Here is a 57671-nt window from a genome sequence, read left to right as displayed (position 1 = left end):
GACGAGGCCGGAATCTTGCCAACAGCTCACCGTTCACGGAGTTTATCGAGTCTTCCGATGATACCGTCGGGAAGGAGAAAGACAAAGGAGATAAATAATATTCCTAGGATGATCAGGTACCCTTCCGCCCAGACACCGCCGAGAATTGCTTCCAAGAAATTCAACAGCACGGCGGCGATGAACGGTCCCGCTATCGTCCCGATCCCGCCGACGATGATCCAGATAATCACCTCACCCGTCAAGTCGAAACTCACCATTGAAGGGGCAGCGAGACCGATCACGCCGACATAGAGCGCCCCAGCGAACGCCGATAACGAACACGACAGAACCCACGCGATCATCTGTTCTCTGCCGGTATTATAGCCCAGATACTGCATACGTCGGTCGTTCTGGCGGATCCCGTGGAGGATCAATCGATAATCCGACCGAAGCAGCAGATAAATACCAGCGAGTACAACTGTCGTCATAAGATGGATGAAGTAATACTGGGGATTCCCACTACCGAGATCAATCCCTAGGAACTCAGGGTAACTGACGAAACCAAGTCCGTTAGCTCCGCCTGTTAACTCGGTCGCGGAATAGGTGAAGTCGTACGCGATGACGCCAAATGCAAGTGTGAATACTGCAAAGTATACTGGCTCCATCCGCTTTTTGATCGGCGCATAGCCAATGATGAAGCCAGTGACGGCGGCCAAAAGGACGCCAATGACGACCCCCAGAGGGTACGTTCCTTCGTACTCGGTGACAATCTTTGCTACCGAGTACGCTCCGATACCGAAGAAGGCCGCGGGCGCAAGTGTGAGTAAACCAACATATCCGAGAGCAATGTTAACAGCTACCGCCAGGATACCGAGAATCAACGCCTCTGCGACCACGCGAGTAAAGAAGCTTCCCGTAAGAAACGGGACTGCGAGGAGGAGGAGATAACCCATGCCGATCAGCAGAAAATTACTTTTCGGATGATTTATGAACTCCTGAAATCGTTTTCCGACAACACTTTCGTTGATAGACTCTTTGAGTTGTTTGACGCTCATTCCATCACCCCACTAGTGCCGAACAGGCCTCGTGGTTTGAATAAGATGAATCCCATCGCTATCGCGAAGATTCCGATGGTGACGTACGTCGGTGCTATATAGAGTGATCCGAAGCTGATAATAAGACCGATGGCCAGGCTGACAAAGAACGAGCCAAGGAAACTCCCAAGGCCACCGACCATGACGATGAGAAACGCGAACAGCATATACTCGGTACCGAGCGAGGGGTAAACGGAGGTAACCGGGGCGATCAGACCACCGGCGAACGCTGCGAGGACGACTCCGGTGAAGAACGTGATGCTGTAAATTTTCGAGGTCTGAACGCCCAGAATTTCTGCGGTCGGCTGGTCGACGGCAGTCGCGTGTATCTCCAGCCCTAGCCTCGTGTAGTTCAGGATTGCGCCGAACACGACCGCGACGACGAGACCGACGACGATGATGAACAACCTATGAGTGGGATAACTGGTCCCCAATACGTCGATTGAGCCCGAAAGCGGCGATACAACCGAGTATGATTGGCCTCCCCAGTTAAAGAGTACTAGCTCTTCGAGTACCAGCCAAATGCCGAAGGTCGCAAGAAATCCGAGCAGGGGCTTGTCGTAGAGGTGGTGCAGCAGGCTGCGTTCGAGCACGAGCCCGAACGCACCGACGAGGAACATCCCTGCAATGATTCCAATCCAGTAGCTGCCCGTGGACGTCGATATCACCATCGTGAGGTAGCCGCCAAGCGTGAAGAGTACGCCGTGCGCGAAATTAATCAGTCCAATTAGCCCGAAAATGAGCGTTAAGCCGGTTGCCATCAGGAACAGGATCATCCCTGTGCTGAGGCCGTTCAGGGCGTACTGCGAAATATTGGCTACTACTATACTGCTCATGGGAAGCATTATGATATAGTCTAACGTTCAACTCATGTAAAGCTATCTTTCACTCCTAGGGTGATCGCCTGTATTCGGTCCTTCGGTTAGACAAATGCGACACGCCGATTCAGTTCTGAAACGCTCTGGCTATCTCGGTAGTCGTCGGTATCTGGGCCTCGTTCAATCCGTTCCGGTGTATCTTCGACTCGACGTCCGTCGTTGTTACGTCCTCGGTTCGACTCTTGTCGGGTACGCCCAGCAACGCGATTGTTTCGATCCGATACCAAGACGGCATATTAAGCGCGTCGCGAAGCTTCGCCTCGGTCGCCACGTATGGTGTGATAAGTTTCGTTGCCAGCCCTGCCGCAGTGGCCCCATAGTGAAGCGAGGTTGTTGCCGTAGCGATGCTGTGGTGGAACAGCTTCCGCCGGGATCCGTCTGGCACTTGCGGCCAGAGTTTTTCGAGGTGCTGGTTTCCTGCGACAACGATCACCTCGGCAGCGTCATCGATTACGCTTTTCGGAGGAATGTCAAGCAGCGCAGTATCTCGGTACGCGCTCTCGGAGAAGTCCGGATCTACCGTCTGCCTGTATTCTAGTTCCCAATGGAGAATATCAGCGAGCCGTCGACGGGCTGATTCGTCACGGACACGGATGAACTCCCACGGCTGGGAGTTCGCCGCAGATGGCGACTCGATAGAGGCTTCAAGAATCTGCTGAAGCGTTCCCTCGGAGATGGGTTCGTCCTTGAACCCGCGAGCGCTGTGTTGGGACCGCGATAGCGCCGCAAACTCGTCGAGAGTTATCTCCGTTTCCCATCGGCTATCGTCCTCTTCGGATGGTTGGTAGACGTCTTCGCGGCTCTCTTCCTTACGTGCCATTATCTCCTCATAAGTCGGCACGCTGTCTCCGTCGAACGCGTCTTCGTGCAGTTTCTCGTCAAGAGAGATCCGCGACTTCGAGAGTGGAACTCGGTCGAGGTCTGGATAGCCCAGCGGGGCCGTAGACACGATCCGGAACCACTCGGGAAGGTCAAGTACGTCACGAAGTTTCTCTTGGGTTGGCTCTCGAGTCGAGACCCAGGTCGTTCCGAGGCCTGCAGCGGTCCCAGCGAGATGAAGTGTCATCGTGCACATCGCGAGACTCTGCTGGAATAGCTTTTCTCTTGAGCCGTACGGGGCCCGTGGTGGGGCTTGCGGCCACCAACGATAGTAGCGTGGATCGCCGCCGACAAGTACGGTCGCCGGCGCGTCGATGAACTCCTTGGAGTTGCCCGCCAGCGGGAACGTGGGGTCGATGCGGCCCTTGTATTTCGGTTCCTCGCTGAAGATGTCGGCCAGTTTTCGTTTGAGGTCCTCTTCTGTCAAGACGATGAACTCCCAGGGGCGAGCGTCGGCGGCAGACGGTGCTCTGTTCGCGGTTTCGAGGATCGTCCTGAGTACACTGTCTGGATACGGGTCTGGCAGCGGTGCCCTCGAAGCACGCCTCGTGCGTGCGAGATCCGTATACTTGTCTAGCTGTTTGGCAGGACGGTTCATACACTACTGCTTGTCGACCGTTCATATAACTCATTCGCAAACTGATCTTGCTCGGTGTGGTTCCGGTGACTCAACGTGAAGTGAACCTTATGGTCTCTCAAATCGATACGGATTCTATGAACGGTGTTCATGACCTCGGAGGTATGCACGGTTTCGGTCCTGTGGACGTAGACGAGGCGACGTTTCACGCTGACTGGGAGCGGACCGCGTTCGCGATGAATCTTCTTCTGCTCGCCCAAGACTTCTACGAACTGGACGAGTTCCGGCACGCCGTCGAGCGGATGCCTCCCGAGAGGTACCTGATCGCAGGCTACTACGAGCGGTGGCTCTCGGCGATCGAACGCCTCTGTATTGAGCGGGGACTCCTCACGAAAGCGGAGGTAGAACGCCGGCAGACGGCCATCGAGAACGGTGATTACGACTTCTCCGACCGGATGGACGTTGATCTCGTCGACACCGCACGGTCGGAGTTCGAGAGCGATCGGTTCTCCAGGACCGCTGACGGACCCGAACCCAAGTTCCAACCGGGTGAAGATGTCATCGTCCGTAATCGACACCCCGAAGGCCACGTTCGCACGCCGAAGTACGCTCGACGAGCACAAGGCGTTGTTCGTTCCGTTCGCGGCCCGTTCCCCGTTCCCGAGACGGTGGTTAACTACAAAAACGCGGACATTGACACCGTATATTCTGTCGAGATTCCCACCAGCGAACTGTGGGGTGGCTCCTACGATGAACCGAACGCCGTACACCTAGACCTCTGGGAGCGGCACCTGTCGCCGGCTTCTAGCGGGTAACGTTTATTATCACCATTCGAGTACCTGAAAATGAGCTATGGACAACTCTGACGAGAAACGTAAGGAGGGCGAACAGTCTCCCGGCTCCCCGGGTGAGGGGCGACGCCATGAATATTATCACAGCGATCACGGCGATCACGATCACGATCACGGCGACCCTGACCCGAACTCGTCGACCGAACTCGAAGCACGCACGCGCGCAATTCAGTCTTTGCTCGCCGAGAAGGGAATTGTCTCGGTCGACGCTGTCGAGACAACCATTTCGTCGTACGAGGAGGACGTCGGTCCACAGAACGGCGCACGCGTGGTCGCCAAGGCGTGGACTAACCCCTCGTTCAAGCGGAGACTGCTCAATAACGCGGACGCAGCGATCGCGGAATTCGACTTCGATATCGGTGACCAACACATCGAGGTCGTCGAAAACACACGGGACGAGCACAACGTAACCGTCTGCACGCTGTGTTCGTGTTATCCCTGGTCGTTACTTGGCCTCCCCCCGACTTGGTACAAGTCACCAGAATACCGCTCTCGAATGGTCAGAGAACCTCGATCGGTGCTTCGAGAGTTCGGTCTCGACCTGCCGGACTCCGTTGATATTCACGTGTGGGATGCCACCTCGGACCTGCGCTATCTCGTTCTCCCTCGCCGTCCACCGGAAACAGAGGGCGATTCCGAAGCCGAACTAGCGGACCTCGTCACCCGTGACGCCATGGTCGGCGTTGAACGCCTAATAACGAGGTGATATATCCATGAACAAACATTCCTCATCCGAGGGAATCGACGACAGTTCGATCGCGGCGTTTCTCGACGCGGAACCGCCGAGCCCGGACGACCGCGTCGCGTTCGATGCGCCCTGGCAGGCGCGGGCGTTCAGTATCGCCCGGGCTCTCTGCGAACACCACGACCTGGAGTGGTCCGCGTTCAACGATCGGTTCGTAGAATACATCCAAGACGCCGGCCGGGAACGGCTCGAAAGAGATCACGAACGAGCCTACTACGAACTATGGTTAGAGGCGCTCGAGGCGACACTAGTGGCGAATGACATGCTGACCGAACATAAGATCGACCGGCGCGCGGCCGAGTTCGAGTCCGGTGTTCGCGACGCATCAGAGTTCGTCGTCAACGGTGACGGCGCAAACTGACTTCGTCTCGAAGTCGATCTGCTCGGCGACCGTAATGTACTTCTCTCGCACCAGCGAACGAATATTAGTGGTGTCGACTTACAATGACAGCGAACATCGAAGACGCCTACCAGCGAGCGGGGTTTACGGAGGACATTGGGTTCGGCGATCGACCGGCGGTTGTCGTAGTCGATCTGCAGACAGCGTTTACCGACCCCAGCTGCCCGCTCGGTAGTAACTTGGACACCGAGGTCGCGGAGACGGAAACACTCGTGCGCGCTGCCCGGAGGGCTAGACTTCCGGTGTTTTTCACAATCACGAAGTACCGCGACGACCTCCGCGACGGGGGGCCGTTCGCAGAAAAGATATCTAGTGCCGATGCCCTCTGCGAGGGGTCGGGCTGGACCGATATCGATCCGCGGCTTTCGGTCATGGACGAGGACATGGTCATTGACAAACGGCAGCCGTCCGCGTTCTTCGAAACCAAATTGGACAGCGTACTCACCCATGAGGGGGTCGATACAGTTGTCGTGGCAGGCGCGACAACGTCCGGATGCGTTCGCGCGACCGTCGTGGACGCCTGCTCGAACGGGTACCGCACAATCGTAGCCAAGGACTGCGTCGGCGACAGGGCGACCGAACCACACGAAGCGAATCTGTTCGACATGGACGCGAAGTACGCCGACGTCCTGTCGCTCGACGCAGTCACAGATGCGCTCAGGTGATACTGACGAAGCTCTGAACGACGCTCGGTTCTATCAATTATTTCCCTAATATGGCCGGTTAAGCTGCTGACCTCCCCCTACTACTCAATTTTATGCTAATGGATCATGATAATGTAATCGTTCACCATGACAACTACGTACGATGCCGTCATCATCGGCTCGGGACACAACGGACTAACTGCCGGCTGTTACCTCGCGAAGGCCGGTCTGAATGTGGCGATTTTCGAGGAACGGTCCGAACCCGGCGGAGGTATGTACACCGAGGCCTTCGAAGATCACCCGCAGTTTCTGCGAAACAACCACGCGATAAACTTCCTGAATGTGAGGGAGTCGCCGGTCCACAAAGACCTGGCATTAGAGCGGTTCGGTGCGCAGCTCATCGACCCCGTTACGAAGGTGGGGCTTCCGACGAGTGACGGTAGAGCGTTGATGCTCTACTCGGACCCGTTGCTGACGAAGCGCGAGATTGCCCGGTTCTCGGAGGAAGACGCCGAGACGTACGAAGAACTGTACTACGATTGGATGCAACTAGCACACAACATCCAGCGCCCGGAGTGGTACAACCCGCCGCGAAGCCTCGAAGAGCGAAGGGAAATCTTTGAGGGAACCGAGAAGGGCGAACGGTACCTAGATATTATCACTCGATCGCCTGTCGACGTGATCACCGAGCATTTCGAGAACGAGCATGTCCAAGGACTACTGACGATCATGGATCAGGCCGTCGGCCCCCACCCATTCGAACAAGGGATTGACGGATCACTTATCCACGCGTTCGATGGCTGGCACAATCTCCAGATCGCTCGGGGTGGATCCAATCAGTACGCCCAGTCGCTCGTGAATTGCTTCGAACACTACGGCGGCGACCTGTACTTAGACAGCCTCGTTGATAGCGTAACGGTCGAAAACGGCACTGCCACGGGAATCACGCTCGTGGACGGAACGCCCATTGAGACCGATATTGTCGTTTCGAATGTCCACTATCCGCAGACGTACCTGAACCTAGTTGGCCGCGAACATCTCGAAGAACAGTTCATCAGAGAAATAGAAGAGAAATACGAACTGATGGAGGGCCCGCTGTTCGGCGTCCACCTAGCGCTCGACGAACCACTTGAGTTCAGTTCTGTGAAGTTTAACCCGGATATGCAACGTGCTGTCAAGTTCACCCTCGGTATTGAGTCCCCCGATGACATAAAGCGCGTCAGCGAGTCGGCGAAGACGAACGAGCTCCCCGACGAGCCTGTTATGAGTGCTGGGTCGGTCACTGTACTTGACCCTTCACAGGCTCCCGATGAGAAACACACAGCCTACCTGTGGGCACCGTCTCCGTGGAACGTAGAAGACGAAGGGCCGGAGTACTGGGATGAGGTCAAAGACGAGTTCATGGAGGTCTGCATCGACAAACTCGCAGAGTATGCCCCGAACGTCAGAGAGGATGACATCATCGTCGATAAGTACGCTTACTCACCGCTCGATATTGCGCGGACCCACCGGAATATGATTCAGGGTAGCCGGAGCGGTGGAAACTGGGGTCCTGAGCAGCTGATGGACAACCGCCCGTCCTACAGCGGGCCGATCGGAAACCTCTATCTATCAGGTGCGCCGACGCACCCCGGTGGTAGTATCACTTGCGCTCCCGGGTACAACTGTGCGGGAGTGATCGTCGACGACTTCGGTCTCGATAAGTGGTGGCGGCCGCCGGAAATCGACGTTTGAGCGACTGCTACTGGCGTTGCCGTGATCTCGTCAGCCTATGAGATTGGCCGGCGTTTCGGTGAGTTTCCGGATCGCTTTCGGTCTTGACGATCGTATCGCCGTACATAACCGACACGTCGCGCCAGTCCGGATTGTAGATGTCGGTGTTCGTGCCGAACCCCATTCCTTCGCGCATCGCATTTCCTCCAGTCCTGATACGCGTTCCAAACGGTGTACAGCTCCTGCATATAGGGGTATTTCGCTCCAGACGAAAGGTCTCCATGGAACGAAAAAGGCCAACGTAATTGATCCGCCCGGCCATTTGAACCATGTATCGTAAATTCACCCTCACCATTCCACGACCTGTCGATTGACCAGATGAGGAGTACGAGGAGAGTGTATGTAGTCCGAACGGTCCTTGATTCGTTAGATTCTCTTTCTATAATCGTCATATAAATCATAGATACTAAGTAATTTTATCAATGAAACTTAACGAGGGCGTCTACCGTTCAATCATACTTGAGAGATAAGAAAACACACAACAAAAAGGTATATACGAGTCATTGTGCATTGTTACTGTATGCCCAAGTACGAGCCACGAGTGGACCAGAAGCGGTGCATCGGTTGTGGCCTCTGTCCGGAGATGATGAATGAGGTGTTCAAGATGCCGGCTGCCAACGGCCGCGCATATGTTCACAACGAAGATGGCTGGAAACCCGATGGCACAGAGCAACTGGAACTCACCGCACAGAACTGCCCGGTCGGGGCCATCTCGATCGATCCTCGCGAGGAACAGTAGATGAGTGTCGAAAACCAGGAACGGTACGTCGCACCCGAACGGTACGACCAACTGCTCGAAGTGCTACAAAGCCGTCGCGCAGTGCGCGGGTACAAGGACAAACCAGTCGAGGACGAGAAGATCGATCAGCTCCTCGAAGCTGCCCGATGGGCACCGTCAGGCGCTAACTCTCAACCCTGGGAATTCGTCGTCGTGACTGACCCGGACACGATCCGGGCTATCGGCGATATCTACGTCGAATACTACGACGACCAGTACGCCGAAGGCGATCCGGACTTCCCGGTCGACAACAAGCGATGGATGTGCGAGGTGCCCCTGTACATCATCCCGATCGGCGATAGGCGCATCCCGGATAAGGCGTATCCCCAGATCGAGGGCGAGGAGCAACTCAACGAGGAGATATTCCAGCACAGCATCGCCAACGCCATCTACGCGATCTGGCTCGCCGCGACATCCCTCGGTCTCTCAACGACATCCGCGTCTTGTTTCAGCCACCACAAGGAGGAGATCCGAGCCCTGCTCGACATTCCGAACATCTACGACATGCCCGCCACGCTCCCGATCGGCTACCCCCTCAAGTACCAAGAGACGCGGTACCGGCACCCGGTTGAGGATCTCGTCCATCGCGGCTCGTACGACCGATCGCGCTTCCGCGAGGAAGATGAACTCCTGAAGGACATCGATCAGGTTCGCCGGTCGCGGTACCGCGGGGATGGGAAACTGATTCCCAAAGAGGAACTGTTTAACGACGAAAACGGCGAGTAGCGGCCCGTACTCCACCACAAAGTCGAAATTTCGCCAAGTCGGACGGGTCAACCGTTCGCCGTGCTACCGGAGTTCTTTGTCGTGAATCGGATCCAGTTCAGCGAGGATCACCTCGTTCTCGAGTAGCGTGGCACAACCCGGACAGTAGTACTGTCTGAACTCCATCTCGTCGTCGACGAACTCCGTCGGATCGTTCACCAGCGACCCCGCTTCGGGGAGCGGCTTCCGATCGCACAGCGCGTGGCGCTTGTAGTTCTCGTCGCTCGAACAGAGAACTTCCTCACAGCGCCGACAGACGATGACTCGGGCGCCGTCGACGGTGGTCTCCGCCAGGTGTGTGTCGAGTTGCTTCATCGCTCATCACCCCACTTGTCGGCTTCGAGACGTTCGTCCCTGATCTCTCCGCGGCGCGCTTCGGTCGCCGCCTCGTCGACGTCGAACTCGTCGTCTAGTACCACGCCGTACGTCCGCTCGGCCTCCTCGCGGGAGACATACTCGTTGCGGGCGTCCTTGGCGACGCGGTCAGGATCCCGGTCCAGTGGGTCGCCGAACCCGCCGCCGCCCATCCAGCGACAGTAGAACGCTTCGTCGGCCCGCTGCTGGGTCTGGACTTTCGGCGGGAGGACGTCCCTGTCGCCGCTGATGGCGTCCTGGTCGCCCGGAACGATCCCGTCTTCCAGTAGGTCGTGGACGTTCGAGTCCCGGATCATCTCCCAACGCACTGTGCTCGGCGGATACCCGCCGCTGATGCCGACGCCCGTCGGCATCGCCATCCCGAACGTCGAGAGGACATGCGTGATCGGCGCGTCGGTGTCGTGAGGGATCAGACAGGAGTGGGCACCGACGCCGCCGCGGTATTCGCCCGGCCCGCCGGAGTCCGTAAGTTCCTCGCGGAACAGGGTGAGGATCGGGAACTTGAGTTCGTTGAGTTCCACGTTCGGCGCGAGCCCGCTGGGGACGAGAAACTCGCCCGCGGTGTCGATACCGTCCATCCCGGAGCGTCCGCCCCACCCGCTCGTCATGCTGTCCATGAGCATCGTCACGAACGGATCGCCGCGCTGGTCTGCGCCCATCATGACCGTGTTCGCGTGCACTCCGCTCGATCCGGCGATCAGGTCGCTCTCGTACTCTTCGCTGGCCCCGAGCATCTTGGACACGCACTGGAGCGCCAGGTTCATCGACTGCCACCCGCCGCTCGTCGATCCCATACTCGTCCCCGTGGGGAACGTGGCGTTGACGATCGTGCCCTCCGTCGCCTCGATCTCGATGACGCGGTCGATACCGCCTAACGCCCACGGGATGTCGTGACAGAGTAGCGGCAGTATGACCGACCAGATCGACCCCCGGAGCGTCGGGTAGGCGCAGTTGATCATCCCGGTCTGGGGATCGGCGTCGACCTCGAACACGAGCGAGTCACCCGACTTTCTGAGTTCCATGTCGGCGCGATACACGCTGCGGTCGCCCGTCCTCGACACCTCCTGGTAGTCGACGTGCCGCCAAACGCCGTCGGGGAGATCGTCGAGGCGCTGTCGTAGCATCTCCTCGGCGTGATCCATCGATCGCTTCATCACCGCCTTCACGGTGTTGGCCCCGTACTGCTCGATCAGGTCGGTCAACCGCTCTCTGGCGACGTCATTGGCGGCGACCTGGGCGCGGAGGTCCATCCCCACCTGCGACGGCACCCGCGAGCGCCGGAGGAACATCTCCTCCACGTCGTCGCGGATCTCTCCGTTCTCGACGATTTTGATCGGCGGTGTCGGCGTCGCTTCGTCGTAGACGTCGGTCGCGTCGATGCAGAAGCTTCCGGGGTTGGTGCCGCCGAGGTCGACCTGATGGAGCGTCGACGACGTCCAGGCGAACAGTTCTCCGTCGTGGAACACCGGCGCCACGACGGACACGTCGTTCTGGTGGGCGATCCCGATCCAGGGGTCGTTCGACAGGAACATGTCCCCCTCGCGGATCCCCGGGTTCTCGGACCGGTGTTCGAGCGTCCACTTGAGCAACATGTCCACGACGCCGGCGTGTACGGTTACGTACGTCCCGAAGTTCGCCACGTCGCCCCGTTCGTCGGCGATGGTCACGTTGAAGTCGTTCGCGTCGGTCACGATCGGCGACCCGCTGATCCGCTTGAGCGTCTCGCCCTGCTCCTCGTTGATCTGCCAGAGCCGGTGACGGAGTACCTCGAAGGTTATCTCGTCGACCTCGTGATCTTCGGGGGGTTCGTGGAGTTCCAGGTCCGCCGCGATCGCGTCTTCGTCGAGTCCCTCCTCCGCGTCGAACTTGTCCGCTCCGGGGATCGTCGCCATTATCGCTCACCTCCCGCCGTGAGGACGACGTTCCCGTACCTGTCGACTGTCGCCTGCTGGTGGGGACGAACCGGAATCGTCGTATCGGGAAGCTGTACGACGGCTGGTCCCTCGATATCATCGCCCTGCCCCAGTTTTTCGCCGTCGTGGATGTCCGTCTCGACGAACGAGGACTCCGAGGGCCAGTACACCTCGCGCGTCTTCCAGAACGCTCCGTCCGCTCGCGCGCCCCGGTCGTCCGTTCGCATCGTCGGATCGACCGTCGTCGCCGTCGCGAGGACGCGCTGGTTGATCAGTTGCACCTCCGCTTCCGAGTACGCGGCGCCGCCCCCGTACAGCGACTCGTACTCGTCCTCGAACCGAGCGACGAGGTCGGTCGCATCGGCCTCCGACAGGTCGCCGGCGGGGACGCCGACGCTGACCTGGTGGACCTGTTCCGCGTACTGCAGGTCCGCTTCGCGAACGAGCGATACGTCGCTCTCGTCTAACCCCTCCCGGTCGAACCGGTCCCGAATTCGGGACTCGAGCGACTCGAACGTCGCGGCGAGCCGATCGGGGTCGAACGGTTCGGTGGCCGGTTCAGAGAGCTCTTCGACGTACATGAGGTCGGACGCCGAGATGCCGAACGCCGAGAACACCGACGCGGTGTCGCCCAACGGAACGACGATCGACTCTGCACCGAGTTCCTCACCGTAGAACGGCGCGTGAAGCGGCCCTGCGCCGCCGTAGGCGAAGATCGAGAAGTTGCGAGGGTCGTACCCCCGCTCGATAGTGACCTCGCGGAGCAAATCCGACATCGCGGCATTCACGATCTCGAACACGCCCGCCGCGGCGTCGTCGACGGTCATGTCCAGCGGTTCGGCCACGCGCTCGGCCATCGCCGACCGCGCCGCGTCGACGTCGAGGTCCTGTCGGCCGCCTAGGAAGTACTCGGGGTCGAGGTACCCGAGGAGCAAGTCCGCGTCAGTGACCGTCGGTTCGGTCCCGCCGCGACCGTAGCACGCCGGACCGGGATCCGCCCCGGAACTTTTCGGCCCGACGTGGATCGCGCCGGCGTCATCGATCCACGCGATCGAACCGCCCCCGCTTCCGATCGATTCGACGTCGACCGCGGGCTGGAACAGCGTGTACTTCTGGACGTTCATCGTCGGCGACGTCTGTAGCTCTCCGTCGATGACCAGGCCGACGTCGAAGCTCGTCCCGCCGACGTCGGTGCAGATCACGTTCTCGTAACCAGTCTTGCGGCCGATGAACCGGGAGCCGCTGATCCCGCCGGTCGGACCGGAGCCGATCGTCGACACCGCCTGCTCGTCAGCGTCGGCGATCGGGAGCACGCCGCCGGTGCTCTGCATCATGTACACCGCGCAGTCGAGCCCGCCGTCCTCGAGCCGTTCGACCAGCGTGTCGGTGTACGACGCCATCACGGGCGCCGTGTACCCGTTGACGACTGTCGTTATCGCCCGCTCGTACTCGCCGAGTTTCGGAGCGATCTCGCCGGAGACGAACACCGGCGTCTCGGGCGCGACCTCTCGAGCGATCTCTGCGACGCGCCGTTCGTGTTCAGCGTTCCTGAAACTCCACAGCAGGCTGACTGCGATTGCGTCCACCCGGTCGGCCAGATCGGCGACCGCGTCCCGAACTTGCGTCTCGTCTAGCTCGACGATCTCCGCTCCTTTGTAGTCGACCCGCTCGTCCACTTCGCGGATCAGGTGCTTGGGGACGATCGGCTCCGGCTTCTCGTGCTGGGCGAAGTGCTTCACCTCGCTGTGGGTCAGTCCCTCCGTTCTGGTCGTGATTCGGCCGATGTGGACCGCGTCTCGCTGCCCGCGCGTCGTTATCAACCCGACGCTGCTACCCGTCCGCTCAAGGACGGTGTTCGTCGTCAGCGTGGTCCCGTGGAAAAACACCTCGGCGTCCGCGAGCAGTTCGTCGAGCGGACGGTCCGCGTTGTCCGCGGCGTTGCGCAGCGAGTTCAGCACGCCTTTCGAGGGGTCCGACGGCGTCGTCGAAGCTTTGCCCGTGATCCGGGACCCGTCGTCCTGATCCACGACGGCTGAATCTGTGAATGTTCCTCCGGTGTCTACTCCGACAATTACTGTCATACAAACACAGTATATTACCATACAACATTATTTATAGCTATTGTTGCACGCGAAGCCGCCGTTCGCGAATGGACGGATCACTACCGGTATCGCGCGTACGTCGGAAAAACGGAGACGGCGGCCGCGCGACCACTGACGCGGTTACGACGACGGTTCGGCTTCGGCGTAGAAGTTGAACGCCTCGAACACCGGTCGGTCGGTGATCCCCAGTAGGGTCGCCTCGCCGTCCGGTTCGTGGTGGTGAATCTCGTCTGGCGGCACGACGAAGATGTCCCACTGACTCCACTCGAGGGCCTTGTCGCCGACGTGGGTCGCGCCCTCGCCCTCGATAACGAAGTAGGCCTCCGTCGCGTTGTGGAAGTGGGGATCGGTCGCTTCCTGAAGCAGTTGCGCGCGGAATGACATCGTCGGGAACAGCGGCGGTTCGCCCGTCGCCGGGTTGACGTATGCGAGGCTGTACCCGTCGTGGGGGTCGGGGTCGTCGTTGTCGGCGCGCTGTTCGAGCGACTCCACCATCTCGTCCCAGCCGAACCGGTAGGGTGGCGTCGCCTCGCAGTTCCCTTCGAACGGGCCGGGAATGCCGTCCTGATTTGCCTCGTCGGCGGGTCGGCCTCGACCATACTGGGAGTCCCAGTAGCCCTGCGTCTTCGTGACGGGCTGGCGCTCGAGTTCGTGGTTCTCGAAGACGTTCCGGGAGTTCATCGAATCCAGAACGAGCGGCAGGTCGAGTACGTCGAGCCAGGCGGCGGTTTCGTCGCCGTCGTTGACGTGGTCGTGCCACTCCCACTGGGGTGTCGTGATGAGGTCGTTGTCCTCCATCGGGAACTCCTCTCCCGCGGCGACGGTCTTCATGTCCTCGTGGCCGTCGATGGTGAACCGCAGGGCGTTGGCGCCGTGACGGTGGGACGGGGCGGTCTCCCCGGGGGAGACCGTCTGGACGCCCATGTATATCGTGTTCGAAATCGCGTTTCCTCCGAGCGACTTGCTGATCGGAACCGCGACCCGGCGCTGGAACCCCGGTGGCAGATCGGCGATGGGGACGTCCTCTTCGATGGCGTCAATAGCGGTCTTGATGTTCTCCCATTTCCAGATGTCTGCCTCGAGATCTCCGAAGACGTTTCCCATATCTTTCTCAACCTCCCATAGAGGGCGGAGACTATGGTCGTCCAAAATGTTTTGAGTCTTGGAACTCAACTCTAAGAGATCTTCTGGATCCTTCTCATTCGACTCGTGATTCTCTGGCTCTTGCTGGGTCATAGTTTAGTAATTTATTGGGGCAGAATCATCTTAAGTGTATGGGGCTCCGGCAGACAGCCGACTTCCAGTTAGGAGTAGGCTCTCGGTTGTCTCGTCGTTGAATCAGATTACGATAGGGAATGTCACACTCTACGGTGGTAGCAAATGTCTGTGCACCCAAGGAACGACTACGTTTGAACTTCAAAGATTTTGTCGGAAGTGAATACCGATCGACAGTCTTCACAGACCATCTGTCGCTGGATGGCATACTCCCAAAGTTTCCCTCCGCAACTCAGACAGTCGAAGTGCGCTTCCACGAATGGGTTCGCCTCGGCATATGGGTTTTCGAATTCGGCCATGTCAATACACATCGGTACGAGACCCAAAAAGAATATCGTTTACGTCAAACGTCCTTCGACGCGGACCGGAGATACAACTCAATTAGTCCAAAAAGGTACACTGCGATTAGCGTGCGAAGTTTGACCGATAGACCGATTCCCCATTCCGACCGTATGATACTGACAATCTCACTGGCGTACGTTGGCCCTTTGATTGATCGAGTGGATTACGGTGTTCTGCGAACGCTCCGTTTAGACGTCGCAGTACGCCTCTCCAATGATGCTGTCGTAGTTTCCGATGGTGTTCCGCTGTCCGTCCTCAACGCTGAATCCGACGAAGTTCAGCTCGGTTTGGTGGTCCGAGTCACGGTATGTGAGCTCACCCATCGGGGAGCCAAACGTGAACCCTTCAAGCTGGCCAACTACGTCATCCGGGTCTGTACTTCCCGCTTCTTCCATGGCCCTTCCAAGTGAATATAGTTGGTTGAAACCATTCACGGCTATGTCGTTCGGCGGCAGATCGTAGTTGTTCTCGTACCATTCCTTGAACTCGTTATTGAGTTCATTATCACGCGTATCATCGTACCAGTGAGAAGAGAAACACCCGTTCGCGGAACTCCCCTGTTGGGACAGTGGGATCTGCGAGTGGGTGTCCCCAAGCATGCACAGTGTCTTCTGTTCGGTGAGGCCGTAATCAGCTGCTTGGTTCACAAACCGGACAGCCGCCTGTCCAGGAATGAATCCAGTGATAAGATCGGCGTCGGCGTTTTCGATTGAGGGAAAATACGACGAGTAGTCTGTCTCGCCCTGTGGCGGCATCGTATTGCCGGTGACTTCTCCGTTGAAGATTTCGTTCATGATATTCAGCGCTGACTGTCCTCCCTCATAGTCTTCACCAACAAAATGTATTCTGCTTGTGTCGATGTCTTCGTCAGCTGCCTCTGCAAGATCATTCTCGATAAATTCAATGACGCCAAGGTTCTGTTGGCGCATACTTGGCCAAGGGAAGAACTGGTAGCTGTGACAGTTTTCCGGATTTTCCCTCGCTTCCACAGTGCCAACCTGAGATACTATGTGCGGGATCTGTGCATCCTCTTCAATATACTCCGCGACGCTAATACCAGCCGCGCTATCCGAGATCCCAACCAGCGCGTCGACCTCATCCTGTTGAACGAGTTTCCTGGTTCGTTCTAGGGCCGTCGACGGTTCTGCATTCGTGTCTTCGATGATAAGTTCTACTTCGTTGCTGAGAATCTCGTTGTCCAGCTGTTCTAGCGCGAACTCGTATCCTCGTTCGTTCTCCTGTCCGAATATTGCGATCGGACCCGAGAGCGGGATGGGTGCGCCAATCTTTAGCGTGTCACCATCGTCCCCACCGCCTACGCAGCCAGCTATGGTGGCGACGCCGAGGCTTCCAGACGCTTTCAGAAAGGATCTTCTGTTGTTCCCCATGCATCAGATGACGGAAACTACGCTTAAAAACATTATGACAGTTATTTTATTTCTTTTCGTTCGAATATTGCAACTGCTCGCACGTTTCCGCACTGTAGCCTATATGTTTGGAAGTCAATCTCTTCACCAAACGACGGTACTTTGATAGGCCACCAGAAGTACTGAGATGATCTATCGACTTCAATTCTTGAGAAAACGAGCGCACATCATAGCTCACACGGTTAAGTACTCGTCTTGGAGTGACTCGTCTGCGAGACGATCCGGTCCAGCGTCAACCACGACCCGGCCGTTCTCGAGAATGTAACCCCGATCAATCAGCGGCAAGGTTCGGTTTATGCTCTGTTCTACGAGGACAACCGATCGATCTTCTTGTGAGAGGTCCTTGATGATGTCGACGACATCTTCGATGATCACGGGGGCAAGCCCTTCAGTCGGCTCATCGAGCAAGAGTAGATCGGGTTCAGTGATCAGTCCTCGGGCGATCGCGAGCATCTGCTGTTCGCCACCGCTCAGAGTCCCTCCTTTTTGGGTCCTTCGTTCGTCTAACCGCTCAAACCTCTCGTAAATCCCGTTGAGACGGTCCTGAAACTCTGATTTCGAGATATCCCGTGGGCTCGCAAGTCGTAGGTTCTCTTCGACCGTTAAGTTCGGATACACGGCTCGCTCTTCGGGAACGAAGGCGATACCGTTCCTGACAATACGGCTCCCCTTCCAGTTTGAGATGTTCTGGCCGCGGAACGTGATTGTCCCGGTACTCTGCACAGTTTGGTTGACGATGCTTCGAAGCAGTGTGGTTTTTCCCATCCCGTTTCGACCGAAGATGCCGACGACCTCGTTGTCTCCCACCTCGACGGAAACGTCGAAGAGCGCCTGGCTTTCCCCATAAAACGCGTTTACATCCGAAATCGATAGCAGGGGCTCTATGCTCTCGCCGACATCGGTTGAAGACGACGCGTTACTCACCGAGATACACCTCCTTGATCTGCTCATCATTGTCGATCTCTTTAGGCGATCCCTGCGAGAGGATCTCTCCTTGGTGAAGCACAGTGATCCTGTCCGACAGTTCTCGAACGAGTTCTATGTCGTGATCCACGAGTAAGATTGTATATTCAGATCGGATCTCCCGAAGGATATCGCGCAACACAACCGTTTCGGACTGGTTGAGTCCGGCCGCCGGTTCATCGAGCAGGATTAATTCCGGATCGATCCCGAGTACCATTCCGATTTCGAGGAATCGCTTATCCCCATGAGAGAGATTCTGCACCTCATCGTCAAGCCGATCGGATAAGGTCACCCGATCGGCGATGGACCGTATCTCGTCATCGTACTTCTCGGCGTTCTCGAAGACGCTTGTTAACGTCTTCTTCTCGTTGCGGATCGCGAGCCGCAGGTGCTCGCGAACGGTCATCTCCGGGAAATTCTGGACTATCTGGAACGATCGCCCGATTCCCAGCCGGGTGATCTCCATCGGACTTGCGCCGGTAATGTCCTCGTCTTTAAACCTGATCTCGCCTTCCGTGGGTGACAGTTCGCCGGTGAGAAGGTTGAACATCGTCGTCTTCCCGGCACCATTCGGTCCAATAAGCCCGTGAAGCTCGCCCTCCTCTAGCTCGAAGTCGACTTGGCGGATGGCATAGAATCCGCTGAAATTCTTGGAAAGGTCTGATGTACTTAGCATTGGTAGGGTATCTTTCGCACACGTATTTAAAAACATCGGCAAACTATTCTCCTGTGTCGGCTTCCCCTTACGTGCGGTTGAATGCGGCCGATATCGCGGACTGAGAACGCGACTGCCGCTCGACGCTGACGACCAGAGGATAACAACTAATACCGTTCTTAGCAAACAAAAATACGTGACAGACAGTAAGCAGCGACGACAGCAACTTGTAACGGCCAACAGAATACTCGCCAATGAAGGGATCATTCAAGGGTTCGGTCATTTGAGTGTCCGCCACCCCGACGGTGACAAGATGCTGATCTCCCGCTCGTTGAGTCCGGGACTGGTGACTGAGGATGATGTGATGACGATGGAATTCGACGGAACCATCATAGACAACGACGACGACCGTCCGTATCTAGAAACCGTTATCCACCGAGCTATCTACCGGAACTACGACCACGTCAATGCGGTCGTCCACCACCACGCCCAGCAGATCATGCCGTTCGCCGCATCAAACACGGATATCAAACCGGTTTACCACATGGGCGCGCTCTTTCACGAAGGTGTTCCAACGTTCTCATCGTACGACACGGACTACGGACGCATGGTCGTTACCGAAGAGGAAGGCGAACGTATGGCGGCAACACTTGGTGACTCGCGAGCGCAGCTCCTAGCGAATCATGGCGCGAACGTCGTGGGGGCGGACCTCAAAGAGGCCGTCCTCGGGACGATGTATCTGGTGACGAACGCGGGGCTCCAGTTTCAGGCCGAACTTCTGGGGGAACCAAACTACTACGACGGCCCGGAAGAGTCGCTAAGGGCGGTCGTCGACGACGTGATTCTCGCGGACATCGCCATTGATCGGATGTGGTCGTTCTTATCAGACCGACTCCCCGCCGAACGCTGAGCGGGAATGTCCGTCGAACCCGATCGGCGGCATCCGTCAGTGGCTCCGACTATCTTTTTCGGATCACGGGATGATCAACTGCCTGAGCCCGCCTCCAGTTTCGAGAGCGCCCATTGCCTTGTTGACCTCGTTGAGCGATCGTTCGTCTGAGATTAACGCTTCAAGATCGAATCGGCCATCCGCGGCGAGCTCGGCGAGACGCGGGATAGCGTCTGCGAGGTTGTAAGAGCCGTTGAACGATCCGAGGAGCGATTTCTCGGACACGACAACGTCGTAAATGTCGAGGCTTACGTCTTGCTTCCCTATGGGCGGCGTTCCGACTAGCACTGCGGTCCCTGTCGGTCGCAGGCTGTCGACCGCCTGCTCGATCACCGTCGGGTTCCCAGCGGCGTCGAACGCGTAGTCGAGACCGCCGCCGCTCCAGTCGCGGAGCAGTTCCACCGTATCATCGTCCCCGGGATTGATCGTCCGGGTCGCTCCCATCGACTCTGCCAACGACAGCCGATCGTCGACGAGATCGACTGCGATAATCTCGGTCGCACCACGAAGTTCGGCCGCCTGGATTGCACTCGCGCCGACGCCGCCAACGCCGAACACAGCGACTGATGCCCCCGGCTCGATATCGGCGGTGTTCATGACGGCGCCGGCGCCTGTGAATACGCCACACCCGAGCAACGTCGCCTGCCGAAGCGGTAACTCGTCGGTGATCTCGATAGCGACTTCTTCCGAGACGACGGTGTACTCGCTGAACGAAGATACGCCGTGGCAATGGTGCAGTTTCTGGCCATCCTGGTTGAATCGAATGGCACCGCTCCGAATGGTGCCGCGCTTTCGCGCCTTCGTTCGCTCGTTACAGAGATTTGAACGGCCGATACGGCAGTACTCGCACCTACCACAAGCGATCCTACCAAGGACCACATGAGCCCCCTCCTCGACTGACTCTACGTCCGGTCCAACCTCCCGGACGATCCCCGCGCCTTCGTGTCCCATAACGAGAGGAAATGACTCCTCTAAGTGTCCGCGAGTAATCGCAACATCGGTGTGACAGAGACTTGATGCTCCAATCTCAACCAACACCTCGTCGCCTTGGGGTTCTTCGACGTCGATTGTTTCAATCGCCGCGGGGGCTGCCTCAGCGAGATCGTCCGCGTCCACCGGTTCCTGAAGTACTGCTGCGTTGGATTTCATGATTGTTGTGTATTTACGAGAGATTCTTGAGCGATTCTCGGACATCAATCGGGTTCCACCAGGGGTCGATTCCTAATTTCTCATGGATGACCTTGGCGCCGACGTAGCCCGCGCCACCATTGATCGCCCCACCAGGATGCGCGCTTGACCCGCAGAGGAACAGGTTTTTGATCGGCGTCCTGTATCCAATGTGCTTGTCTAGTGTCTGCTCATCCGTGAGGGCGCCGATGAAGATCCCGCCGTTGATCATGTTGATGTTCGTCATCGGGATCTGGCGCGGCGTGTACGCGTGCGAGTGAACTACGTTGCCCTCCGTCATATTCGGGGCGTACTCGCCCCAAGCTTCGAGTGTTCGCTGGGAGACCTTATCGGCGACTTCACGCCATTCTTCCGGATCACCGTGCAAGTCGTAGGGTGCGACCTGCCAGGCGTACGCTGTGTGCTTACCTCTCGGGGCCTGCGTCTCATCAAACATCGTAAGCGCGCCGCCTCCGAATGCCGGAACGGGGTAATCCTTGGCTACCTTACTCTCGTGGGCGGCCAGGATATCGTCGACTGACTCCAGGCCGATGTTGTACTTCAGTGCATTGTTGATCTCGGGGACGCTCTCCGTCGGGTACTCCGGCGCCTCTTCGAGCCCAAAATGGGTCCCCAATAGTGACCAGTCGGTGTACGCAAAGTCCTTGACTTCGGCTTCGATCCCAGCGGCGAGCGACTCATCAAGGTGATCGAGCCCCACGAACTCCTCAAACGTGAGGTGCGGGTTCACGGCGCTCGCGACGAACCGACGAGCACCGAACTCCTTGCCGTCCGCGAGTTCAACGCCGACCGCTTCGCCGTCTTCGATGTCGATACTGGTGACCTCACTGTTCGTGAGTACGGTCCCTCCCTGCTGCTGGATCACTTGTGCGAGCCCGAGCGCCAGCATCTGGCTCCCACCCCGTGCGATCTGATAGGTGTACTGCTGGTCGAAACAGCGAGCAATACCACCTTTGTGACTTGGGTTGTCGACTCCCTCCCCCGGCTCTCCGAAGATCGAGAGCTTAAACAGGAGCAGCGCCTTCAGCGGGTCGGACTCGTACCAGCCGTCGACGAGGTCGAACGCTGATTCGGTCGTCCAGTCTAGGAAGGTGCGCCCGAGCTCGGATGATTCGAGCAGTTGCCGCCGTTCGTCAGCCGGTAACGGTTCGTCAAACCGCTCCGGAAGGTAAATCTCCGACACCATTCGATTGGCGACCTCACTCATCTCCGCATACTGGTCTGCGTCGTCGTCCGAGAACTGGCGGATAACCTCGATCGTCCGGTCCCTGTCCTTCGAGAGAATCAGCCCATCACCATCAGAGTGCGGTTGCGCGAACTCGTGCGTGGGTTCGATGTACTCTACGCCGTGATCAGAGAGGTTCAGATCCGTGTACCAAGGCGTGTTAGTAATGTTGAAGTGGTTGATCGAATGGAGGTTGTAACGGAACCCTTCGGAACTGAGGTCGACAGTGTGGAGGCCACCTCCGACGTGAAGTTCTCGCTCGAGAACCAAGATCTCCATTCCGGCTTTCGCCATGTACGCGGCACAGATCAATCCCTGGTGACCTCCGCCGATCACTATACCGTCGAATTCACGGTCATAGCCCATACACTATGCTAAGTTCTCGTATACTTATAATTTGTCCAGCTTCGTCGATACGTTCGACTGCGAGGACACGAGGCTTTATCACCTACCAAGGAGTGCTATTGTGGTATGGGAACGAACAAGCAGTCTCGAGAACGTCACGAGACGAATCGGAACGAGTGGATTGACAACGAAACGGTGCCAACGCTCGATGCGTTCCACTCTCTCGCGGAGACGCGCCGGACCATTCGTGGGTTTCGTCCTGAGCCAATACCGGACGACGTTCTCGAACAGGTCCTATCTGCCGCTAATCAGGCGCCGTCGGGTGCGAACTCTCAGCCGTGGGAGTTTCTAGTCATTCGTGACAAGGAGGACAAGGAAACGGTCGCTGAGGCATTCCAGAAGGAAATTGAATACAAGCGCGCAGCGTCAGATCCGGGGTTCCCCAACTTCGGAAATGTTGGCTCGATACAGGAGGCACCCGCAGTCGTTATCATGGTCGGCGACACCAGGTACCAGCAGTGGTGGCCGCACCTCCTCGATGGGTCACGGGAAAAGATGTTCCAGCACAGCATGGCTGCGGCAAAAATGAGCCTGCACCTCGCAGCCGCCTCGGCCGGCCTCGGGACGACGTGGTTGACAACTCGTCGACCGACGCAGTCAAGACTCGAACGCTACTTCGACGTTCCCGACTACTGTCGCGCCGTTGCGACGACACCGATCGGCTATCCGGCGCCCGACAGCAACCCCCGGACAAAGGCGAAGGTCGACGTCCAGGATAAGATCCACTATGGACGAATCGACGAGAGCCGCCTTCCAGACATCGAGGACATTGCCGAAGGCGGGGACAAGACAAACTGGATCCCGCGCGTGTACAAGTCGGAGGATGCCGCAGCGTCGGCAACGTCCCCGCTTGACAGAACCGAGGAGTAAACTCGGTCGCTTAGACATTGCGCGCAGAGCGCCAGCACCATCTCCACGAAGGTAGCATCTATCTTCGCGAAAGCTTATTGTCGCGTAACACAACAGCTATCCATGGCACGAGTAGAGCCTTCACTTGGCGAACCTAAGATGTTGATCGACGGCAAACTGGTTGAGAGCGTCAGTGGAGAGCGATTTGAGACGATTAACCCGGCTACCGGCAAACAGCTCACAACGATCCCTCGCGGCAATGTCGATGATGTCGAGCGGGCTGTCGCAGCCGCTGACGCGGCGGCGAAACACTGGCGCGACGACTTCACAGTCAAGGAACGAGCGGACAAGCTCTTCAAGTTCGCCGAACTGCTGAAAGAACGGACAGACAAGTTCGGCGCCATCGACGCAGCCGACAGTGGTAATCCATACGGACAGATGAAAGACGATGCCACTATGGCGGCAGAGCTAGTGGAGATGTTCGCCGGTGTCGCCAGCGAGATTAAGGGTGACACGATCCCGGTTTCGAACGACTCACTTGACTACACGCTCAAACAGCCCTACGGCGTTGTTGCCCGAATCATACCGTACAATCACCCAGTGCTATTCGGAGCGAGCAAGATCGCGGCACCGCTCGTGGCAGGTAACACCGTCGTACTCAAGCCACCGGAACAAGACTCTACCGGCGTCATGGAACTCGCGCGGCTGATCGCGGAACACGACGTATTCCCTGACGGCGTTGTGAACGTGGTGTCCGGCTTTGGCGACGAAGTGGGGAGCGAACTTGTTAGACACACCGACGTGCGGAAAGTAGGGTTTATCGGGAGCGTCCCGACCGGATCGATCATCCAGAAGCAGGCCGCCGATACGATCACCGACGTCATTCTCGAACTCGGCGGGAAAAATCCGTGCATCGTCTACCCTGACGCCGACCTGGAACAGGCTATCGACGGCACCGTCGGCGGGATGAACATCGCGTGGTGTGGGCAGTCCTGCGGGTCGATTTCCCGGCTGTTTCTCCACGAGAGCGTCTACGAGGAGGGGATTGAACTACTGCGGAATCGCCTGGAATCGATTGAGCCGGGAGATCCTCTCGATCCGGAGACGGAGATGGGCAGTCTCGTCTCAGAAGACCAATACGAGAAGGTTATGAAGTACGTTGAGCTCGGAAAGAAGTCGGATGCTCGACTTGTTTGCGGCGGAGCCAGTCCGGACGGAGAGCAGTACGAGGACGGGTTCTTCGTCGAACCAACGATGTTTGCCGACGTTACAATGGAGATGCGAATCGCTCAGGAGGAGGTGTTCGGTCCGCTCCTGTTCGTCTTCGAGTGGTCGGACGAAAATGACGTGATCCAGCAGGCCAACAACGTCGAGTACGGACTCACCGCCAGTATCTGGACTGACGACCTAACCCGTGCGCACCGAACCGCAGAACGGGTCGAAGCGGGTTATGTCTGGATCAATAACGCTGGGCCCCATTTCGTAGGCGCGCCATTCGGAGGATGGAAAAGTTCAGGAATTGGTCGCGAGGAAGCAATCGAGGAAATCTTCGAGTTCACGCAGACAAAGAATGTGAACGTGCAATTGTGACGCCGGTGTTTCTTCGTGGGCCGTCAGCGTCAGGATCGAGGACCCGAAATACCCGACACGGGACCGTCACAGTTTTATAACATGGTACTGAATGCCACATCAGATGTGCTCAGAAACCACCAGTAGGCGCAGAATTCTCGAAGCTGTAGGAGGAGCCACGACAATCGGTCTCGGGGGACTGGCCGGTTGCCTCAGCGACTTCGGCGATAACAGTGATGACAGCGAGTACCCAAACCAAGCCATCGACCTGTGGATCCCCTACAGCGAGGGCGGTGGCATCGACATGTCTGCACGGGCGCTAAAGCCATATCTCGAAGACGAACTCGGCACCTCGCTCGCAGCACAGCAAGTTACGGGTGGTGGAGGAGGCGTCGCGATGGAGCGGATCTTCAACGAAACGGAGTCGGACGGGTACACACTCAGCGTGATGACGACGGAGTTCATGTATCTGATGCAGAAGATGTTCGACTTCGACTATGAGCCGAGTGAACTCACGTTTATTTACCAGTGGGCGAGCGACCCGTTCCTCATTGCAGTCAACGCGGATTCAGAATGGGAAACAGTCGATGACGTCATCCAGGCGTCACAGGAAGAGGAAATCAGGTGGGGACAGGTCGCGATGGGAGGCTCCGACCACCTCGCTATGCTTCGCCTCCGAGAGGAGACCGACTTCCAAGGACGGCCAGTGTCATTCAACGGCGGAGGAGAATCCTCCGCAGCCCTAATCGGAGATCGGATCGAGATTGACACGCCGACGTTATCGACGGGGTGGCCCCGGATCGACTCGGGAGACATCCGACCGATCGCAATCACTGCACCATCACGGGACGAATACGAGCCACTCCAAGGCGTCTACTCAGACGTGCCGACGCTCCCGGAGACGGGCATAATCGATGATCCGATCAGAACGGGGACGACCCGTATCCTCGTTGGACCGCCGGATCTCCCGAACAGTATCGTTGAGACTGTCAGCACGGCTATGGAGAATGCCTCTGCCGTCGAGGAATGGCAGGAGCAAGCGCGGAATCGCCGTGAACTGGTCGATCGACGAGGAGCGGAGGGGGCCAAGGAGTTCTTCGAATCGCTGGTCGACGAGTACGAACCGTGGTTGGATCCCCTGCAGGAGTCAGTGAACGAACTGCAGTAGCACTCAACAAATCCACCAATGGATTTACAAAACCGAAATCTTGACAAACGGGAGCTAGAGCGGTACGCCTCGCTGTTCGCAGTTGTCGTCTTCCTCGGCTTGTTTGCTTACCTTCACTCGCTCGCTGTGGACTACCCTCGTCGAGGAGGTCAGTTCCCGGTCCTTGTTCTTCGCGCAGGGATTTTCTTCTGCATAGCGTACCTTGTCTATCAGACGATTGTTCTCCAACTCTACCCCAGTCTGAAGCGTGACGAAAACGGCGGGATGGGTGAGTACCTGAAAGGCAGCAAGAGCCAGTTCGATGTCGCGATTCGATTCAAGCGAGGAATCATCCTGCTGACCGGAATCATCGCGTTCTACGCGATTGGGACAGTGAACCTCGTATTAGCGGTGTTCGTCTGCTACACCGCTATCATGCTTGCGCTCGGAAAGCGCGATCCGAAACTGGTGATCGGTAGTGCGGGTGGTCTCAGTATCTTCGTGTATCTCGTCTTCGTAATCATTCTAGACGTACCTTTAGAGGTGTTCTGAGTGGTCGACATCAACCTCCTCATCGCGGTGCTCGAGAACGTACTGACGGCCAAAGTACTCCTATTGATCCTGCTAGGCGTCACGTATGGTATCATATTCGGCGTGATTCCCGGCCTCGGTCCACCGCTCGCCATCGCACTGCTCATCCCGATCACGATTGGCCTCGATCCCGTAGCTGGGCTGGCACTGCTCGGCGCCGCGTACATCGCAGCTGTGTACGGTGGCGCGATCTCTGCGATACTGCTGAACACCCCCGGTGAACCAACATCTGTAGCGACGACGTTCGACGGGTACCCTTTAGCGCGACAGGGAAAAGCCCATATCGCACTCGGGGTGTCACTGTTGTCCTCGTTCGTCGGTGGGGTGATCAGCCTGATTGCGCTAGTATTGCTCGCACCGCTTCTCGCGGACGTAGCAATACAGTTTGGCGCGGCAGAGTACTTTGCTATCGGGGTGTTTGGACTGGTCGTAATAGCAGCCGTGTCCCGCGGAGCACTTCTAAAGGGCGGAATCGCATCTGTGCTTGGACTTTTGCTGGGATTCGTTGGATTTAGCCCGACGACCGGCGTATCGCGATTCACCTTCGACATCTCGTACCTGTCGAGCGGGTTGTCGCTCGTTCCCATCGTCGTCGGTTTGTTCGCGATCAGCGAAGCGATCATGCTGGTCGACCAGGGCGGAACGATCACCTCGGACTCGGATGATGTAGCGGCCTCCAACGGCGGCGAAACACCCTCTGGGGAAATAAGCGTCCCCACTGGCAGCCTCGTCGAAGGAATACGAGAAGCGGCGAAACGGCCGGGGTCGATGCTTCGATCCTCCCTAATCGGTGTCGGATTTGGCATTATCCCTGGCGTTGGAGCCGCGATAGCGAACTTCGTCGCCTACTTCGATCTCCAGTCATCTTCAAAGGAGTCTGATAAGTTCGGCAAAGGAGCGATCGACGGTGTGATTGGTCCCGAGGCGTCGAACAATGCCGTTACTGCGGCTGCCCTGATCCCGACCCTCGTGTTAGCGATCCCCGGCAACGTTGCGACGACACTCCTGCTAGGGGCGCTCGTATTCTACGACATCCGTATCGGACCGCTATTGTTCGCCGAGACTCCAGAACTCGCTTACTCATTCTTTGCGGCGATCCTCATCGCTAACGTAGCGATGTTCGTGATCGGGTACTTCGTTTCATCGAGGCTCATACCGCTTACTAAGCTCCCGGTAGAGATAATCGGCCCGGGAGTGATCATCATGAGTATAATTGGAACCTTTGCGCTAAACTTCCAGATGCTCGATTCGGTACTCGCACTAATCGTCGGTACTCTCACAGTGATGCTACGAAAGCTCGAGTTCCCTCCAGTGAACATTGTCTTTGGTCTGATACTAGCGCCGATACTGGAGACGAACTACCAGCGAGCGCTGCAGCTGTCAGGCGGCGAGTATGGGATCTTTCTCGATCCCGGGCCACTAACGCTGTTCGCCTTGTCAGCGATTGTGATCGGCTACAATCTCGTCAAGGCTATCACCGGTGTTCAGATCATGGACCGAGTCGTCAAAAGGTAGCCTCGATTTCTTCCTCGGCTGCTAGCGTGAGCATTCCATCTGTCACCGGTTTTGGTGTTCTTAGTTACCGTAGTTCGTAACCGGTACGTTTGCTCGACCTACGATAGTTTTGTTGAACACCCCGTTCGTTCGGTAATTCCGAATGCACCCCCTCTCCCCCATCAATTATTTCCACACCCCATATTCGATATTGTACAAGATATCCGCCCGATCTATTGTTCGGAGCATTAGATGCTTACAGACATATGCCTGTGATACCCCAACTCAAAATGACTATTGCAGCGTGAGTTATTTAATAGAGTGTGAATTTGCCCACCATTTTGGTGCTATACACCGTTAGATAATTTCGAATTGGTTATTCTGTGTCGCAGTTTGCTATTGTATGATGATGATTTTAGTGTTTTGAAGAATGGTGAAAGTCCACATGCACCTCATTACATACATAGTTTTGTAAACGTCAAATTAGTTGACGTTCGGAGTCGTCGAATGTGAACATCATTATCGAAACGGGAACGGCTCTACGTACTTCCAACGGCATCACAAAGAGTTCTGATAGTGGCCTCGACAGACAATACGTACTGGCACGTCTGGATAGCTGTCGCTGGGTTAGGCAATGCCGTTCCCTGGACTGAGCGTGAAAAGAAATAGCTTCTATATCTTGACAAGGACGTCGCCGTCTTCTACCTTCACATCAAAGGAACCGATCTTCTTTCCGGAAACATTGTGTTTGCCGGTCTCAAGTTCAATCTCCCAGAGGTGCCACGGACAAGCGATTGCGAGGTTCTTCTCGTCAACACCCCCGCGCTCGTCTGTCCAGCATTTCTTGCCGTTGATCTTTTTTTCGCCGACCTTACACAGCGGAGCGCGCTGATGGGGACAGCGATTACTAATCGCGTAGAATTCGCCGTCGACATTGAACAGTGCAATCTCGATACCGCCAACGTCGATTCCCATTCCCCTTCCGGGTTCCAATTCGTCTGCCTCCGCGACTTTTTGATATTCGTTTGATGACATTTTTGAGGGTTTGATTAGTTCGTGTTGGTCAGATTCCAAGTAGCTCTTCCGCATTTTCGTGGAGAACCTTGTTACGGAGATTCTCGTCGAATGCAGAGTTTCCAAAGGCCCACGTCGCAGGGTCCAGCGTCTGGTGAGGCCAATCACTGGAGTAAAGGAACGTGTCTTCTGCCATCGAGAGATTAAGTAAATCTCTGAACTCATTCCTTCGCTCAGGCGGCGACATTGGTTGCGTGCAGACGTAGATGTTGTCGCGGAGATACTCGCTGGGCGAGCGATCGAGGTACCGTTCCTCCGCCTCAAACTTCCTAGGCGTAATCTGGATATCTTCGGGATGCATCTCGTAGAACTCATCCATTCGATAGCGAACGAACGGCAGCCACCAGTGGCCGCCCTCTTGGATCACGACGTTGAGATCCGGATACTTGTCGAACACGCCCGTCATGATCATGTTCACCGTCGTTAACATAGCGTGAACGGGCCAGTCAAAGCCTAGAATCTCCGTCCACGTTAACATAGCGTCTCCGACGGGGGTGTTTTGGGGCCACAACGAGAGGGATCCATGGAGGATGAGCGGAAGATCGTTCTTTTCGAGCGCCGCCAAGACGGGATCGAAGTCTTGCTCGCCAAACAGACGGAATGGGCCGAACCAGCCGTAAGCTCCGACTATCCCCTTCTCGTCGCCGACACGATCAATCTCCTTGATGGCGAATTCCGGATCCCACTGAGGGAGCATCATCAGGGCGTACAGGTCCTCCGGGATGATCTGGTCCAGAAGGAAGTCGTTCGCCGCCTTGGCAAGGTGGTTTTTTAGGACCGGGTGATGTTGGGTCGGGGCATTGTTGATCCCAGCATTGACAATCGGTTCATCGATGGCGAACTTCTCTGACGCCATTTTTACGTCTTCGGCGGTTTCGGCGCGTCCCTGAGTAAACAGCCCTTCGTTACCTTCCTTGATAGCATACGCTGCGTCCCACTTCGCTTTCCTCGGAGCCATCCCGTATTCCGTCGTCAGCTTGTCTAACGCTCGCTTGTCGTCAATGTACGGGAGGAGATCCTCCTCCGCAGGGTTCATATGGAAGTCCATATCGATAATTCGCGTATCGAATGCTTCCGGTGGTACCTCCGCTTCTGGGCCTGTTCTATCCAAGCTCATTATATCATAATCACTCATAGACCGACTTAGATGTTTCGCCAATTAGGTTCGTTTACCAGCAAATATCACCAGTTGTTAGTCGATCCCGGCTTCGTATCGATAAATCCAAGTGATCCGCGTCGTCTGGGACGTAGTAGACGGTCAATTATTTAGGATAGTACCGTAATCGACTTCACATGCAACCAATTCAGAGACGACTCTCGGTGATGTCACCGGAATTCCTCCGAACGGCCGGTGTGGTGAACGGCGGACACTTTCTCTCACATTTTTATCTGATGAGTCTACCGCCACTGTTTCCGTTGCTGGCCACCGACTTCAACGCGACGAATGCGCAACTAGGCATCCTCATCTCGATGATCTACTTATCGATGTTCCTGCTGCAAATCCCCGTTGGAGAACTCGTCGATCGCGTCGGAGCGAAGTACGTGTTCGTGTTAGGAGTTTTGTTATCCGGAGTCGGTACGATGATGATCGCGTTCGCGGGTTCGTACCGTCATCTGCTCGTCTTTGCGCTTGTCGCAGGTATGGGACAGTCCGCCTTCCACCCCGCCGATTATGCGTTGTTAAACGCAGTGACCGACTCCAATCGTGAAGGAAAGAGCTTCGGTATGCATACGTTCGCTGGGTTCATCGGCTTCGCCGCCGCGCCCCCGGTCGTCGGAACAATTGGGATCGTTCACAGCTGGCAATCTGCACTACTGATAGTCGGGGCCGTGGGCGTGGGGTACGCCATTTTCGCGCAGGGCGTGCTAAATACAGTGTATCTGGACCACATCGATACGGCGGGTCGCGAAGCGCCTTCAAACGAGAGCAATTCCGTCCGCAGAACTCTCACAGTCCTTCGGCGGCCGTCGATTCTCACACTGTTCGCATTCTTCGTCGTGGTCACGATGGCGGACATTGGCATACAATCGTTCACCGCGGTCTTCCTAGTTGAGGGGTTTGACTTCTCGGAAGCCGCCGGAAACACCATACTGACCATGTTTCTGGTTCTGACAGCCATCGGCGTTCTTATCGGCGGTGAGTTAGCCGATCGGTACAATGTTTTCTGGATTATCATCCTGAGTCTCTCCATCTCTGCCGTCTTGACTCTGATGAGTATTACCCCGGTCGTCAGCGTACATGCCGGGGTGGCCACTGCCATCTGGTCCATGATCGGATTCTCGTTCGGACTTGCACTCCCCGCTCGAGACAAGGTCGTCAACGGCATCTCAAGCACCGTGGACACGGGCAAAAGTTTTGGGATCGTCTACACAGGGCTTCCGCTGGGAGGCGTAATTGGACCGGCAATTATTGGTTCCGTAATCGACTTCGTGAACATCTACCTCGGGTTTGTCCTCAACGCGCTGTTTTTCGCGATGGGTTCATTCACGATTCTCCTGTTCAAGAGCCACCTCATCGCGCCCGTGAAAACGGACGAATGTTCTCGAAAAGCTACGTGACGGGCAACGTGCGTCTCGTGTGCCAGGTGATATCTTTTCTCGACTACAGTAGATGGCGTATGGAATTGGAAAACGAGTTAAAATGAAAGCTGTACGCAGATCAAACTGTACTCGATGTGCGGGCCAAGACGCCCTTACTGGTTACCGTTGAGTCTTCGTGGAGTTGGGCTTCGACTTTGTGTGGTCAATCTCGAACACTTCGGCCCCTCCCCCAAATAGCCACTCAATGGATGACCTAGTCCGTACCGCCGGTGCTACCGAAATGGAGTTGCTCGTTCGAGCTCCACCGCTAATCCGGCGACTGTTCGAAAGGTTCTCAAAATTGACATCCGGATAGTACTCGTCCTGGGTGGAGACCGAATAGAGACGGGTGAGAGTGTTCGCGCCGCGCGCTCCACGCCCGATGACGGCCTAGGTGGACGGGAAAGCGGTCGTGCGAACGTCTGAGCTTGGGTGACGACGAGTATTACGATTGAGAGGATCGGAACACAATAGTTGGTATTACGCTCGAACGGTTCTGATGAATCACCAGAGAGCCGAATTGGTCCGTTAATTCGTCGACAACGCGGTCAGCGGATCTGAAAGTTTGAACGCGGGCATGATCGGCACTATAACGGCAATATCTACGCCTACCCCTGACACCGGGTGAAAACCAGTTGGAACTCTGCACACAGAAGCGAGGCTCATTCTGGAGGTACCGGAAATCGTCGACGACTATGTGAGTACGACGGCTGCGTAGGTCCGAGCCGTGGAATCGTTCAGTAAAGGGTCGGGCCGGATATGCAAGCGGTGACCACGAGTTAGCAGAGCACAGTCGCCGATCTACCCGATCAGTTTACGTAGTATCTGATCCTCCAACTTGTTTTGCGCGATCGGGCGACACGGTTGCCCGCTATCTTGGCGGAGCAATACCGGAAATAATAGTGGTAGTGGACCTCACTCTCCCCAGGAGGCCCAATATGAAATATAGAATATTTTCTCGGCGGATACATCCGCGTCTTGGTATAGGTAGAGAAGGAGCTAACATTTATGGTGACGTCTAACCATGGACTCATATGGTCATCGTCGCCGCAGTTGACCGCTCTGAGCGCGCAAAGCGAGTCGCGAGCGAAGCCGAGTCTTTGGCTCTGGCGTTTGACGAACCGTTACATGTCATCCACGTAATGTCGCGAAGCGAGTTCGTAGAGATTGAAACGACAATAGCGGAACGAGGTGAACAGTCAATTTCCGTCAAGAAGATCCGCGAACTCGCCGCCAACAAAGCCGGAACGGCTGCTGAAGGAAGCAGTCGCGAGTATACAGCGGTCGGTCGCGTCGGCGACCCCAAGTCGGAAGTGATTCAGTACGCTAACGAGAAAGATGCCCGATATATCGTTGTCGGCGGGCGAAAACGCTCCCCTGCGGGCAAGGCCGTGTTTGGAAGTGTTACCCAGTCGATACTTCTAAACGCCGACAGCCCGGTAGTGAGTGTAATCGAATAGCGCAGATAATTCTCCAGAACAGGAGAAACAGAGTACGTCTATCCACCCAAAGACACTCATCGAAATGGTTACCGGGCCGCCCTCCGTCTCATAGATGTCAGACTATGTCAGGTAAAGCGAAGTCTCTGCCTGCGTGTGACGAATGAACGCTAATACCGACACATAGGGCAGGTTTTACTACCAGTGTTTTATCTTAACCTTCAAAATATAGAGGTAGAGAACTAGACTCCACCAAAGCCGACCGGACGAGAGCGAACCGCATCTCGCGAACGGGTGCGTAGTGGAGGCTTCAATCACGTCACTGTCCGCCACTCGGTCGGCGGCAAGAGGATCGGGTCCGCGTATCAGAGTCCTGTCCTCGTCAAGGAGGACTACCTGATCCAAATGTCGCTCGACAATGATGTTCTGGCCATGATGTCGATGAGGTCTACAGCCAAAACGCCATCCACCGCCTACTTGTCAGTGTTGAGATGACTTTGGCGCAGTCTTCACTGCTACGCCGGTCAAATGATCCGTTTACCGTCACAGGCACGGAATCAAGCCCATGGCCCTATCGCGACACGCTTCTACGAGAGCGCCTAACATTTGACGATTACGATAACGAACGAGGCAATTCTTCGAGAGCAGGGCACGAACATCTTGGATGCAACGTTCGAGAGGCGACCGCACTGACGGTGCATCTGGTTGGGAACGCCCGCCATCAGATTGACGCCGAAGGCCTCGGATTGCCGTCGTACCTCATCGGCTTCGAAGAACTACTCGAGACGGCTATGAACGTCACAATTCTCCAACCATGAATACCGCGTTTGTGACTATCTCACCCATCGCATCGAGAACGTGGCCTGACGTTATGTCCGAAAACACAGGAATTCAAATCGGGGGGTACTGTAGTTTCAGTTCGATCTCGTTAGCCGCTTCCAATAGTAGCGGTTTAATTTCGTCATAACATCTATTTATCGTAAGTCGATTAGCGGGGCCGGAGACACAGACTGCACCGCGGATGGTCACGTCATCTAGCACAGGCGCACCGATCGCTCGCAGGCCTTTGACCGTCTCCCTGTCGTTGAGGGCAACTCCTTCCTCCCGAATCTGTTCGAATTCATCTCGGAGGTCGTCCAAGTCAGTGAGTGTGTTCGGCGTTAGCGAAGGAAGACCGTGTCGTCCAATGATCTCTTCAACGCGCTCCTCGGGCAGGTATGCCATGATCGCTTTGCCGGTCGCAAGGTGGTGCAGGTAGGCCCGACCACCGACGGACGCGTGGGTTTGGATCGCGTTCTCCCCCATCGCTTTGTTAAGATACACGGCCCGTCCGTGTTCTTCGACGAGGATCCAAGCCACCTCCCCTGTCTCGTTTGCCAAGTTTTCAATGACCGGCTGTCCGACCCGCGAAATTTCGTGATGGTTCTTCGCGAACATTCCGTGGTGAAGAAACTTCAGGCTAAGGGTGTATTCGCCATTTCGCTTGACGATGTACTCCTTGTCTTTGAGCGTAGCGAGGTGGCTGTGAAGCGTACTTTTTGCGAAGTCCAGTTCTTGAGCGAGCTCCGCCAGTGTCGCTCCGTCCATCTGTTGAAGCGATTCGATGATTTCGAACACAGTGTCCGACGTTTTCACCCGACGTTTCGGGGCGTCTCGTGTTGTCATATGCCACTATCGACTCAGCTACGTTAAAAATATATCGCTGTTCAAAGGATAGGTTGGATTATATCTGACGATTCTCACTTACATGCTTGACAATTCTATTACGAATCTTAACGCCAGGTAACGAAGGGGCCGGTCAAATCAATTCTTGAGGAAGAACTGGAGTTCGACCACTGCGAACAGGGTGGAGAGAATAACGACAAACAACATACTGGTAATAATGATCGGGACGACGTCTACGAGAGCAATACAGAGTCATACCCGACGAGAAACCATCACCGAAGGTGAGAGACGATTCGCGTTTCAACGTGTATCGTTTGCGTGGTTTTGTTCACTGGGCCACGGCAGTTATCCCATGAGAGATTTGAAATTTTCACTCCAGACCCGGTTTCGTTTTGACTCGGAGATGTCCATCTCTTCGACCGCTCGTGACTCCTCGCGCATGAATGCGCGTCCGTTTTCGGGTCCGAACGGGTAATCAGTAGCGAATAGCAGGTGGTCGTCGCCGTAGAACTCTAAGCCGTCTTCTACAACATTTGTCCCGCCGGAACGGACCGTGTCGGCGTAGAAATTCTTGAAGTACTCGATGGGAGGTTCCTCGAAATCCGGTACGGGGTACGGATAGACATCCCGGTTTTCAACGAGCATCTCGGAGAACAGCTGCATCCGGTCCTGAAAGTGAGGAATCATCGCGCCCATGTGATGAGGAATGACCGCCAAGTCGGGGTGACGCTCCATGATACCGCTGTATACGAGTCGACACATAGCGATCGATGTGTCAAAGGGCCACCCGAGCATCTTGTGGAGCATAAACTGGTCGTCCCAGTCGTGCCACTCGTGCAGTTGGGGGTGCAACCAGATTGGCGCGCCCTGTTCAGCGGCGTACGCGAAAATCTCCTCGGCCGCCTCCGAGTCAATCGGTTCACCCTCGGTGTTCGAGAATACCTGGATACCGGCCATGTCGAGGTCTTCGACAATCCGTTTGGCCTCGTCGAGGTACTCGTCGTCTAGGCGTGGGAGCGTCCCGACAGCGATAAACCGGTCCGCCGCCTGGTCGGAGTATTCCCGCACTGCATCGTTGGCCACCTGCGTCATTTCGAGGGCGTCGTCCGGGTCTATACCCCGCCAAATCGGGGGACGGGCGATCGTCAGTACTTGTTTATCAATTCCAAACTCGTCCATATCCGACAGTCTGGTTTCGAGATCCCAGAAGTAATCGACTTCTCCCAGAGCCTCCAGTTCATCGGTTGGGTGGACTTCCATCATCCGATCGTAAAAGGTTCTAGGCAATACGTGCGCGAACGCGTCAATACGTTTTACCATACACTGTCTGAATCTCACGCTGTTTATTTAATACTTGTCCACAACTACAAACAGGAAGAGCGATCAATCACGACATCCCCCTCAATGGCTCCGAAGACCGACAACTATTGCTGAATTCGGAGGACCACAACCGAACGACGCTGGTCCAACTCCATCGTCGGAATGATTTGTTATATTCGTCCCAATCCTTATCATCAATCGTCGTAATGCTTATAAATGTGGGTGCTGACCTATGTTAGTATATGGCAATAGACGACGGTAGGGGCGAATCCAGCTATAGGATCAGCCGACGAGAGATGCTGGCAGTGACCGGAGCGACCGGCATCACCGCGCTGGCAGGATGTTCTAGCGGTGGAGAAGATAGCGAACACACGACCGTCACCGTCGGGACAACCGAAACTGGCTCGTTAGGAGTTTTAACAGAAATCATTAAAGACCGGGGAATCGACAACGACCATGGAATCGAGTTCGATGTCGAACCGACGGACCCTGCAAGCGCGGCACAACTTCTGCAAAACGAGGCCGTTGATACCAGCGTCTTCTCCCCTCAAGGTGCTGCGACCGCTAACACGGAGGGGTCCGACATCCGTCTGTACGGTCCGGCGCTCTCGAATCACAACGCCATAATGACAACGTCAAATAACGACGACATCTCGGGGATGGAGGACTTGGTCGGAAAGGCCATCGGAATTATGCCCTCCCCATCCGGGATGTGGAATCACATGCGGCTCCTGTTAGCAGAGATGGGACTGGACTACGAAGAGGACTTCGACTTACGGACCGGCGCGCCGGGGGGGATCCACGGGTTCAATGCACGGGGTGATGTCGCAGCTCACGGGCACTTCATTCCCGTCACGGTTACCTCAGAGGAGGCAGGAGATATGCGGCCGGTATTTTACTTCGCCGACCGGTTTGAGGAGATCTACGGCCACAATCTAGCACTCGTTCCGTTCGCGACTCGCCAGTCATACATCGACGAAAATCCCGACGCTGCGCGGGCGGCACGCGACGCGATCATTGAGGCTCAACAGTTGTTTAACGACGATCCGGCGGGAATCATCGACGAGTACCGAGACGTGATCGGACTCGAGAACCAAGAACAGGTCGATATCGCTGCCGAACAGATGCCCGCGGCGTACACCGGTGAGTGGGGCCAGGACGCCGTCGATAGAATCGTTCAACAACTCGAGCGCTCCAAGGAACTGGGTCTAATCCCGTCGGACGCGCCAACTGAAGACATCGTAGTCGATATTTAATTAAAATGGGAAGCGAAGTAACTGACGCTGAAGCTCGCACCGACAACGGATGGTTCGAAGTGCATGCCGGAGCGGTACGTCGGTACCTCTATAAAGAAGCGTTGCCGCGTCTGGTATTTGTCGTGAGTCTCATCGTGGCGTGGTGGTTCGCATCGGCTTACCTGACGTCTGGCCTGCTTCCGACGCCCTTGGCCGTGTTCGAGGAAGCAAGGGTCATCCTTGCAACCGGGGATTTCTTCTTCCATTTAGTAAACTCGCTTCGTCGCGTACTCGTCGCGTTTCTGCTGGCCTGGGCGTTCAGCATTGTCCTCGGTGTCTGGATGGGACTATCCGAACTGGCGGAGAAGTTCTTCGACATGGGCGTAATCATCGGACTCACCATCCCAGGGCTCGCAACAGCGATCATCACAGTCATGATGTTTGGTCTCCGGCCGCTGACAGCGTACCTAGCCGTCTTTGTCGCTGTCACTCCGATGATCATCCTCAACTTCTGGGAAGGAGTCAAGGACATCAACACGGATCTCGTCGAGATGGGCGAGGTCTTCGACTACAGCACCCTGAAAACGGTACGACATATTGTTCTCCCTCAGCTCATCCCATATATGTTATCAGCTGGTCGACTCGGGCTTGGGCTGGCTTGGAAGCTAGTTGTGATCATCGAATTCCTCGGGTTCGGCAACGGGATCGGTTACATGCTCACTACAGAGTACAATCGGTTCAACATGGCAGCAGTCCTCGCGTGGACGCTCCTGTTCACAATAGTGATGATCGCTATTGAGTATGGCGGCTTCAAGTACCTTGAACGACGGTACCTAGCGTGGAGACCATCTGTCGAGATACGAAAAGCATGACCACCAAACCAGACGATACGGAGGCTCAAGAAAACATGAGTACACAGACCGAAGACTCGGAATCGCAACCGGTTCTCCAAATCCATGAACTAGACAAGTCCTACCAAAGCAAAAGTGGGTTAGAATTAGTCCTCACGGATCTCGACCTCACCCTTGAACAGGGGGAATTCAAGTGTATCCTCGGGCGGTCGGGCTGTGGGAAATCGACGCTGCTGAAGTGCATAGCTGGGCTAGAGAACTACGAATCCGGAACGATCAAGGGCGACCTAGATAACATCGGATACGTCTTTCAGGAGGATCGCCTCCTGAATTGGCGGACCGTCCGGGAGAACATTTCCCTGGCGTTAGAGAGCAAGGGCATTCCCAGGTCCAAGCATGACGAGCGGATTCAGCGGTACCTCGAACTGGTCGGGCTGGAAGACGAGTTGGAAAGTTATCCGCTTCATCTCTCTGGCGGGATGCGTCAGCGGGTGTCCATTGCCAGGGCGCTAGCTATAGAACCCGATACGCTCCTCATGGATGAGCCGTTCAGTGCACTTGACGAGATTAATGCTAGGCGACTCCGAGAGGAGTTCCTCGAAATTATCACGAAACTTGATCAATCTGTGATCTTTGTCACTCACAATGCCCGTGAAGCGGTCTTCCTTGGGTCGACGGTCGCGGTCCTGGAACCGACACCACCGGCAAAAATCAAAAAGGAGATCGACAATCCGCTCGAGTATCCCCGTGACATCGACTCCAACGATGTTAACGAACTCTCCAAGGAGATTATCTCATACCTGTAGTCCTGACCACGCGGACTATCGATGCAGGTGGCCACTCCATCTCGGCGCTATTCCCAGCTGATATCTGAGGTATCGGGCCCATCGCTTTGGTCACCGCATAACCCGTTTGTCAAGACGCCAGGCAGAGCTCTCGAGTTATGTGTTTTTACGATCCCGTCCCACAAATTCGTCGTGTTTGACCTCCACACCGAACCCGTCGACGCCATGAGCGAGTGCAATAGAGTTCATGATAAGAAGACCAATTCCGACGGGATTCTCGTCAGGGTAGTGTTCAGAGAGCGCGTTGTAGACCTCATTGGTGACTACCATGTTCGTGATTGCGGTCGTGTATTCGACTAACGCAGCCGCGCCATCGCCGAATCTCCAGCTTTCCTCGCCGAGGAGTGCCCTAATCTCGCTTTCCAAGAGTCCGTCACTGAGGGCGGACGTGATGTGTTGGTGCCAAATGTACCCCAACCGGGGTTGCCGTGCGACTGTCACTATGTCTAACTCTCGACGACAAGTTGACAACCTGTTCCCCTAAGGATTGTCGATCGTGTTCGTGATATGATTGAAGAAGCGGAGGATTATTTGGCAGGCACTGGCGGAGATGCGGCGATTCTCCCGGTTTGACCATGTGTGATTCGATCAGTTGTGGTATGTTCCGACAATAGATCTTTGTCGATATCCGAAATTTGTTCCAATATTTCCAAAGGATGAATTAGAGAACGTCAAATAGATCAGCCCACTTGGGCCATTTAGACAGGTGCACAGCGACGTTCGTTCGGAAGGCGAACCTAGGTACGTCGAGGTCAAGCTCCGATATCGTCCACAACGATATCGTAACAGACCTGCGCTGTTCAACGTAGTGGTGGCACTCCCATTATGCCGACTCAAATGAATTGTGCGTTCCACGGCATGACCGTCTCAGGCCGGATTCACCAATAAATCTAGTATAGCTACTGACGCGAACCGCATATGTAAAGTTACATAATACCGTTAGCAGTACTCCTGACTAATGGTTGCCTCTACAATCGCGCCCGTTGCGCTTGGGTCCTCACTCATTGCAGCTGTGTTTTTCGGCGCGGAGGGCGTCTTAGCAAAACGCGGCATCGAATCTGGAGGGAATCCACTAGCCGTATCGCTGACGGTAGCCGTGGTGTCGGTGGTCGTTTTTGGGACGGGTGCAGTAGTATTTTCGGAGATGACCATTCTTACGGATCATTCGCTCGTTCACATCGCTGTATTCCTAATCGCAGGCGTCGTCGGCAGTGGATTCGGCGTCCTCGTGATGTACCAGGGCGTTGATCGCGTGGGTGCCAGCGTCAACACGGCAGTCGTTAACAGCAGGCCGTTGATCGTGGCAATTCTCGGAGTTGTAATCCTCTCCGAATCTCTCGATCTCGTCACTGTAGGCGGAATCATCATCCTGGTTCTGGGTTTGATATTCGTATCCCTCTCCAGAGGAGGCGACGTGCGGGGGTGGAATCCGATCGATCTGCTTGTTCCTTTCACGACGGCAATACTATTCGCTGGCGGAAACGTGATGCGCCGCTACGGGCTCACGCGGACAGATATCCCACTCATCGAGGGAATCGCAGTGAACGCTTTTGGCGGTCTCGTTATACTCGGGGGGTACGTCCTTCTTTTTCGTCGAGATGCTATTTCTGCAGCTAGCCCCCGCTCGTACGCCTGGAGCGCTGGAACGGGCTGTTGTACCGCCAGCGCTCTCTTATCAATGTTCTTCGCGCTCGAACTCGAACGTGTTGCGATCGTCGACGCCATCATCGCCACTGCCCCTCTAATGTCGTTGCTACTTACTGCAATGTTCTTGCGCGATCTTGAGCACGTGACGCGCCGGATCACCTTTGGAGTGATACTAGTCGTGATCGGCACAATTCTAATCGTCAGTCTCTGACCGGAGGAGAGAATCCGCTCAGATGCAGACCACCGACTGGCATCCGAGAGAACCGATGCGATGGCCCCGCGTGGTCAGGAAACGTCAGTGTAACGTCGCCACGCCTGCCGCTCCGGCCACCACAACCAATGACGCCAGAACGAGTCGAAAGGAAACTCGTTCAAGATCGTTGCGCACGAGGAACGCAGAGATCGCGATGACGATAAGTGGGCTAGACTGAACGAGGGGTAAGACGACCGAAACTGGCGTGAACTCAAGGGCACCGTAGTAACTCACGAGAAAGAACGTGTTGCAGAGACCGGCCGCGAACAACCACGGGAACTCACTCGACTTGATAGCGGAGGGCCGCGGCAGTCCAGACCGCCAGGCGAGATACGCCGCGAATGCTACTGTGGCAGTCGCTGTCTTGACCGCCAATCCCGAAAGCACAGGCGTTCCTTCTGAGAATCCGAACTTGGCGAACGTCGGTTCGATTCCGTAGAAAAAAGCGCCTATGAGCGGGAACAAGAGGGCTATGTAGCCGGTTTCGGACGTAGTTCGGTTCGAGTGTGCGTACTCGTATGTGATGAGTACGACTCCGACCACGATCCCCAGCATCGAAAGGAAGTGACCAGCGGTGATGCTCTCGCCGAGGACGGCAATCGCAATGAGCGTTCCGTGAAGTGGCTGAGAGGCTTTGATCGCTTCCGCTCGGCTAGCACCGATTCGCTTGACTCCTTCGTAGTAGGACGCGCGACCGGCCATCGTACCGACCAATCCCGCAGCACCGAAGGCGACTATCGACCGGTCGGTAAGATTTTCGACCGGATTGGCGAAAAGGAACGCTGCTGGCAACAGGAGCACAACGTTGACAAGAAGCACAACAAGGAGCGCATCAGCGGACCGACTAGTGACTGTCCCATACCGAATACAGACAGTCTGTACCGCCAGTGCAGATGCCGCTAGAAGAGCGAGTATGATGCCGGTAGTAAGAATGCCCCCAGGCACGACCATATGAATGTCACGTTATAGGGAAGTCGTATCGATATTAGCTATTTTGATTTCTCGACGTAAGTAACGTTCGCTGCTGATGTGAACCAACACGTAGTGCCCTCGATCACAATGAACAGATCACGAGGCGGCCAGATCTCACCACTCAAAATGGAGAGCCCCACTCGACTCTCATTGGTGAAACCAGTGTCATCGCCGATGGTATTTTAATCACCCGCAGATACCTTCGGTGTATATGGATAGGTCATGGTACGCGTTACCCGTCGCAGTTCTCGCCGGGACGGTAATCATCTTCGTAGCCCCTACCCAACACTCTGTAGCGACGATACTCGCCATCACCGCCTTTTGTATAATCCTCTGGGTCGGTAACCCCGTTCCCCCATGGTTCGTCGGCCTACTCGGGATTGGTCTCATCGGAATTTCATTTTCACCGAATCTTGCCTTTATAGGGTTCCAGTCCCCGGCGACGTGGCTCATTGTGTTCGGACTAATTATCGGGGAAGCGACTAACCAGAGCGGTCTCGGGGAGTGGTTTAAGGAATGGCTCCTTGGCAGAGTATCCTCCGGTACAGCGCATGATTCTGTGGATTCAGTCGACATCTACCGTCAGTTACTTATCATTCTATGCTTTGCCGGACTCATGTTTACTCTCCTGTTACCCTCAGCGCTCGTTCGCGTGCTGATGTTTGCCCCGCTCCTTTCAGACATTAAAGATGTATTTGACTCTCGTCGTGCCCAAATCGGAATTTTCCTCGGACCGTTAATCGTTACCTGGCACGCCTCCGGCGGAGTATTGACAGCATCTCTTCCGAACATCGTCACTTCCGGCATCCTCGAGTCCACTACTGGACAAACAATAAATTGGTCGTTTTGGATACTGGTGATGTTTCCTGTAACGAGTCTTGCCAGGGCTGCGCTTATTACGCTCATCATCTATGTTATGTATCGGCCCGCACCCAACTGTGAAATTAAGTCACGTGAACACGATGACTACGTCGCAACAGGGCACGAACGACAGATGCTCCTCTTTCTGTTAGTCGGTGTTATGATTTGGGCGACTGATTTTATCCATGGACTTCACCCACTATTCGGTGCCCTCCTAGTGGTCGTGCTCACGCTGTCGCCTCGTGTGGGGGTGATAGAGTTCGACGCTGTACACGAGATAAACTTTTCACTCATCTTTTTTGTCGGTGCCGTCTTCGCCATCGCTTCTGGTCTCCAAGAAACCGGATTCACCAATATGGCTGCCAACTCACTACTGTCGCTCTTACCAGGCGATCTACCTCTCGGTCTCGCAATGATTGCCGTTTTCTTTGTTACAAGTGCTCTCATGCTCCTCATTGAGGGGCTTGCCCTCGCTAGCGTCATGACTCCAATAGTGGTTTCCTATGCCCAACAAGCCGGACTCCCTGTAGTTCCAATCGTTCTCTCTGAAGCGCTGGCACTCGATACTTCCTATTTCTTTCCTTACCAGTCAATGGTATTAGTAGCAATCCTTGGTCTGGAGGATATTAGTGCCAAAGAGCTTATTCGGACCGTCTCCATAGTGACGGTGAGCTCAATACTGCTTTTAATAGTTCCTCAGATTCTGTTCTTATTAGTGCTTTACTGAGAACCAATTATTTCACGACCGAAGAACATACGCTCAGTCTGTCTCTAACTGAACTCGTTCTTGCAAATCTGGCTGTTTTTGACGACAGGGGGGTCGCGCTGACACAGATGTTTCCGCGTGAACTCCAGCAGAAACATGACGTTAATAATACTGTGTTTCTCGTCGATACTGCACAGCATTTCCGAGCAGGTGTCCACCGGCAAGAGTTTAGTTTAGATGAAACGATATTGAACTCGGAGCATCATTATTTTCCTATTTTTGTCATATGCCCCCCCCCCCATAATATATCATCGTTGTTGTGTAGGTGCTAAATTATTGCAGCAAGCTTCCGCCGACTGGTATACTTGGAAAGCTAAACAGAACGGTTCTTGTCGTACGAACCTTTATATCTGTATGGACAAATAGTTCTTGACGAACTATGGCTGATAGCTTCCGAATCGGGCTAATTGTGCCCAGTTCGAATGTTACGATGGAGACCGAGATACCGGCAATGATGAATGGTCGACCGCATTACTACGGCGAGCAGTTTACGTTTCACTCCAGCCGAATGCGCATGCAAAGTGTCACCCAAGAAGAATTAGAGCGTATGGACGAACAATCGGAGCACTGCGCTACCTTGCTATCGGACGCACGATGTGATGTTCTCGCGTACGCATGTCTTATCGGCATCATGGCCCAGGGTCCCGGTTACCATGAGGAAAGCGAGGCGATACTCCATGAGAAGACCGTCGAAAACGGTGGCGAGGCACCCGTCGTGACGAGCGCCGGCGCGCTAGTACGTGCACTCAGCAGACTCGAAGCCAATAAAGTCTCGCTGATCGCACCATACATGGAGGAACTTACTCGAACAGTGATCGACTACTTTGAGAGCGCTGGTGTCAACGTGATCGATTACGAGACCCTGGAGTGTCCAGACAACTTGGAAGTTGCACAACTTGATCAGCGCAACCTCCTCAACATCGCCGATGACCTCGACACCGAGAGTTCCGACGCACTCGTCCTCTCTTCTTGCGTCCAGATGCCGTCCCTCAATTCGATCCAGGCTGCGGAGGACAAGTTTGGACTGCCGGTGTTCTCAGCAGCAACTGCCACAACATACGAGATTCTCGACCATCTTAACCTCAGTACTCAAGTCCCAGGGGCAGGACGCTTACTCGCGGGTAAGATGAATGAGCCAATCAATTAAGCTACTTACGGACGGAGCCACATCAAGGCCTCTGTCCCAGTAGATTGCCGCGAATAAGTGATCTGAGGTTGTATCGGTAATCAATCAATCAGATAGTCGACGAAACGACTAGGTTGACGAGTACAGCGGTATTCCGCTGCGAAGGGCTCGTTTAGCACTTTCGGTCTCTTCGCCGCTTTCATTCTAATAACAAGAAGGGAGCCTAATGTCGCTTCACTCCTTTCCAGACTTAGTAACGTCAGCCTCGGTATAGCTGACATCACGTTGGTTAACGTCAACAGTCATTGATCCGATGTCTTCAATTTCGGCTTTGATAGTGTCTCCACCAGAGAGTTCACTAACGCCTTCGGGTGTCCCGGTAGTAATGATGTCTCCGGTCTCAATGGATGCGCCTAGCGAAGCATATTGGACGATGTCTGCGCACGTGTATACCATGTCTCCCGTGTTCTCGTACTGGCGCCGCTCGCCATTGAGCGTAAGCTCCATCTGGAGGTCCTGGGGGTCGTCAATCTCATCGGCCGTAATCACGCAGGGGCCGATGACAGTGAAAGTATCGTAGGACTTACGGTTCGAGCGGTCCTGGCCACCTCGCAACGAAATGTCGAGGAGAATCGTGTAACCGAAGATGTGGTCCCACGCGTCCTCAGCATTAATATCCTTGACATCGTCGCCCATGACGAACGCGAGTTCGATCTCGTGGTCGGTTCTCCGATCAGAGAACGGGAGTTCGATACCGTGATCAGGCCCGACGACGCTGGACGGCGCCTTCAGGAAGTATCCCTTATCCTTGATGGAGAACCACTCGTCAGTGGTGATGTCTTTGTCCGAGATCGCCTCCTCAATGTGATTCTCGTAGTTTAGCGGTGCTGCGATGACCTTTCCCGGACGTCCGACAGGAGATTTCAGTTCTACGCTTTCGACATCGTGATCTGGGTCGGCGCCCTTGTACTCGCTAGCGTCGTAGTCGCCTTTAATATACTCGATCAACGGTTCTGACCCATCAATGCCGAGCCGATCGGACAGTTCGATGACGCCTGTTCCGTCGTCGGTGAGCAGTCCAAGTTGGCCATCACTGTAGCGGACGAATCGCATACACGGACAATCGGTAGAACACATAATAAATGGTTTCCTTTTCGCAATGTGCTCGGTTTACGAGGCGTCCGCGGAGATTCCCGCCGCTAATGCCTCGATGGGCGTCGGTGGTCCATCTCGCTGTTCAGCAACAAAGAGAGCTGTGTGGCCCGAAACGCCGAGATCTGACAGCTGAGTACGACAGGACGCGCCCGGCGCTATGACCGCCTCGGCCTCGCTCCTCGCGACTTGGTCCGCGAGTGTCTCGCCAATCGTCTCGCTCATTGCGTAGTGTTCGGACTCGTAACCGAAGCTCCCAGCCATCCCGCAGCAGCCACTATCGAGCGGATTGATTTCGTAACCCGCCCGTCTGAGAGCGCTGACCGCGTGGTGGTCCTTCTTGGTAGCCTTTTGGTGGCAGTGGCCGTGATAGGCTATCGATCGATCGGGGACGTCGAACGCGACATCCTCGTCCAGTTGGAACACATTGAGGTATTCACAGACGCCGTAGGTGTTCTCGCGAACTGTGCTCGTGGCGTCTCCCGACAATAGGTCGCCGTAATCCAACTGGAGCATGACCGCGTCACTTGGTTCGACAACAACCACGTCCCAGCCGTCATCGATGCGCGGTGCCAGCGATTCGACCACCTCGCGGGCCGCCTCACGGGCCTCGTCGATGAACCCTTTGGAGTAGGCTGGACGACCACTGTCGGTCTGGTTCGCAACATCGACATGAATGCCGGCTGCTTCCAGCACCTTGATGGCGGCTTTCCCGACTTCGGGGTGACTGTAGTTCGTGTGCGTGTCCGGAAAGAGAATCGCCGACGCGGCGGTCTTCCTCGTGAGCGACGACTCTTCATTCGTACACGGATCTGCTATCGTCGTTGACGGGGGGCGGTTATCCACCTGACGAGCGCTGCATCCGGCACCCTGTTCAGAGATGCCGAGTGTCCGCGGACTGCGACACAGACTTGACCACATTAGGGGCCATTCTTCAACACGGAGCGTTGGATATCCGGGTCACAGCCCTTTACTACTGAAGTATTTAATAAATAGGCACCGCTTAGTTAGGCTGGTTTGAGGAGTGAGCGAATCGTAGATCAAATCTGGAATCATATTTGCAGACCTGTTCAGCAAGAGCCACGCATTGAAGTTTGATGAACCATGGGAGCACAAACAGACGGCGAACACTCTCACGAGCGACGACGTCTGGCCCTATACCGATGGTTGTTCGCTTCGGGAAACACAAACGATTGTTCACTCCTCGGCTTTGAACGCTTTCAACAGACAATCTGGCAGTAAGTACATCAGCTGGCCGATAACGTGCTAGGCCCGCCGATAGCGAGCCGTCGTTGATGAGATTGTTATCAAGATTAATGGTGGTTGGTATACGCTGCAATAGACCTCGAGTCTCGGTTGCTTCTCGATGTCGAAGTCTTTGGCGGTGAAGCACCGTTCTAGCCGCCGCGTTCCTGTGTTGATTGACCGAAAACTACGATCTGTCTCATCGATAACTACGGCTATTTAACTTCCCCTCCTGGTTAGGGCTGGCGTCAACTCAACTACGTTGGCCGAAACCTGGTCTAAAAGTGGTTTCATACCCGAATATGTAAGTTGACCGCTTCCACAACTCGTCTATGGGCAGTCAAGCAAGCACCAAGGATTAGCTCGAACAGTTCGTACACTACAATACGCAACGACCATCAGTCACTCAACGGAAAGATGCCAGTGGATAAACTAGACAATGCTGGTAATAGATTGTTCTTCGATAACTTGTACATTGTAGATGATCGTTCCGAACGCAGGCAACAGATATACGACAACACACTATATAAAGAAAGATTTCGCCGGAACCCCTAACTACATTCTACTCGAATATCAACTGCCGATATGGCGAGACTACAACGTATCGAACATGCAAGAATGGGTGTTACCAATCTTGAATCGGCGGTGGATTTTTACACTGGTGCAATGGGATTGGTCGAACTCACTCGAGAAGATGACATCGTCTACCTTGGCTGTGGTCGTGACAATAATTACGACATAGCAGTCGTCGAAGGTGGATCCGGCGTCGAGCACTTCGCCGTCCGAGCGAGTGACGCCACAGTTGTTGACGAGTACGAAGAAGAACTCAATGATGCGGGCTTCGATCCCATCCGAACAGACGGTGACGAACCAGGACAGGAGACGGGCGTTCGGTTTGATCTCTCTAGCGGGTTTTCCATGGAAATTGTTACCGTCGCTGACGGCGCCTATCAACACTTTGAGAACCCACCACACGCGCGCAGTGGTCAGGCGCCAGCCGACATCGATCACATTCAGTTTCTCACGCCAACATTGAACGAGGATCTTGGTTTTCTCCGAGACGTTCTCGATTTCAAGATTTCAGATACCGCGGGCGACCGTGAAAATCCCGAACTAGCTTTTGCCCGGAGCAATACCTTCCATCACGACATCGCGTTGAAATCCGCAGCAATGTTAGGTGAAGACGGAGAGGCCAGTCTACACCATCTCGCCTGGTCATTCGACAGCATGGACCACCTCAAGCAATTTATCGATAGGGTGGTCGGGGCCGGGTGCGAGATTGAACGAGGGATCGGTCGCCATCACGCAGGGAATAACATCTACGCCTACTTCTGGGAGCCCGGCGGAAACCGATTCGAGCTCTGCACAGAAATGGCGGTTGTCATGACCGATGAACCGAACCATTCCGACGATTACGAAAGCGCAACGACTGCCTGGGGACCAGATCCACCGGCGTCGTTCTCTAAAGGTTCCGGGTTGTTCAACCTCAAATAACCGTCACAATAATTCAACTTAGAGAAACGACTGAACGTGACGAAATTACGTCAGCGAAATTTTTATGCCGAGCAGCAATGTACCGGTGACCCGTCGAATCCTGACAGTGGAAGCGGCAACATGAGGTTCTGTTAAGGTATCGGTGATATTCTTCGCTTCCTGCTGCTAGAGAAGTTCCCAGCTGAACACTTCTAGTAAAGTCAATCTTCTCAATACCTCGTGAAAAATCAAAGATCGTATTTCATGCGTTTTTGAACATAACCGGATAGGCGATGTACAGTCCTAACAAAGCGTTTATGATCCAAAGGCGTCTAAAGCAACGAGTGTGTTTGGAGTATGCGTTCCAGATAATCGTCGTACCAAGAAAACAATACGGCGGCAGCCACTCAGATGGAATGGCACGAATCGATAGTGGTTCTCGCCATTGGATTACATCATTGCTGGAACGACATATCCACGCCCACTCATCAAACCATGACAACAAACGTTGAAATTGCGCTCTCTTGTGACGTGAACGGACGAACGAAAGCACTCTACGACGGAACCGTCGCTCCTGAAGGAATCGACTTGACGTTCCTCCCACTTCAGATTGAGGAGACGTTCTGGCGAATGCTAAAACACCAGGAGTTCGATGCCGCCGAGATGTCGATGTCGTCGTACATGATGACAGTCGATCGTGGCGACCCCGAACTCATTGCCATTCCAGTGTTCCCGTCACGGTTTTTCCGTCATTCGTGTATATTCATCAACGCCGACGCCGGTATCGAGCGTCCCGAGGACCTCGCTGGCTGTTCCGTTGGGGTCCCCGAATACCAGATGACGGCGTCCCTCTGGTGTCGCGGTATTCTCCAACACGAGTATGGCGTTGCCCCCGAGGAAATGCACTGGTACCACGGTGGCGAGGAAGAAGCCGGACGAGAAGAGAAGCTCACACTTGACCTCCCCGACGAGATCAATATCGACTACATTCCGGAAGACCGCACCCTGAGCGGTATGCTCGAGACGGGCGATCTCGATGCACTCGTCACAGCGCGGGCGCCCTCGTCGTTTCAAACCACCTCGGTCGAACGGCTGTTCGAAAACTACCGCGACGTTGAGATGAATTACTATCGCAAGACGGGCCACTTTCCAATCATGCACACAATTGTCCTCCGACAGGACGTCTACGACGACCGACCGTGGGTCGCACAGGAACTGTACAAGGTGTTCAACCAGGCGAAGCAACACTGTCTGGAAGAACTCGGCGATACGGGCCTCCTCAAGCGAACGCTCCCTTGGCTCATCCACGAACTTGAGGAGACGCGCGATCTCATGGGGTGGGACTTCTGGCCGTACGGCGTCGAAGATAACCGTGAGACGCTCGAGTTCATGGCCCAGATGTCGTACGAGCAGGGCTTGATCAAACAGCAACTGACGGTCGAAGACCTGTTTGCACCAACCACGTTCGATGAGTACAAGATCTGACTCGGCGTGACGTACTGAGATTCGACAGACGGGCTTCGGTGGAGGTATGCCTCCGCGTACAAAAGATCGCCGCTCTCTTGCGTTCAACACTGTATCTCTGCTTGTACCGAGTTATCGACAGCTGATAAGCCATAGGGCTGACTCCTATTAATGGTCTCCCGAACGAGCCAGTTCATCTCCCATCAGAAACTTCCCAAGAAGACAGTACTGCCTAAACGGTCGATCGAACGCAATAGGAAGAGAGTAATAGCTGCAAAGGAACTATATCACTGATAATGGACATACCCGTTTTCCTTGCGATAGTTATTTCTCTCGGCGCGGCCGTCGCGAACGCGTCGATGAGCCTTTTTATTCGAAAGGGATCGACGAACGGAAAAGCGGTCGACGCCGTTTTTGTAGTCATCGGAGTAAACATAGTTGTTTTGCTCCCACTCGTCTTGCTGGTGTACTATCCTGACTACGGGCTCACCCGCACTTCCTGGATCGCATTTATCGCTGCTGGCATCTTCGGAACGGTTCTCGGGCGAATGTGCAAGTTCACGAGCATCCACCGGATCGGGGCGAGTAGAACCGAGCCGATCGTTGCCGCACACGCGATCATCGCGACAGTGCTCGGCGTTATCATTCTCGGTGAGTCGCTGTCCCCCGTTCACGCCCTTGGAATCGCGTTGATCGTCGGGGGTGTCTCCGTCATTGCGTGGGAGACAAGCAGCGAGAATTCGGAGGACCTCTCACAGCGTCAGGTGCTCCTCGGCATACTCCTCCCGCTCGGGGGGGCAGTAGCATACGGATGGGAACCGATTTTGGCGTCCATCGGATTTGCGGAGGGGACTCCCGCCCCTGTCGGACTCATTGTTAAAACCGTCGCCGCTTCGATCGGGTTTACAATGTATCTTCGATGGCACAACGCCGTTCCGAGTGTCGCGTCGCTTCGCTCCCCGAACATGCGGTGGTTCATTCTTGCTGGAATCGCCAACACCCTCTTCATTCTCGGATACTACGTGGCCTTGGAGCTGGCCCCCGTTAACGTCGTCGTTCCGGTTATTACGACGAATACGCTGTTTGTCGTCCTTCTCTCCGCCATTTTCATGCCCCGCCATCTCGAGCGCGTAACGTGGACGCTGATTATCGCGGCAACCATTGTTGTGGTCGGTGTCCTCATGATCACCACCATTGGGTCGGCGTAACCACGCGTTGACGAGAACAATCCGCAGTTCGCCCTCAAGTATCAGCAAGATTGACCAACTACAACAGCTATACCGGCCGAGGATTAAGTGAGGCGTGGATGAAGCTAGCTGATCAACTAATCGTTGTGACCGGCGCGAGTAGCGGTCTCGGAAAAGCGATGGCTCGCGCGTTTGCGGACGAAGGCGCAACAGTCGTCTGCGCAGCGCGTACCGAGGATACTCTTCGAAATACGGTTCAGGAGATTTCAGATGACGGTGTTACAGGGGATGCAGTAGCCGTCACAACTGACGTACGGTCGCAATCGTCCGTCGAGAACCTCATCAACTGGACACGCGATGCCTACGGCGAGATCGATACGCTCGTAAACAACGCCGCCGTTCGCCAGTATCACCTCGAGATGCCGGGAGAGGGGGTCGAAAGACCGATTGCCGACGTGTCGATCAAAGCTTGGGACGCAGTCCTCGAAACGAACGTCCGCGGAGTAATCCTTTGTACGAAAGCCGTGCTTCCGTCGATGCTACGCCGCGGCGTCGGCAGGGTAATACACATCTCCTCGAGCCACGGCAGGCGGGCCCGGCCGAATCGCGGCCCGTACGTGGTCTCCAAGTTCGGCATGGAAGGCTTTCACGAGACGCTCGCTCTGGAGCTCGAAGATACGGGTGTCGACTCGATCGCCCTGCGTCCTCCCGGCGGCGGCGTCCACACGGAGTACAAGGAGCGGGCGGGATTCAAAGCCGATAACGCGGCACATACCGATCCGAGCGTTATCTCCCGCACGTCGGTTCGAATCGCGGCCGGTGATGGAGAAAACGGCGGTCGGTACGAGGCAACCCCCGACGGAGCATACGAGTCGTACGCGTCGGAGTAATAGTGCGCTTCGGTCACGACTAGTGCTGTTCCAGGCCTGAACTGGTGAGTAAAAGCGATGGCATTCATCCGGTTTCACTCATCAGTCGACGCTTGGAAGGGTATTAGGTGGCACCAGCAAAACTCCCCCTGTCTCGCCACGAGCGTTCGGAAATTACCACGTTCAGCCGGCCGGTGCCGAAGACGGCGGCTTTCGCACCAGCAGAACCGCCGCGGCGACTATAACGCAGAGCCCGAGCACAGCAAAGCCAACGGCGTAATTGTGCTGGTCGGCCATGAACCCCACGAACGTCGGACTTGCACTCCCAACGACCTGGAACACGGTTCTCGCCGCTCCGAGGTCGCCACCCATGTTCGAGTCCGGCGCTCCGTCCATCAGGAGCGCGTCAAGCACCGGAAACATCCCCTGATAACCGATCGAAAACAGGACGATTATCACGAGGACGCCGACGAGCGACTCAACGAGGAGGAGACACCAGAGCGCAATCCCACTCACCAGTAGGCCGACGATGGCGATGCCGCGTCGAGGAAAACGATCGCTCAGATCACCGACGAGAGGTTTAAAGAACAGTCCAAGAAAGAATAGAAAGGCGTAGGTCGCACCCGCCCACTCGAGCGAGAAGCCTTTACTCTCGCGGAGAAACGCCGGGAGAAAGTAGAGGACACCGTTGATCGTAAAGAAAAAGAAGGTAAACGAGATCATCAGCGCGCGCTGGTAGGGCGTAGCCACCAGGCGCCGAGTCGTATCGCCTATCTCAAGACTGGTGCGGTTTATCACGAACGCTTCACGCGTGGTGAGCGCCACGATCACAGCGATTCCGGCCAGCAGCACGAGTAACGGGAAAAATGGCGTTCGCCAGGTGCCGACAGCGAGCGCGACGATTGCTAACCCCGGTGCGAGTCCGCCGCCGAGGTCATGGCCAACGGTAAACACACCCAATGCCCGGCCGCGGGTTTCGATGAACTGATCGGAGAGGAATGCTCTCGCCGGAATGGAGAACAGGCCGAGACCGATGCCGAAAATCGTACTTCCAGCGAGAAGCAGGAAAAAGCTCGTCGCACCGCCGAGAAACAGACAGCCGAGACAGATAATCAGTATCGATGGGACGATAACCGTCGTCCGTGTCCAGCTATCCGAGTAGCGACCACCCGGATACTGACTGATCCCGTACGCCGCGCTGAGTACCGAGAGTGCGATTCCGGCTTCCGTCCGAGTGAGATCCAAGTTGGCGCGGACTTCGGGTAACATAGCCGGAACGATGTATCTGGCCACGTTCATCAAGACGTACGCCGCGGTCAGGAGGATTAGCATTCGCCCTGGATATCCACCGATTATCCGCTCTCGTCGTTTCACAGCCATTGAATCAACTACCCAGAGTGTGTACATTCAAACGACGGTTTACCGACGGCTTATAATTACTGGTCCTGCTGAGGCGTTGGCCCCACAGTATCGGCTGCAGACCATCGAAAATGGGCTGAGGTTCTGTGGCCTCGAGTATCGAACGATACGCTTTCTACCGCCGGTGCGGTTTGGTTCGATACCAATGGTTACCGATCGACAGCCCGACGACCAATACGGATGGGTGATAGTTTTTGCTGGGATGTTCGCCATGGTGTTTACATTCGGAACGCCGTACTCGTATGGGATATTTCTCTCACCGTTTGCAGAACGGTACGGGACGTCGATCGTCGCGATGTCTACGATCTTCTCGATCGAACTCTTCGCGTTTTATGCGGGTGCGGGCGTCGTTGGAATTTTCGCAACGCGCTGCCCCTCTCGAGCGCTCCTCATCGGCTGTGGTATCGTCACTGCCGTTCTCGCGCCCTCGCTTTTCATTGTCGAGACGTACGGTGGTCTCCTCGTTGTCTTCGCCCTGCTTGGGGGAGCGCTGGGGACAGTGTTTGTCGTACTTGCTGCCGTCGTCCCGCAATGGTTCGAGAACCGACGCGGCACTGCGACCGGTGTCCTGCTGGTTGGTGCTGGCCTCAGTCTCTTCGTGCTTCCACCACTGTGGCAGGTCGCGCTCGCCCATTTTGGGGTGGAGTGGGGATTTTTCGTCGTCGTCTCGGTGAGCGCAGTCACGTTCCTTCTTGCTGGGGTGGTTTGTCGTCGGCCGCCTTGGGTCAGGCGATCTTCGATCACGACAGGTGACTTGACCGAGTGGCTCGTCCAACTGGCTGGTGGACGTCGGTTCCAGTCGTTATTTTTAGGGGTAGGGCTTGCCTTCGCCTGGTACTACGTTCTCGGTGCGTACGCTATCGATCTCTTCATCGCTCGCGGATTGACGGACAGTGGTGCCTCGGTCGCATTCGGATTTATCGGTGGCGTGAGTATCGCTTCTCGACTCGGCAGCGGCGGTGTCGCCGACAGGATTGGTTACCGACGGACATTACTCGCTGGCATTGGTTGTGCAGCCATCGGCAGCAGTTTGCTCGCGATCCCACACGAGTATGGGTTCGCCCTTGCCGTCTTGTTCCTTGGTATTGGTTTGGGGGCGACCGCGTCGTTGTACATTCCAGTAATTACTGCAACATACAGTGCTGATAAGGACACGGCGGTAATCGGCTTGTTCAACGTATCGATGGGTATCTTTGCGCTCCTGGCACCGCCCGTCGGAACGGTGCTAGTCACCTATACGGATTCTTTCTCTGGAGCCATCGGTGTCACATTCGCCACCACAGTTATGTCGATCGTTGCAATCTGGTACGGAACAAACGAGTGAATCACGTGAGACGCTTCCTCCCTCGATGCAGTTACTTGTCCGCGATTTCGACGTAAACTGTGTCATCTTCGACGCTAACGGGATACGTTTTTACCGAGATCGATGGGTCGCCGACGTGCGTGCCGGTATCCAGGTAGAAATCCCAGCCGTGCCACGGGCACGTGACCGCCGGTTCGTCATCGAACCGTTCCGTGACTCGTTCCCCGATACCGGGCCACTCTCCAACCAGTGCACCTGAGACCTTTCCGGTGCAGATCGGGCCGCATTGGTGGGGACATTTGTTTCGTATCGCGTAGTAGATGTTGTCGACGTTGAACACGCCAATCTCTCCGTCATCGGTTTCGACGATTTTTCGATCACCGGATTCGAACTCAGTAACTCCAGCAACGGCAACTTTGGTCATATTCCGAACACCTCTTCGGCGGTTTCGCCCAGTATCTGCTTTTTCTCTTGTTCGGAGAGGAACGGGAGGTCCGTGATGATATTCGGCGGATCATAGTCCCAGTGTGGGTAGTCAGAAGCGTACATAAACTGTCCGACACCTATTGTCCGCATGGAGCGCTCGAGGAATTCGGTGTCTGTTGGAATCTCCATCGGCTGGGTACCAAAGTAGAACTCCTTGATGTATTCACTCGGCAACTTCTCGAGGAGCGGTGCTTCAGATTGGCGTTTAAGGTACTCCTCGTCCAGACGGTACATGTAGGATGCCGGCCACAGTGTCCCCGACTCCTGAAAGACGATGTCGAGATCTGGGAACTTTTCGGGCACCCCCTGAATCACGATACTCGTGAGTTGCTCCATGTTGTTTTCCAGAAAACCGAGGCTATGTGATTCGATAAAACGACTGTATCCCTTTCGATGGAATCCGTCGAGACTCGAACCGCCTGCGTGGAAGACAACCGGAAGATCTGCACGCTCGGCGGCGTCGTAGATCGGATCGTAGCGACGGTTTCCGAGAGGTGGTTCCGCACCGGCGGTTATCATACAGACGCCGACGATTCCCGGCTCATCCGCAACTCGGTCGATTAACTCGACAGCCTCGTCAGGATCGTTATACGGCGCTGGAACCATGGTGTAGATTCCGCTATCCGGGTCGACGATCTTATCAAGCATAAAGTCAGTAAATGTATTCGCGAAGATCGTTGCTCGGCGGTCATCTGCAATAATCTCCGTGAACGAGATTACGCGGTGTGAGAGCAGAATAATCTTGTCGAGACCGACGTGTTCCATCGTGGTTGGAACGGCATCTAGACCCATTTCTTCATCGAGATAACCAACCTCATCGCGTTGAATACGACCGTACCGATAGTGATCGGGAGTGTTCGATGGTAAAAGCTTATCTGGCGCTTCCTCAAGGCGTTCGCGCCACGGATCATCGGAATCCAGATAGGTAGCTAACTCTTCGATTGTTTCGAGAAAGTGGGCATCGACATCGACCACCACATTATCATTATACATTAGTGATTATGTGATTTGCGTCCATTATTAGTCTTCTGATGCGGGTGTTATTACCAATCTCGGTATCCAGCTGATAGCTATAGTGTTCCTCAGAAGTTTCTACCCACAGTTCTTACCGTAACCTCGGATATCGTCAAAGAGGAGCTCTCTCCCTCTTCCACTCAGCTCTGTAAAACTTTCAGATTTTACTACAGTATCCCGTCCTGCATCAATAGACGAATAGAAATAGGCGATATCTACTTCTATTCATGCAATTAGCGACGTTTCATGTATAATGGATGGCTAACGTAGAGGGGTAATTATAAGTAGTTCATTTGCCTATTGCGAGTAAGATAAATGACGATCGCTATCTCAAGCGTAGCCATCGATGTCATAACTTTTGCACCAGCTGCAAATTTTTACATTGACAATGCACTCGAAGCACTTCAGTCCATGATGACATTAGAGGGAGTCATTTTTCTGGTTCTGGGGACAGTGCTTGGGCTCATCTTTGGTGTGCTCCCAGGATTAGGTGGGGCAGTGGCACTTGCTCTGTTGATTCCATTAACATTTGGAGTCGATTCTCACCTCGCGTTCATCATGATGTCATCGGCAATCGGTGGATCAGCCTTCGGGGGTTCGGTGAGTGCAATCTTACTCAACATTCCGGGTACGGCACCGAACGCCGCTACCCTCCTTGATGGGTATCCGTTAGCCCGACAAGGCCAGGCGAACTACGCGCTTGGGGCGTCGGCGACGGCGAGCGCCGGTGGTGCAATCATCGGGCTTATATTTTTGGTTCTGTCACTCCCGTTCATTCGTTCACTCCTCCGGCTATTCGGACCCACGGAGTTCTTTGCATTGGCAGTCTTTGGACTGCTCATCATCGCCTTTGCGACTCGCGGGTCCCTGTTAAATGGACTTATCGGTGGCTGCATTGGGCTGCTCCTGGCATTCGTCGGATTCAATCCTGTCACAGGCGGACGGCGATTCACCTTTGACTTTCTGTATCTCTACGATGGTGTGCAGTTGCTCACGGTGATCATCGGCGTGTTTGCGATCAGTGAGATGTTGAATCTCTACGCAAAAGGCGAGACAATCTCTGGAAAATCGATTAAGACTGGCGGAAGTGTCATCGACGGGGTAAAGAGTGTTTTTTATAACTATGGAATATTCATCCGAAGCTCTATCGTTGGCGTCATTATCGGAATGGTCCCGGGTGCTGGTGGCACTGTTGCAAACTTCGTCGCGTATGTCCAGGCAGCCCAGTTATCCGATAACCCAGAGAAATTCGGTACTGGTGATATTCGTGGTGTGATCGCCTCCGAAGCGTCAAACGACGCAAAAGACGGCGGCTCGGTCATCCCCACAATTGGATTTGGGATCCCAGGCAGCGCGTCTTGGGCAGTGATGCTCGGTGCGTTCCTTCTCCACGGGATTATGCCTGGCCCACAACTCATGAGCGAACACCTCGATATCGTGTTCATCATTATCTTCTCACTCCTATTTTCTAATATCCTCACCTCGTTGATTGGCATCGCGCTTGCAGAACAGCTTGCGAAGATCACGCTAACACCGATAGAGGTGCTAGCCCCCGTGATTTTCATCATCTCGCTCGTCGCCGCCTATACGCTT

Annotated in this window: 51 protein-coding genes and 2 pseudogenes (1 of these 53 only partly in view); 29 read left to right on the top strand and 24 right to left on the bottom strand. The window is 55.4% G+C overall.

Annotated elements, in window-relative coordinates; genetic code table 11:
• Positions 1-26: 26 nt before the first annotated feature.
• The 3 genes from ACFQO4_RS18880 to ACFQO4_RS18870 all read right to left on the bottom strand — a co-directional run bounded on the left by ACFQO4_RS18880 (position 27) and on the right by ACFQO4_RS18870 (position 3428).
• Positions 27-1034 carry a branched-chain amino acid ABC transporter permease gene (locus ACFQO4_RS18880; RefSeq protein ID WP_500262402.1) on the bottom strand — a complete coding sequence of 336 codons (1008 nt, stop codon included), beginning with the start codon at positions 1032-1034 and terminating at the stop codon, positions 27-29.
• Positions 1031-1918, bottom strand: coding sequence for a branched-chain amino acid ABC transporter permease (locus ACFQO4_RS18875; protein WP_500262401.1), 888 nt, complete (start codon positions 1916-1918; stop codon positions 1031-1033). The genes ACFQO4_RS18880 and ACFQO4_RS18875 overlap by 4 nt, the downstream gene beginning before the upstream one ends.
• Positions 1919-2018: 100 nt before the next feature.
• Positions 2019-3428, bottom strand: a complete 1410-nt coding sequence (locus ACFQO4_RS18870) for a nitroreductase family protein (protein ID WP_500262400.1) — start codon at positions 3426-3428, stop codon at positions 2019-2021.
• A 56-nt stretch (positions 3429-3484) separates the two neighbouring features.
• On the opposite strand from ACFQO4_RS18870, the gene nthB reads away from it, so the two are divergent.
• The 5 genes from nthB to ACFQO4_RS18845 all read left to right on the top strand — a co-directional run bounded on the left by nthB (position 3485) and on the right by ACFQO4_RS18845 (position 7781).
• A complete protein-coding gene (gene nthB, locus ACFQO4_RS18865) occupies positions 3485-4222 on the top strand; it encodes a nitrile hydratase subunit beta (RefSeq protein WP_500262433.1) in 738 nt (245 codons plus the stop codon).
• Between the two features lie 37 nt (positions 4223-4259).
• On the top strand, positions 4260-4964 hold the full coding sequence (gene nthA / locus ACFQO4_RS18860; protein ID WP_500262399.1) for a nitrile hydratase subunit alpha: 705 nt from the start codon (positions 4260-4262) through the stop codon (positions 4962-4964).
• A gap of 7 nt (positions 4965-4971) precedes the next feature.
• Positions 4972-5364 (top strand): nitrile hydratase accessory protein, encoded by a 393-nt coding sequence (locus tag ACFQO4_RS18855; protein ID WP_500262398.1) that lies wholly within the window; start codon positions 4972-4974, stop codon positions 5362-5364.
• Between the two features lie 83 nt (positions 5365-5447).
• On the top strand, positions 5448-6068 hold the full coding sequence (locus ACFQO4_RS18850; RefSeq protein ID WP_500262397.1) for an isochorismatase family protein: 621 nt from the start codon (positions 5448-5450) through the stop codon (positions 6066-6068).
• Between the two features lie 126 nt (positions 6069-6194).
• Complete coding sequence (locus ACFQO4_RS18845) at positions 6195-7781, top strand: phytoene desaturase family protein (RefSeq protein WP_500262396.1); 1587 nt, start codon at positions 6195-6197, stop codon at positions 7779-7781.
• Positions 7782-7788: 7 nt separating this feature from the next.
• Here ACFQO4_RS18845 and ACFQO4_RS18840 read toward each other — a convergent pair whose 3' ends face one another.
• Entirely contained in the window at positions 7789-7956 is a 168-nt protein-coding gene (locus ACFQO4_RS18840) for a hypothetical protein (protein ID WP_500262395.1), read from the bottom strand.
• Positions 7957-8340: 384 nt separating this feature from the next.
• Here ACFQO4_RS18840 and ACFQO4_RS18835 point away from each other — a divergent pair, with 384 nt between their 5' ends.
• Together ACFQO4_RS18835 and ACFQO4_RS18830 are read left to right on the top strand one after the other, a co-directional pair.
• Positions 8341-8559 carry a ferredoxin gene (locus ACFQO4_RS18835; protein WP_500262394.1) on the top strand — a complete coding sequence of 73 codons (219 nt, stop codon included), beginning with the start codon at positions 8341-8343 and terminating at the stop codon, positions 8557-8559.
• On the top strand, positions 8560-9324 hold the full coding sequence (locus ACFQO4_RS18830) for a nitroreductase family protein (protein WP_500262393.1): 765 nt from the start codon (positions 8560-8562) through the stop codon (positions 9322-9324).
• 63 nt (positions 9325-9387) lie between these two features.
• Here the strand turns inward: ACFQO4_RS18830 and ACFQO4_RS18825 are convergent, their stop codons facing one another.
• From ACFQO4_RS18825 to ACFQO4_RS18795, 7 genes are all read right to left on the bottom strand, one after another.
• On the bottom strand, positions 9388-9678 hold the full coding sequence (locus tag ACFQO4_RS18825; protein ID WP_500262392.1) for an acetone carboxylase subunit gamma: 291 nt from the start codon (positions 9676-9678) through the stop codon (positions 9388-9390).
• The gene (locus tag ACFQO4_RS18820) at positions 9675-11630 is read right to left on the bottom strand and encodes a hydantoinase B/oxoprolinase family protein (RefSeq protein WP_500262391.1); all 1956 of its coding nucleotides are present in this window, start codon (positions 11628-11630) and stop codon (positions 9675-9677) included. Before ACFQO4_RS18820 ends, ACFQO4_RS18825 begins: the two co-directional genes overlap by 4 nt.
• Positions 11630-13732: a hydantoinase/oxoprolinase family protein gene (locus ACFQO4_RS18815; protein ID WP_500262390.1), complete on the bottom strand. Its 2103-nt coding sequence runs from the start codon at positions 13730-13732 to the stop codon at positions 11630-11632. Before ACFQO4_RS18815 ends, ACFQO4_RS18820 begins: the two co-directional genes overlap by 1 nt.
• 141 nt (positions 13733-13873) lie before the next feature.
• The gene (locus ACFQO4_RS18810; protein WP_500262389.1) at positions 13874-14989 is read right to left on the bottom strand and encodes a cupin domain-containing protein; all 1116 of its coding nucleotides are present in this window, start codon (positions 14987-14989) and stop codon (positions 13874-13876) included.
• A 569-nt stretch (positions 14990-15558) separates the two neighbouring features.
• Complete coding sequence (locus tag ACFQO4_RS18805) at positions 15559-16758, bottom strand: ABC transporter substrate-binding protein (RefSeq protein WP_500262388.1); 1200 nt, start codon at positions 16756-16758, stop codon at positions 15559-15561.
• Between the two features lie 213 nt (positions 16759-16971).
• On the bottom strand, positions 16972-17721 hold the full coding sequence (locus ACFQO4_RS18800; RefSeq protein WP_500262387.1) for an ABC transporter ATP-binding protein: 750 nt from the start codon (positions 17719-17721) through the stop codon (positions 16972-16974).
• Positions 17714-18436: an ABC transporter ATP-binding protein gene (locus tag ACFQO4_RS18795; RefSeq protein WP_500262386.1), complete on the bottom strand. Its 723-nt coding sequence runs from the start codon at positions 18434-18436 to the stop codon at positions 17714-17716. The genes ACFQO4_RS18800 and ACFQO4_RS18795 overlap by 8 nt, the downstream gene beginning before the upstream one ends.
• Before the next feature lie 175 nt (positions 18437-18611).
• Here ACFQO4_RS18795 and ACFQO4_RS18790 point away from each other — a divergent pair, with 175 nt between their 5' ends.
• A complete protein-coding gene (locus ACFQO4_RS18790) occupies positions 18612-19325 on the top strand; it encodes a class II aldolase/adducin family protein (RefSeq protein ID WP_500262385.1) in 714 nt (237 codons plus the stop codon).
• A 63-nt stretch (positions 19326-19388) separates the two neighbouring features.
• On the opposite strand, the gene ACFQO4_RS18785 is transcribed toward ACFQO4_RS18790, so the two are convergent.
• Entirely contained in the window at positions 19389-20558 is a 1170-nt protein-coding gene (locus tag ACFQO4_RS18785) for a zinc-binding dehydrogenase (RefSeq protein ID WP_500262384.1), read from the bottom strand.
• Entirely contained in the window at positions 20527-22143 is a 1617-nt protein-coding gene (locus ACFQO4_RS18780; RefSeq protein WP_500262383.1) for a phytoene desaturase family protein, read from the bottom strand. Before ACFQO4_RS18780 ends, ACFQO4_RS18785 begins: the two co-directional genes overlap by 32 nt.
• Positions 22144-22248: 105 nt before the next feature.
• Here ACFQO4_RS18780 and ACFQO4_RS18775 point away from each other — a divergent pair, with 105 nt between their 5' ends.
• From ACFQO4_RS18775 to ACFQO4_RS18755, 5 genes are all read left to right on the top strand, one after another.
• Positions 22249-23052: a nitroreductase family protein gene (locus ACFQO4_RS18775; RefSeq protein WP_500262382.1), complete on the top strand. Its 804-nt coding sequence runs from the start codon at positions 22249-22251 to the stop codon at positions 23050-23052.
• A 102-nt stretch (positions 23053-23154) separates the two neighbouring features.
• The gene (locus ACFQO4_RS18770; protein ID WP_500262381.1) at positions 23155-24621 is read left to right on the top strand and encodes an aldehyde dehydrogenase family protein; all 1467 of its coding nucleotides are present in this window, start codon (positions 23155-23157) and stop codon (positions 24619-24621) included.
• Between the two features lie 103 nt (positions 24622-24724).
• Positions 24725-25768, top strand: a complete 1044-nt coding sequence (locus ACFQO4_RS18765) for a Bug family tripartite tricarboxylate transporter substrate binding protein (RefSeq protein WP_500262380.1) — start codon at positions 24725-24727, stop codon at positions 25766-25768.
• Between the two features lie 18 nt (positions 25769-25786).
• Complete coding sequence (locus tag ACFQO4_RS18760; RefSeq protein ID WP_500262379.1) at positions 25787-26299, top strand: tripartite tricarboxylate transporter TctB family protein; 513 nt, start codon at positions 25787-25789, stop codon at positions 26297-26299.
• Positions 26300-27853 (top strand): tripartite tricarboxylate transporter permease, encoded by a 1554-nt coding sequence (locus ACFQO4_RS18755; protein ID WP_500262378.1) that lies wholly within the window; start codon positions 26300-26302, stop codon positions 27851-27853.
• Positions 27854-28504: 651 nt separating this feature from the next.
• Here the strand turns inward: ACFQO4_RS18755 and ACFQO4_RS18750 are convergent.
• Together ACFQO4_RS18750 and ACFQO4_RS18745 are read right to left on the bottom strand one after the other, a co-directional pair.
• The gene (locus ACFQO4_RS18750) at positions 28505-28906 is read right to left on the bottom strand and encodes a Rieske (2Fe-2S) protein (RefSeq protein WP_500262377.1); all 402 of its coding nucleotides are present in this window, start codon (positions 28904-28906) and stop codon (positions 28505-28507) included.
• The gene (locus ACFQO4_RS18745) at positions 28896-30023 is read right to left on the bottom strand and encodes an amidohydrolase family protein (protein ID WP_500262376.1); all 1128 of its coding nucleotides are present in this window, start codon (positions 30021-30023) and stop codon (positions 28896-28898) included. The genes ACFQO4_RS18750 and ACFQO4_RS18745 overlap by 11 nt, the downstream gene beginning before the upstream one ends.
• A 176-nt stretch (positions 30024-30199) precedes the next feature.
• Between ACFQO4_RS18745 and ACFQO4_RS18740 the strand changes: the two genes are divergently transcribed.
• Entirely contained in the window at positions 30200-31465 is a 1266-nt protein-coding gene (locus ACFQO4_RS18740; protein WP_500262375.1) for an MFS transporter, read from the top strand.
• Between the two features lie 1055 nt (positions 31466-32520).
• On the top strand, positions 32521-32946 hold the full coding sequence (locus ACFQO4_RS18735; RefSeq protein WP_500262374.1) for a universal stress protein: 426 nt from the start codon (positions 32521-32523) through the stop codon (positions 32944-32946).
• 870 nt (positions 32947-33816) lie between these two features.
• Here the strand turns inward: ACFQO4_RS18735 and ACFQO4_RS18730 are convergent.
• The gene (locus ACFQO4_RS18730) at positions 33817-34590 is read right to left on the bottom strand and encodes an IclR family transcriptional regulator (protein WP_500262373.1); all 774 of its coding nucleotides are present in this window, start codon (positions 34588-34590) and stop codon (positions 33817-33819) included.
• 345 nt (positions 34591-34935) lie between these two features.
• Positions 34936-35910, bottom strand: a complete 975-nt coding sequence (locus tag ACFQO4_RS18725; RefSeq protein WP_500262372.1) for an amidohydrolase family protein — start codon at positions 35908-35910, stop codon at positions 34936-34938.
• Between the two features lie 242 nt (positions 35911-36152).
• Between ACFQO4_RS18725 and ACFQO4_RS18720 the strand changes: the two genes are divergently transcribed.
• The 3 genes from ACFQO4_RS18720 to ACFQO4_RS18710 all read left to right on the top strand — a co-directional run bounded on the left by ACFQO4_RS18720 (position 36153) and on the right by ACFQO4_RS18710 (position 38802).
• Positions 36153-37166, top strand: a complete 1014-nt coding sequence (locus ACFQO4_RS18720) for an ABC transporter substrate-binding protein (RefSeq protein WP_500262371.1) — start codon at positions 36153-36155, stop codon at positions 37164-37166.
• Between the two features lie 122 nt (positions 37167-37288).
• The gene (locus ACFQO4_RS18715; RefSeq protein WP_500262370.1) at positions 37289-38017 is read left to right on the top strand and encodes an ABC transporter permease; all 729 of its coding nucleotides are present in this window, start codon (positions 37289-37291) and stop codon (positions 38015-38017) included.
• 35 nt (positions 38018-38052) lie between these two features.
• On the top strand, positions 38053-38802 hold the full coding sequence (locus tag ACFQO4_RS18710; protein ID WP_500262369.1) for an ABC transporter ATP-binding protein: 750 nt from the start codon (positions 38053-38055) through the stop codon (positions 38800-38802).
• Between the two features lie 135 nt (positions 38803-38937).
• Here the strand turns inward: ACFQO4_RS18710 and ACFQO4_RS18705 are convergent, their stop codons facing one another.
• Complete coding sequence (locus ACFQO4_RS18705) at positions 38938-39207, bottom strand: hypothetical protein (protein ID WP_500262368.1); 270 nt, start codon at positions 39205-39207, stop codon at positions 38938-38940.
• Positions 39208-39799: 592 nt separating this feature from the next.
• On the opposite strand from ACFQO4_RS18705, the gene ACFQO4_RS18700 reads away from it, so the two are divergent.
• Entirely contained in the window at positions 39800-40699 is a 900-nt protein-coding gene (locus ACFQO4_RS18700) for an EamA family transporter (RefSeq protein ID WP_500262367.1), read from the top strand.
• A gap of 84 nt (positions 40700-40783) precedes the next feature.
• Here ACFQO4_RS18700 and ACFQO4_RS18695 read toward each other — a convergent pair whose 3' ends face one another.
• Entirely contained in the window at positions 40784-41692 is a 909-nt protein-coding gene (locus ACFQO4_RS18695; protein ID WP_500262366.1) for an EamA family transporter, read from the bottom strand.
• 232 nt (positions 41693-41924) lie between these two features.
• Between ACFQO4_RS18695 and ACFQO4_RS18690 the strand changes: the two genes are divergently transcribed.
• Both ACFQO4_RS18690 and ACFQO4_RS18685 read left to right on the top strand, forming a co-directional pair.
• A complete protein-coding gene (locus tag ACFQO4_RS18690) occupies positions 41925-43301 on the top strand; it encodes an SLC13 family permease (protein WP_500262365.1) in 1377 nt (458 codons plus the stop codon).
• A 418-nt stretch (positions 43302-43719) separates the two neighbouring features.
• A complete protein-coding gene (locus ACFQO4_RS18685) occupies positions 43720-44487 on the top strand; it encodes a maleate cis-trans isomerase family protein (RefSeq protein ID WP_500262364.1) in 768 nt (255 codons plus the stop codon).
• Positions 44488-44700: 213 nt separating this feature from the next.
• Here the strand turns inward: ACFQO4_RS18685 and ACFQO4_RS18680 are convergent, their stop codons facing one another.
• Both ACFQO4_RS18680 and ACFQO4_RS18675 read right to left on the bottom strand, forming a co-directional pair.
• Positions 44701-45579 (bottom strand): fumarylacetoacetate hydrolase family protein, encoded by an 879-nt coding sequence (locus ACFQO4_RS18680; RefSeq protein ID WP_500262363.1) that lies wholly within the window; start codon positions 45577-45579, stop codon positions 44701-44703.
• A gap of 57 nt (positions 45580-45636) precedes the next feature.
• Positions 45637-46380, bottom strand: a pseudogene (locus tag ACFQO4_RS18675) ((Fe-S)-binding protein); the annotation flags it as partial.
• On the opposite strand from ACFQO4_RS18675, the gene ACFQO4_RS18670 reads away from it, so the two are divergent.
• From ACFQO4_RS18670 to ACFQO4_RS18645, 6 genes and pseudogenes are all read left to right on the top strand, one after another.
• Positions 46355-46468, top strand: a complete 114-nt coding sequence (locus ACFQO4_RS18670) for an SDR family oxidoreductase (protein ID WP_500262362.1) — start codon at positions 46355-46357, stop codon at positions 46466-46468. The pseudogene ACFQO4_RS18675 and the gene ACFQO4_RS18670 sit on opposite strands and share 26 nt — an antisense overlap.
• Positions 46469-46669: 201 nt before the next feature.
• Positions 46670-47301: pseudogene (locus ACFQO4_RS18665) on the top strand (transposase domain-containing protein); the annotation flags it as partial.
• Between the two features lie 147 nt (positions 47302-47448).
• Entirely contained in the window at positions 47449-48357 is a 909-nt protein-coding gene (locus ACFQO4_RS18660) for a VOC family protein (protein WP_500262361.1), read from the top strand.
• Between the two features lie 510 nt (positions 48358-48867).
• On the top strand, positions 48868-49821 hold the full coding sequence (locus ACFQO4_RS18655) for a PhnD/SsuA/transferrin family substrate-binding protein (RefSeq protein WP_500262360.1): 954 nt from the start codon (positions 48868-48870) through the stop codon (positions 49819-49821).
• A 275-nt stretch (positions 49822-50096) separates the two neighbouring features.
• On the top strand, positions 50097-51008 hold the full coding sequence (locus ACFQO4_RS18650; protein ID WP_500262359.1) for a DMT family transporter: 912 nt from the start codon (positions 50097-50099) through the stop codon (positions 51006-51008).
• Between the two features lie 98 nt (positions 51009-51106).
• Positions 51107-51877, top strand: a complete 771-nt coding sequence (locus ACFQO4_RS18645; RefSeq protein WP_500262358.1) for an SDR family NAD(P)-dependent oxidoreductase — start codon at positions 51107-51109, stop codon at positions 51875-51877.
• A gap of 162 nt (positions 51878-52039) precedes the next feature.
• Here the strand turns inward: ACFQO4_RS18645 and ACFQO4_RS18640 are convergent, their stop codons facing one another.
• Positions 52040-53263, bottom strand: coding sequence for an MFS transporter (locus tag ACFQO4_RS18640; protein WP_500262357.1), 1224 nt, complete (start codon positions 53261-53263; stop codon positions 52040-52042).
• Between the two features lie 157 nt (positions 53264-53420).
• On the opposite strand from ACFQO4_RS18640, the gene ACFQO4_RS18635 reads away from it, so the two are divergent.
• Entirely contained in the window at positions 53421-54599 is a 1179-nt protein-coding gene (locus ACFQO4_RS18635) for an MFS transporter (RefSeq protein ID WP_500262356.1), read from the top strand.
• Between the two features lie 31 nt (positions 54600-54630).
• Here the strand turns inward: ACFQO4_RS18635 and ACFQO4_RS18630 are convergent, their stop codons facing one another.
• Both ACFQO4_RS18630 and ACFQO4_RS18625 read right to left on the bottom strand, forming a co-directional pair.
• Positions 54631-55002: a Rieske (2Fe-2S) protein gene (locus tag ACFQO4_RS18630; protein WP_500262355.1), complete on the bottom strand. Its 372-nt coding sequence runs from the start codon at positions 55000-55002 to the stop codon at positions 54631-54633.
• Positions 54999-56057: an amidohydrolase family protein gene (locus ACFQO4_RS18625; protein ID WP_500262354.1), complete on the bottom strand. Its 1059-nt coding sequence runs from the start codon at positions 56055-56057 to the stop codon at positions 54999-55001. The genes ACFQO4_RS18630 and ACFQO4_RS18625 overlap by 4 nt, the downstream gene beginning before the upstream one ends.
• A gap of 336 nt (positions 56058-56393) precedes the next feature.
• On the opposite strand from ACFQO4_RS18625, the gene ACFQO4_RS18620 reads away from it, so the two are divergent.
• On the top strand, positions 56394-57671 hold the 5' portion of the coding sequence (locus ACFQO4_RS18620) for a tripartite tricarboxylate transporter permease (protein ID WP_500262353.1). Its footprint extends 264 nt past the window's final position; only the first 1278 of its 1542 coding nucleotides appear in the window; it begins with the start codon at positions 56394-56396; the stop codon falls past the right edge of the window.

This window comes from Saliphagus sp. GCM10025334 (genome assembly GCF_042663485.1).
GTDB lineage: Archaea > Halobacteriota > Halobacteria > Halobacteriales > Natrialbaceae > Natronosalvus.
The sequence above is the reverse complement of the archived record's forward strand: the minus strand, read 5'-3'. Positions and strand labels throughout refer to the sequence as shown.

What these genes read in the sequence shown, in the direction of transcription:
- ACFQO4_RS18880 (WP_500262402.1), bottom strand. Translation starts at nt 1,034, where the DNA reads ATGAGCGTCAAACAACTCAAAGAGTCTATCAACGAAAGTGTTGTCGGA.
- ACFQO4_RS18875 (WP_500262401.1), bottom strand. Translation starts at nt 1,918, where the DNA reads ATGCTTCCCATGAGCAGTATAGTAGTAGCCAATATTTCGCAGTACGCC.
- ACFQO4_RS18870 (WP_500262400.1), bottom strand. Translation starts at nt 3,428, where the DNA reads ATGAACCGTCCTGCCAAACAGCTAGACAAGTATACGGATCTCGCACGC.
- nthA (WP_500262399.1), top strand. Translation starts at nt 4,260, where the DNA reads ATGGACAACTCTGACGAGAAACGTAAGGAGGGCGAACAGTCTCCCGGC.
- ACFQO4_RS18855 (WP_500262398.1), top strand. Translation starts at nt 4,972, where the DNA reads ATGAACAAACATTCCTCATCCGAGGGAATCGACGACAGTTCGATCGCG.
- ACFQO4_RS18850 (WP_500262397.1), top strand. Translation starts at nt 5,448, where the DNA reads ATGACAGCGAACATCGAAGACGCCTACCAGCGAGCGGGGTTTACGGAG.
- ACFQO4_RS18845 (WP_500262396.1), top strand. Translation starts at nt 6,195, where the DNA reads ATGACAACTACGTACGATGCCGTCATCATCGGCTCGGGACACAACGGA.
- ACFQO4_RS18840 (WP_500262395.1), bottom strand. Translation starts at nt 7,956, where the DNA reads ATGCGCGAAGGAATGGGGTTCGGCACGAACACCGACATCTACAATCCG.
- ACFQO4_RS18835 (WP_500262394.1), top strand. Translation starts at nt 8,341, where the DNA reads ATGCCCAAGTACGAGCCACGAGTGGACCAGAAGCGGTGCATCGGTTGT.
- ACFQO4_RS18830 (WP_500262393.1), top strand. Translation starts at nt 8,560, where the DNA reads ATGAGTGTCGAAAACCAGGAACGGTACGTCGCACCCGAACGGTACGAC.
- ACFQO4_RS18825 (WP_500262392.1), bottom strand. Translation starts at nt 9,678, where the DNA reads ATGAAGCAACTCGACACACACCTGGCGGAGACCACCGTCGACGGCGCC.
- ACFQO4_RS18820 (WP_500262391.1), bottom strand. Translation starts at nt 11,630, where the DNA reads ATGGCGACGATCCCCGGAGCGGACAAGTTCGACGCGGAGGAGGGACTC.
- ACFQO4_RS18815 (WP_500262390.1), bottom strand. Translation starts at nt 13,732, where the DNA reads ATGACAGTAATTGTCGGAGTAGACACCGGAGGAACATTCACAGATTCA.
- ACFQO4_RS18810 (WP_500262389.1), bottom strand. Translation starts at nt 14,989, where the DNA reads ATGACCCAGCAAGAGCCAGAGAATCACGAGTCGAATGAGAAGGATCCA.
- ACFQO4_RS18805 (WP_500262388.1), bottom strand. Translation starts at nt 16,758, where the DNA reads ATGGGGAACAACAGAAGATCCTTTCTGAAAGCGTCTGGAAGCCTCGGC.
- ACFQO4_RS18795 (WP_500262386.1), bottom strand. Translation starts at nt 18,436, where the DNA reads ATGCTAAGTACATCAGACCTTTCCAAGAATTTCAGCGGATTCTATGCC.
- ACFQO4_RS18785 (WP_500262384.1), bottom strand. Translation starts at nt 20,558, where the DNA reads ATGTCCGAGAATCGCTCAAGAATCTCTCGTAAATACACAACAATCATG.
- ACFQO4_RS18780 (WP_500262383.1), bottom strand. Translation starts at nt 22,143, where the DNA reads ATGGGCTATGACCGTGAATTCGACGGTATAGTGATCGGCGGAGGTCAC.
- ACFQO4_RS18775 (WP_500262382.1), top strand. Translation starts at nt 22,249, where the DNA reads ATGGGAACGAACAAGCAGTCTCGAGAACGTCACGAGACGAATCGGAAC.
- ACFQO4_RS18770 (WP_500262381.1), top strand. Translation starts at nt 23,155, where the DNA reads ATGGCACGAGTAGAGCCTTCACTTGGCGAACCTAAGATGTTGATCGAC.
- ACFQO4_RS18765 (WP_500262380.1), top strand. Translation starts at nt 24,725, where the DNA reads ATGTGCTCAGAAACCACCAGTAGGCGCAGAATTCTCGAAGCTGTAGGA.
- ACFQO4_RS18760 (WP_500262379.1), top strand. Translation starts at nt 25,787, where the DNA reads ATGGATTTACAAAACCGAAATCTTGACAAACGGGAGCTAGAGCGGTAC.
- ACFQO4_RS18745 (WP_500262376.1), bottom strand. Translation starts at nt 30,023, where the DNA reads ATGAGCTTGGATAGAACAGGCCCAGAAGCGGAGGTACCACCGGAAGCA.
- ACFQO4_RS18740 (WP_500262375.1), top strand. Translation starts at nt 30,200, where the DNA reads ATGCAACCAATTCAGAGACGACTCTCGGTGATGTCACCGGAATTCCTC.
- ACFQO4_RS18735 (WP_500262374.1), top strand. Translation starts at nt 32,521, where the DNA reads ATGGTCATCGTCGCCGCAGTTGACCGCTCTGAGCGCGCAAAGCGAGTC.
- ACFQO4_RS18730 (WP_500262373.1), bottom strand. Translation starts at nt 34,590, where the DNA reads ATGACAACACGAGACGCCCCGAAACGTCGGGTGAAAACGTCGGACACT.
- ACFQO4_RS18725 (WP_500262372.1), bottom strand. Translation starts at nt 35,910, where the DNA reads ATGGTAAAACGTATTGACGCGTTCGCGCACGTATTGCCTAGAACCTTT.
- ACFQO4_RS18720 (WP_500262371.1), top strand. Translation starts at nt 36,153, where the DNA reads ATGGCAATAGACGACGGTAGGGGCGAATCCAGCTATAGGATCAGCCGA.
- ACFQO4_RS18710 (WP_500262369.1), top strand. Translation starts at nt 38,053, where the DNA reads ATGAGTACACAGACCGAAGACTCGGAATCGCAACCGGTTCTCCAAATC.
- ACFQO4_RS18700 (WP_500262367.1), top strand. Translation starts at nt 39,800, where the DNA reads ATGGTTGCCTCTACAATCGCGCCCGTTGCGCTTGGGTCCTCACTCATT.
- ACFQO4_RS18695 (WP_500262366.1), bottom strand. Translation starts at nt 41,692, where the DNA reads ATGGTCGTGCCTGGGGGCATTCTTACTACCGGCATCATACTCGCTCTT.
- ACFQO4_RS18690 (WP_500262365.1), top strand. Translation starts at nt 41,925, where the DNA reads ATGGATAGGTCATGGTACGCGTTACCCGTCGCAGTTCTCGCCGGGACG.
- ACFQO4_RS18685 (WP_500262364.1), top strand. Translation starts at nt 43,720, where the DNA reads ATGGCTGATAGCTTCCGAATCGGGCTAATTGTGCCCAGTTCGAATGTT.
- ACFQO4_RS18680 (WP_500262363.1), bottom strand. Translation starts at nt 45,579, where the DNA reads ATGCGATTCGTCCGCTACAGTGATGGCCAACTTGGACTGCTCACCGAC.
- ACFQO4_RS18660 (WP_500262361.1), top strand. Translation starts at nt 47,449, where the DNA reads ATGGCGAGACTACAACGTATCGAACATGCAAGAATGGGTGTTACCAAT.
- ACFQO4_RS18650 (WP_500262359.1), top strand. Translation starts at nt 50,097, where the DNA reads ATGGACATACCCGTTTTCCTTGCGATAGTTATTTCTCTCGGCGCGGCC.
- ACFQO4_RS18645 (WP_500262358.1), top strand. Translation starts at nt 51,107, where the DNA reads ATGAAGCTAGCTGATCAACTAATCGTTGTGACCGGCGCGAGTAGCGGT.
- ACFQO4_RS18640 (WP_500262357.1), bottom strand. Translation starts at nt 53,263, where the DNA reads ATGTACACACTCTGGGTAGTTGATTCAATGGCTGTGAAACGACGAGAG.
- ACFQO4_RS18635 (WP_500262356.1), top strand. Translation starts at nt 53,421, where the DNA reads ATGGTTACCGATCGACAGCCCGACGACCAATACGGATGGGTGATAGTT.
- ACFQO4_RS18630 (WP_500262355.1), bottom strand. Translation starts at nt 55,002, where the DNA reads ATGACCAAAGTTGCCGTTGCTGGAGTTACTGAGTTCGAATCCGGTGAT.
- ACFQO4_RS18625 (WP_500262354.1), bottom strand. Translation starts at nt 56,057, where the DNA reads ATGTATAATGATAATGTGGTGGTCGATGTCGATGCCCACTTTCTCGAA.